The organism is Nonomuraea sp. NPDC050643, assembly GCF_040654715.1.
Classification (GTDB): Bacteria; Actinomycetota; Actinomycetes; order Streptosporangiales; family Streptosporangiaceae; genus Nonomuraea.
Window position 1 is genome coordinate 1 of record NZ_JBFAIM010000086.1, and the last position, 56,394, is coordinate 56,394.

The following is a 56,394-nucleotide window of genomic DNA, read 5'->3' on the forward strand; positions in this document are numbered from 1 at the left end:
AAGTCCCTGTCAAATTGACCGGCCCTGCTCGTTCTGCGGGAATTAAGCTCTGTCCCCTTTCGGAGACAACCCCTCTAACTTACCAGCCGATCCGAAGTGCTTTGCACCACAGCGGATCACCGTGAAGGTAGTGGGATTTGCCGGGCCTCTTCAGAAGTTCCAGGAACCTCTTGGCCGCCCTGCGCGAAGCAACTCTAGCAGCCCTGCGGCCTCGCTCAGGCCCACTTAGGTAATCATGAGGTCGTTCCCTCACCACCTGACCCTCAAACCTCTCCCACGAACCTCCTCACCGACACCCCCAGGCAAGCCGACCGCAAGTCATCCGCAATCGCACCTCTGTACGAAGTAGCTACGAGCAGACTGCGCTCTCGGAGGTGTCCGCCATGACCCGCTCGGAGTTCGACGACATCCGTGCCTTCCTCGCCGATGAGGCGACCCACGCTGGAGACCTGCTGAGAGTCGCCAGAACGCTGATCGACGACCTCGAGCACGCCCGGACGCGTGAGGCCGTCCTGCGTACCCACTATCTGCGTCTCCTCACGGCCGCGCGGGCGACCGTGGCGGCCGACATGGTGGGCGCGCCCGACCCCCTGGCCTTCGTCAAGGACGAGCTCGCCGAGCGTGGTCAGTTGCCGGAGGACGGTGAGGCCGTGCAGCGCATCCTGTCCGACGCCCGTACGGCGGCCGCGCTTCTCGCCTGCCTGCAGGAGTCGGCCCCGAAGCGCCCCCGGAACATGCGCCTGCGCCGCTGTGTCGGCACCGGTCGCCGGCTCCCCCGGTAGCCCGCCAGTCCGTTGCCGTCCGCTGCCAGGATGACAACTTCGGGCATACCCGCCCTTGGAGGACCGGCTGTAAGACTTCGCATATGTGGCAGCGAGGATTGAACTGGGCAGCAGTCATCCTGGTCGGGATTTTTGGCCTGATGTGGGTCGGCGTTGTCATTTACGCGGATCAGTCCTCTGCGCCGTGGATGCGCGTCGCCCAGGTCGTCTTCGGGATCGTGTTGCTGGGCTGGGCCGTGCAGAAAGCGGTCCTGATGCTCATCAAGACCTGAGGACGCTCAGGACGAGGACGGCTGGAACCGGTACCCCATACCCGGCTCGGTCAGCAGATGAACCGGGTGCGCGGGATCTCGTTCGAGCTTGCGGCGTAGCTGGGCCATGTACTGGCGCAAATAGTGCGTCTCCTTCAGGTAGGAGGCGCCCCAGACCTCCGTCAGGAGCTGGCGCTGGCTGATCAGCTTGCCGGGGTTGCGCAGCAGGATCTCCAGGAAGTGCCACTCCGTGGGCGTCAGGCGCACCCCACCCGAGATCGTCTTGTCGGCGAGGTCGATGACGTGGTCGCCGAGGCGTACCGTGACGACCTCCTCGCCGTGCTGACCCGTGCGGCGGGTCACGGCGCGCACCCGCGCGAGCAGCTCGTCGATGCTGAACGGCTTGGTCACGTAGTCGTCGGCGCCGGCGTCGAGCGCGTCCACCTTGTCGGTGCTGTCGGCGCGTCCCGACAGGACGATGATCGGGACCGAGGTCCAGCCGCGCAGGCCCGCGATGACCTCCACGCCGTCCAGGTCGGGCAGGCCGAGGTCGAGGATGACCAGGTCAGGATGCCACTCCGCAGCCTGGCGCAGCGCGCTGCCGCCGTCGGGGGCGAGCGCGACCTCGTACTGCCTGGCGGCCAGATTCACCCGTAGCGCGCGCAGGATCTGCGGCTCGTCGTCCACCACCAGTACGCGGGTCATGGGGCCCGCCGCAGCGAGATCGTCATGGTCAGTCCTCCTCCGGGCGTGTCCTCCGGCACGAGCGTGCCGCCCATCGCTTCGGTGAGACCGCGCGAGAGCGCCAGGCCGAGCCCCACGCCCGCGTGGTTGTCGCGGTCGCCGAGGCGCTGGAAGGGCAGGAACACCCTTTCATGCGCTTCTGGCGGAATGCCGGGGCCCCGGTCCGTGACGCGGATCTCCACGTATTCGCCGTGCCAGCTCGCGCTGACCAGTACGGGTTCACCGTCGGGACTGTGCCGGACCGCGTTCGCCATCAGGTTGACCAGCACCCGCTCCAGCAGCGCCGGGTCGGCCATGAACTCGGGTAGATCGGACGGGATGTCGTCGGCGAGGCGGTCGCCCAGCGGGCCGAGATCGTCGACGGCGTGCGGCAGGACGTCCTCGATCGCCATGGGTTCGAGGGTCACGCCCAGGACGCCCGCCTGCAGGCGGCTCATGTCGAGCAGGTTGGCGACGAGCCGGTCCAGCTTGATCAGCGACTCGTCGGCGGTGGCGAGCAGTTCGGCGCGGTCCTCGTCGGACCAGGTGACGTCGGTGCCGCGCAGGCTTTCGACGGCGGCCTTGGCGGAGGCCAGCGGCGTACGCAGGTCGTGGCCGACGGCGGCGAGCAGGGCCGTGCGCATCCTGTCGGCCTCGGCCAGCGGCTCGGCGCGTTCGGCCGCCTCCCGCAACCGCTGCTGCCGCAGCGCCACGGCCGCCTCCGCCGCGAACGCCTCCAGCACCCGCCGATCGCTCGCCATGAGCAGCCGCCCGCGCGCGGCGAGCACGAGCCCGTCGTCGACCATGACGTCGGCGTCGGCCGTACCGGGGCTCGTGGCCGGCACACCGCCCGAGGTGGCCACGATCCGCCAGTCGCCAGGCCCGTCGCCTCGTTCGAGCAGCGTCACCGAGGCCAGCCCGAACGTCTCGCGCATCCGCGCCAGCAACGACGGCAGCGCCGACTCGCCGCGCAGCACGTGACCGGCCAGCGTGGACAGCACCTCGGCGTCGGCCCGCGAGCGCGCCGCCTCCCTGCTGCGCCTGGCCGCCAGGTCGACGACCGTGCTGACCATGGCCGCGACCAGCATGAAGATGGCCAGTGCGAGCACGTTCTCCGGCGCGGCGATCGTCCACGCGTGCAGCGGCGGGGTGAAGAACCAGTTGAGCAGCCCGAACCCGACCACGGCCGCGGTCAGCGCCGGCCACATGCCGCCGGCCAGGGCGACGCCCACCACGAGCAGCAGGAAGAGCAGGATCTCGCTGGGCAGCGTCAGTCCCGCCGGGCGGAGGGCCGCCGTGAGCAGCGGCATCCCGAGCAGCGCCAGCCCCCAGCCGGACAACCGCCGGGTACGCGTCAGCGCCGCCTCCGCCCGCCCCCGCCCGCGCCCCTTCCTGGTCGCCTCGTGCGGGACGATGTGGACGTCGATCGACCCCGACAACGCGGCCGTCGTCACACCCACGCCGCGCGACAGGAACCGCCGCCCCCTCGACGCCCCGAGCACGAGCTGGGTGGCGTTCACGCCATGGGCGAACTCGAGCAGCGCGCGTGGCACGTCGTCGCCCACGAGCTGGTGGTAGGTCCCGCCCAGGTTCTCGACGAGCGTGCGCTGGCGTACGAGGTTGGCGGGGTCGCCGCCGGTGGCCAGGCCGTCGGCGCTGGTGATGTGCACAGCCAGCAGGTCGGCGCCCTTGCTGCGGCCGGCGATGCGCGCGGCCCGGCGTACGAGCGTGTCGCCTTCCGGCCCTCCCGTGAGCGCGACCAGCACGCGCTCGCGCGCCTCCCAGGTGCCCGCGATGGAGTGGTCCGTACGGTAACGGTCGAGTTGCTCGTCCACCTTGTCCGCTACCCAGAGCAGGGCGAGCTCCCGCAGAGCGGTCAGATTGCCGACCCTGAAGTAGTTGGCGAGCGCGGCGTCCACGCGCTCGGGCGGATAGACGTTGCCGTGGGCCATCCGCCGCCGCAGCGCCTCGGGCGACATGTCGACCAGCTCGATCTGGTCGGCCCGCCGCACCACCTCGTCCGGTACGGTCTCCCGCTGCGCCACCCCCGTGATCTGCTCGACCACGTCGTTCAGCGATTCGAGGTGCTGGACGTTGACGGTGGTGACGACGTCGATCCCGGCGTCCAGGATCTCCTCGATGTCCTGCCAGCGCTTGGCGTTGCGGGAGCCGGGGACGTTCGTGTGGGCGAGCTCGTCGATCAGGGCGACCTTGGGCGCGCGCTCGACGACCGCGTCGGCGTCGAGCTCGGTGAACGCCGCCCCTCGATACGCCAGCGTCCGCCTCGGCAGCGTCTCCAGCCCTTCGAGCAGGCGGGCGGTACGGGCCCGGCCGTGGGTCTCGACGAAACCCACGACCACGTCCCTGCCGCGCTCGGCGGCACGGCGCGCCTCGCTCAGCATGGCGTACGTCTTGCCCACCCCGGGCGCCGCACCCAGGTAGACGCGCAGCCGCCCCCTGGACCTGCCTCCCATTCCTCCAGGTTACGGCTGGTACGGCGGCGCCACCCCCCAGCCCCAGTGCGGCACCGGAGCGCTCGGCGGAGGCGTCGCGCCCGGCTGGGAGTTGTGCCTGGCCAGCCGGGTGCCCCATTCGATGTAGCCGGCGAACGCCGCCCTGAACTCGGGGTCGTCGGGCAGCCCGGCCTCGTCGGCCGCGTCCATGAGCAGGCTCACCCACCTGCGGCGTTGCGGCTCGGTGATGGCCATGCCGAGGTGGTGGCGGAGCATGTTGGAATAGCCGCCGCGCTCCTGGGTGTAACGGTCGGGGCCGCCGAAGACCTCACTGAGCCACAACGCCACGTGTTTCGGGTGGTCCGGGTCCATATGGGCGAACAGCGGGCCGATCAGCTCATCCTTGACCACACTGCGGTAGAACACCTCGGTGAGCCGCTCGAAAGCCTCGCCGCCACCGGCCCATTCGTAGAGTGTGGGCACTCCTTCTTCAGTCATGTAATCATGTAATCACTGCTGTGATGAGCTGGGCAACGGCTCAGGCCCAGCATTCCCAGGAGTCGGGGCGGTGAAAGTCGGCCATGCGGTCGATGGCGACGCCGACACCGTACTGGTGGCGGCAGGCTTCGGCGACGGACAGGGAGGCGAGGCCGTCCGCGGTCTCGCAGCGCCAGTCGTAGGCCGTGTCCCCGGTGCGGCGCGCGCCGTCGTGGCCTTGTGAGCGGCAGAAGGCGTCCATGTCCACCGGGCCGAGGAGCCTGGTGACCTTCCAGCACTCCCACGAGTCGGGGCGGTGGTAGTCGATGATGCGGTCGATGGCGTTCTCGGTGCCGTACTGGTGGCGGCAGGCGCTGGTCATCGGGATCGTGACCGAGCCGCCGGACGAGGTGCAGCGCCAGTCGTAGGCCTTGTCGCCGTCGAGTCGCGCATCGTCGTGGTTCTGGGAGCGGCAGTAGGCGGCGAAGTCGACGGGGCCGAGCAGGCGCGGGGGCTCCTCGACCGGCTCGGCGGGCTCCGGCTCCGGGGTCTGGGGTTCTGGAGTCCGCGGTTCGGGGGCTCGCGTCTGCTTTTTCGGGGTCCGGCGTTCCGTCGGCGGGGCGGTGGTCGACCGCTGGGGGGTGCTCCTGCGCGTCGGGGGCTTGGCCCGCTGCCGCGACGGGGTGGCCGAGGGGGGCGCGCTGGTGGGCGGATCGAGCGTGGTGGTCATGGGAGGGGGCGCGACGGTGCCGCCGGCCGGCGGGCCCGGGGATTCCCGGCGCGGGGACGGGGTGGGCGTAGGCGTGGGCGTGGGCGTGCGGAGAGAGGAGGTGACGGCCACCGGCCGCGGGTTCGCGACCGGGGGCGGGGACGGGCGGAGGACCACCAGGCCGACGGCCCCGGCGACGACCACCGCCGCCAAGGTGCCGATGGCCACCGGGCTCGTGACCACGGCCGACACCCCGCCGGCCGTCGCCGTGCCGGTGCCCGCGCCGGTCGCCGCGGTGCCGGTGCCCGCGCCGGCGCTCGCGCCGGTCACGGATGTCGTCGCGGCGGTCGTACCGGTGTAGTGCCCGGCGCCCATGGCGAGGCCGGCCAGCGCTCCCACCGCCGCCCCCTTGCCGAGGGCCCGTTCGAACGCCGTCTGCTCGTGCGCGAAGTACGCCTCGTCGTCCGCCGCGCCCACCGCGTGCGCCGACGTCCGTCCCAGGGCCAGGATCTCCCGGCCCGCGCCCCAGCGGAGCGTCCTGTGCAGGGCGGGCGTCACGGCGCGGGCGAGGCCGCGTACGAGGTCGTGCTCGCCCAGGGCGGCGGCCGACTCCATGAGGCGCCGCAGCGCCGGCGCGGCCCCGGCCACGTCGCCGAGCGTGGCTCGCCCGCTCACCCAGCCGAGCGTCCTGGCCGCCATCTCCGCGACCGCCACCCGCGCCCCGGCGTGCGCGGCGACCGCGTCACCGAGGCTCCCGGCCAGGGCGACCCCGCCGGAACCGGTCTCGATCAGGCGAACCCGCTCCAGCTCGGCGAGCGGCTCGCCCAGCTCCGCGTGCTCGGTGAGGGCGGCCAGCACGGCGACGGGCACCGGCACCCCTCGTAACAGGCGCAGCGCCGCCAGCACCGTACGTTCCGGGTCTCCGAGGCTTGTGGCGACGGCGGGCGCGAGCCGTTCCGGGTCGGCCGCCGCCGCCAGCCCGAACGCGGCGGCCTGGACGAGCGCGAGCGGATGCCCGTGTACGGCCTCCCAGAGCCCCCGCGCGGCGGCCTGCTCATCGACGTCCAGGGGACGTCCCAGTTCCCGGGCGATGAGCTCGGCGGCCGCCTCGTACGCCAGCCCCGGCAACGCCACGAACCGCCCCAGCCCGTGGTTCGACCGTTCGACCGAGGCGACGAGCACGTCGCAGGCCGGCAGCGCGTCGAGCAGTGTGCCGAGGTCGTCGGCGGTCCCCTCGAAGTCGTCCACGACGACCAGCGCCCGGATCGAGCCCATCAGCCACCGGAACTGGCGCGGCTCGGGCCGGTAGCCCGAAACGTCGTAGCCGGCCTCGAACAGCTCCTGCAGGACGTCCTCCGCGCTCAGCCCCGCAGCGGACACCCACAGCACATCCTCCCCGTCGCGCCGCCGATCGTCGGCGATCCGGCGCAGCACGGTGGTCTTGCCGGCCCCAGGCGGCCCGGCGACCTGCACGGCCACCCCGTCGGCGAGCCGGGCCCCGATCTCGGCCAGCTCCGCCTCCCGCCCGACCGGCGCCTGCCCGCTCCGCCCGGCCCAGCCGATGGCGGGCCGCCGCCTGCGCCGCAGCGTGGGCGGGCCCTCCTCCCGCACGGCGACGGAGGAGCCCTCGGCGGCGTGCACGACCACGTTGTGGTCGCCGACCACCACCTGGCCGCTCACGCTCCCTCCGACCCGCGCGGAATACGCGGTGCCGTAGGTCTGGACCTCGCTGTTGTCGCGCGCGTCATCGCCCGCCGTACGTGATGGCGGCATCAGGATCTCCCCCCCTGCTGCCCAGCCCCCGACGCAAACACCATCGTGAACCCGTGCTCCGGGTCACGCAACAACGAAGAAGTCCCTGGCCGCCGGATGAACCGGTGACCAGGGACTTCTTTTTGGTAGCGGGGACAGGATTTGAACCTGCGACCTCTGGGTTATGAGCCCAGCGAGCTACCGAACTGCTCCACCCCGCGTCGGTGTGTTAATAAGAACTCTACAGGACCCGGAGGAGTCCTCCGACCACAGACACCTCCGGACGCCCCGGCATTCGGAATTGCCCGCCGTATTGCGCCGCCGAATATACGGGCGGCCAATACGAAAAGGCCCGGCATCCGTTTCCGGATTCCGGGCCTCTCGTGAGTGGTAGCGGGGGCAGGATTTGAACCTGCGACCTCTGGGTTATGAGCCCAGCGAGCTACCGAACTGCTCCACCCCGCGTCGTCGTGCTCTGTAAGGCTACCGGCGGCGCAGGGTGGGCGCAAATCGAATGCGCTAGGAGGTGCCTCCCGCTTGTGATCCCGTCGGTGACGGGGACACCGTTGGCGAGGCGCTCGGTGACGCCGACGGCGACCCCGAGGGCGAGGGTGAGGCGGACGGTGACGCCGACGGGCTGGCCGTGGGCGTCGTCTGCACGTTCGCCCCCTCCAGCGCCTTCAGGGCCTCCTCCAGCCGCTTCTGGGCGTCGCCGTAGGCGTCCCAGTCGGGCGGGCTGGCCTGCAGGGCCTTCTGCGCGTCCGAGTAGGCCTTCTTGGCGTTGCCGATCGCCGTGTTGAGAGCGCTGTTGGACTGGCTGGGTTGTTGGGCCTGTTCGTCGGTGGGCTGCTGTTGTTGCTGCTGCTCACCGCCGAAGACCTCCTGCAGCGCCTCCTGCAGTGTGCGCGCCACGCCGATCTTGGTGCCGAACGACACCAGCACGCGCTGCAGGATCGGGTACGGCTCCTGGCCTCCGCCCGCGGCCACCTGGATGTACACCGGTTCGATGTAGACCAGGCCACCCGCGTACGGGAGCGTCAGCAGGTTTCCGTACCGGACGGACGAGGCGCCGACGCCGAGCAGGTTGAGCTCACCGGCGAAGCGGCTCTGGAAGGCGTTCTGCGCCTGGCCGGGGCCTGGGATGGGGGTGCTGGACGGCATGCGCAGGATGCGCATCCGGCCGTAGTCACCGCCGGCCGACGAGTCGACCGCCATGAACGCCGCCAGGTTGGGCCCCTGCCGTGGCACGAACGTCGTCGTCAGTGAGAACGTCGGCGTGCCGCCCGGCATCGTGGTGGTCAGGTAGTAGGGCGGCTGCTTGATGTTCTTGTCGCCCTGGGTCGGGTCGCCGGGGACGTTCCAGAAGTCCTGGCCGCTGTAGAAGGCGGACGGGTCGGTGATGTGGTAGCGCGACAGGGTGTAGCGCTGCACCTTGAACAGGTCTTCCGGGTAGCGCACGTGCTGGCGCAGCTCGGCGCTCATCTCCGCGGCCGGGCGGATCGTGCCGGGGAAGGCGTTGCTCCAGGTCTTGAGCACCGGGTCGTTGTTGTCCCAGGCGTAGAGCGTGACCGTGCCGTCGTAGGCGTCGACCGTGGCCTTGACCGAGTTGCGCATGTAGTTGATCTTGTCGCTCGGCTGCTGGGCGATCACGCGACGGTCGGTGGACGTGTCGCGCGTCATGTCGCCGAGACTCTCGCTCTGCGAGTACGGGTAGTCGTTGGACGTGGTGTAACCGTCGACGATCCACTGGATGCGCCCGTCGATGATCGCCGGGTAGGGGTTGCCGTCGAGCGTCAGGAACGGCGCGACCTTCTGGACCCTGTCACGCGGGTTGCGGACGTAGAGGATCTTGGAGTTGTCGTTGACGTCGCCGGAGAGCACGATGTTCGCCTCGCCGTACTTGGCGGCGTAGACGAGCCGGTTGAGGAACGAGCCGACGGGCACGCCGCCCTTGCCGGTGTAGGTCGTGTTCTCCTGGCCCGTGCCGCCCGTCTTCGGGTAGTCGAGTTCCTGCGGCCGGCTCGGGTTGCCGCCGGCGATGACGTATTCGGTCGCGCCTTCGTTCTCGCCGTAGTAGACGCGCGGTTCCTTGAGCTGGGTGCTGGTCACCAGCGGGCCGGTGACCGGCATGTCCTTGGCGTCGTAGGCGGGCAGGCCGCTGGAGTCGACCTGGTTGCCGGGCGCCGCGACGAAGCCGTAGCCGTGGGTGTAGACCAGGGCCCGGTTGATCCAGTTGTTCTGGCTCTGCTCCGGGCCGGCGATCTCACGGATGCCGACGATGTGGTCGATCAGCTTGCCGCTGCTGTCGGGGTAGCGGTCGACGTCGAGCGGGTCGGCGAAGCTGTAGAAGCCCCTGATGCGCTGCGTCTGCTCGTAGGTGGAGGAGACCAGCGCCGGGTCGAGCAGGCGCACGCCGGAGACCGAGGTGTCGCCGTTGGTCTCGACCTTGGTCGGGTCGGCCTGCGCGTTGTAGGTCTCGACCTCGGTCTTGTCGACGTTGAACGCCTCGCGTGTGGCCTCGATGTTGCGCTGGATGTAGGCCGACTCCTTGCCCTGCTGGTTGGGCTTGACCTGGAACTGCTCGACCAGCGCCGGGTAGACGCCGCCGATCAGGATGGCCGAGAGCACGAGCAGGCCGAAGGAGACCCCGGGCAGCATGCCACCGGGGCGCACCACGCCGGCGAAGAAGAGCGCGGCGCAGATCAGCGCGATGATCGCGAGGATGGTCTTGGCCGGCAGCACGGCGTTGACGTCGGTGTAGGACGCGCCGTGCACGAAGCCGCGGTCGGAGAAGACCAGGCCGAAGCGGTCGATCCAGTAGGCGATGGCCTTGAGCAGGACGAAGACGCCCAGCAGCACCGACAGGTGCACCCGGGCCGCACGCGAGGCGTGCACGCCGGGCGACTGCAGGCGGAACCCGCCGTAGAGGTAGTGCGTGATCGCCGCCAGCGCGATCGAGATGATCACGGCGGTGAACAGGAAGTTCAGCACCATCCGGATGAACGGGTAGTCGAACATGAAGAACGAGATGTCCATCCCGAACAACTTGTCCTGCTGGCCGAACGTCGCACCGTTGATGTACTTCAGCCACGTCTCCCACTGCCCCGCGAACGAGGAACCGGAGAAGAGGGCGAGAAGTCCCATTCCGACGATGAAGATCAGCTTGCGATGGGGGTCGAGCGCCATGCGGTAGCGGTCGGCGCCGCTGCCCCCGCCGAAGATCGCCGGGCCGAACATCGGCCGGGTCCGGAAGGCCAGCAGCATGTTGCCGCCGGCGATGCCCACCATCAGCGCGGCTCCGACCAGGAACAGCACGATCTGGGTCAGCAGCACTCCGCTGAAGACCGACGTGAAGCCGGTCGAGTCAAACCACAAATAGTCGGTATAAATCCCCGAAAAAAGGAAAAACAGGGCCACGATCGCCACGAGAGCGATCGCTACAGGCAGAAGCAGTCGCGGTCGGCGGGGCAAGCGCATCGCCCTGCCGGCTCCTGGGGTCCGGAAGCTCAAGGCCAACCCCTCGTCGTAATGAAGAAACGGTCCGTGTCTGGCAACCTACACCGCAGTGCCAGCCGTACGGCTAACGCACGGCGTTCGCCAGAAGTTTCATCCGGCCTCGCACGCGGGCACGTTTCCCTTACCCGTGCGCAGCGCGTCGACCGCCAGAACGGCGTCGTGCATCGTGTCGGCCCTGACGAGCCGGAGCCCGTCGGGCACGGCTTTCATGGCCTCGGCGCAGTTGTCGGCGGGGGTGAGGAAGATCGTGGCGCCCGACTTCTTGGCGCCGACCATCTTCTGCGCGATCCCGCCGATGGGGCCGACCTTCCCGGTCGGCTCGATGGTGCCGGTGCCGGCGATCTGCTTGCCGCCGGTCAGCGGGCCCGGGGTGAGCTTGTCGAGTATGCCGAGCGAGAACATCAGCCCGGCGCTGGGCCCGCCCACGTCGCCCACGTTGATGTCGACGTCGAACGGGAACTTGTACTTCGCCTGCATCAGCACGCCCACCAGGGGCTGGCCCTTGGGTCCCGCCACCGTCTGCAGGGTGACGTCGACCTTCTCCTTGCCCCGGGTGACGGTGAAACGCACGCTGTCGCCTGGTTTGTGGGCCTTGACCGCGTCGCTCACGACGTTGACGTCGGTGGCGGGCTTGCCGTCGACGGAGTTGATCTCGTCGTCCTTGCGCAGCTTGCCGTCGGCGGGCTTGCCCTTCTCCGTGGACACCACGCCGACGACCATGCTGTAGGGGATCTTGAGCTCGGTGAGCGCGGCGGCGGTGGCGGAGTCTTGGGAGTTGGTCATCTCGACCGTGTTCTCCTCCTCGACCTCCTTGGGGTCGCGGTTGGGAGCGAAGATCGTCTCCTGCGGGACCACCGCCACGGTCGGGTCGAGCCAGCCGCGCAGGGCCGTCAACAGGTCGATCTTGGCGGCGGGGCCGCCCTGGTAGGCGACCGTGACCAGGCTCAGCGCGCCGCTGGTCGGGTAGGTCTCCCTGCCCTTGATCGAGATCACCGGCTTCTTGTCGACCTCGCCGATGGTGTTCTCCGTCGGGCCCGGGCTCAGCACGACGTACGGGACCGGCTGGAACGCGCCCAGCACACCCAGCGCGAGCACGAGAAATCCCGCGAGCAGCAGCGTCAGGGCGCGTCTTGACATGTCGATGAGCCTATTCGCCGGCGCCGACCCACTCGGTCTCGCCATCGGCGAACACCTGGTGCTTCCAGATGGGGACCTCCGCCTTGAGGTCGTCGATCAGGCGGCGCGCGGCCTTGAACGCCTCGTCCCTGTGGGGCGCCGCCACCGCGACGACGACGGCCGCGTCGCCCAGCTCCAGATCGCCCACCCGGTGGACGGCGGCCAGCGCGGTCACCGGGAAGTCGGCGGCCACCTTCTCCGCCACCCGCCGCAGCTCGGCCTCCGCCGAAGGGTGCGCCGAGTAGGAGAGCCTGGTCACCGCCTTGCCGTGGTCCTGCTCACGCACGGTGCCCACGAAGAACGTGGTCCCGCCCGCGGCGTGGTCGCCCACGGCGGCCAGCACCTCGTCAACGGACAACGCGGTATCGCGAATGCCGAGCAAACGGATGACGTCCACGGAAAGAGCCTAACCTTTGGCAGCGGCGCTTATTACGCACCTTGCGAACGGCCGTCTTCACGAACGGCGCTTCTTGCGCACCTGGCGGACGATCGCCGCCGTGCCGATGACGGCCACCGTGGCGCCGGCGGCGGTGAGGGTGGCCTCCTTGACGGGCAGGCGCCTGCCGACCACGGTCGTCCTGTTCTCGCGCAGCTCGAGCAACTGCTCGAACGCGGCCTCGTTCGTCCACGACGGCTTCCAGCCGGCCTCGCGCAGCGTCAGGCAGTCGACGACCCAGGGGTAGACGACGTAGTGCAGGTCGGTCGCGGGAGCCGGGGTGATGCCGAGCCGGTGCAGCCGCTGGGCGGTGCCGAACGTGAGCCCGGCCGGCAGCTCGAGGCTGCGGATGCCGGACAGCTCCTCGACCTGGTCCTGCCCCAGCCAGCCGTCGGAGCCGACCGCGACCACGCCGGTGACGACGCCGCGCGCCGCCAGGTCCAGCACCGAGACCAGGTCGTCGATGTGGCAGAACTGCCAGTGCGGGTTGCAGCCCTTGACCGTCAGGAGCCTGGGCGACTCGAAGTGGCGGGTGATCACCGTGTCGACGCCGGGGCCGACGACCGCGGCCGGGCGCAGCACGGTGACCTCGAGGCCGGGGTGGCTGCGCAGCGAGCGGCGGACGAGGGACTCGATCTCCAGGAAGTCGCCCACCACGCCTGTGTCGGGCTCGGCCGCCACGGGGGCGTCCTCAGGCAGCGGCACGTCGTTGTCGGGCGCGGCGCCGTACACCATCGCGCTCGTGACCAGCACGACCCGGCGCACGCGGGCCGCGGCGCAGGCGGTCAGCACCGTCTGGGCGGCACGCAGGTTGTACGCCCGCCGCTCCCCCGGGTCGGAGTCGACGGCGTAGTCACCGGCCAGATGGACCAGGACGTCGATGTCCGAGATCCGGTTCGCCAAGAGCGGATCTCGTACGTCGATCACTCTCCACGTGGCTTCCTGGACGTCGCCGCGTTCATCGTCGATGGCCACCACTCTGCGGAAATCCGCGGAGGATACGAGCCTTGCGAGCAGCTCACGGCCTAGGCCGGAGGCCGCGCCCGTTACGGCGACGACGGGTTGGCGCGGGCGTTTCGAGGTAGGCACCAGGTCCTCACTTTGCACTGATCCGCCGTAGGACGACTAACGTGGCGGATGTGGACTCCTCCATCCTGCACGAGGTAGAGCGGTGACTGACCTGCCAGGTCGCGAAAACGACCCCAACGAGAACCCGTTCGCCATGTTCGGCAACCCTGAGCAAATGGCTCAGGCGATGCGCCAGTTCGCCGACATGCTGTCGGCGCCCCAGGGTTCAGGCCCTGTCAACTGGGACATGGCCAAGAACATCGCCCGGCACGCCGTGGTCGCCGAGGGCGACCCGAGTGTCATGGAAGGCGAGCGCCGCCAGATCATCGAGGCGCTCAGCCTGGCCGACCTGTGGCTGAACGAGGCGACGACGCTGCCGAGCGGCGTGTCCAACCCGCAGGCCTGGAGCCGGTCTGAGTGGATCGAGAACACGATCCCGATCTGGCGCAAGCTGTGCGAGCCGATCGCCGAGCGCATGGTCGACACCATGGGCGGCGCGCTCGGCGGCAGCGGGCTGCCGCCCGAGGCCCAGCAGATGGCCGGGCCGCTCATGGGCATGCTCAAGCAGATGGGCGGCATGATGGTCGGCCAGCAGATCGGGCAGGCGCTCGGCTCGCTGGCGCGTGAGGTCATCGGCACCACCGACATCGGGCTGCCCCTTTCCGACACGGCCGCGCTGCTGCCCGGCGGGATCTCCTCGTTCAGCGAGGGCCTGGAGATCCCGGCCGACGAGATCAGGATCTACCTGGCGCTGCGCGAGGCCGCGCACCACCGGCTGTTCCAGCACGTGCCGTGGCTGCGTTCGCACCTGCTGGGGGCGGTCGAGGAATACGCCAAGGGCATCACGGTCGACACCTCGGCGCTCGAGGAGCAGATCCGCGGGCTCGACATCAACAACCCCGAGGCCATCCAGGAGGCGCTGAGCGGGGGCAACCTGCTCAAGCCCGAGGAGACCGAGCGGCAGAAGGCCGCGCTGGCGCGGCTGGAGACGATGCTCGCGCTGGTCGAGGGGTGGGTGGCCACCGTGGTCGACAAGGCCGCGGAGGGCAAGCTGCCCTCGGCCGTGGCGCTGGCGGAGACCGTACGCAGGCGGCGTGCGACCGGCGGGCCCGCCGAGCTCACGTTCGGCACGCTGGTCGGGCTGGAGCTGCGGCCCAGGCGGCTGCGCGAGGCCGCGGCGCTGTGGCGGGCTCTGGAGACCGGGCGCGGCCTCGAGGGGCGCGACGCGCTGTGGGGCCACCCCGACCTCATGCCGACGGCCGACGATCTCGACGACCCCGAGGCGTTCGTACGCGGTGAGGCCGCCTGGGACATCTCCCAGCTCGAGGCCAAGCCGGACGACGACGAGGGCGACAAGAGTTGAGCCTGCACCACGACGCGGTGGCGGTGCTGTCCGGCTGGACCGCCCCCACCCCCGAGGAGGAGGCGCTGCGCGTGGAGTTCCTCGGGCACCTGCGGGCCCATGACGACGCGATGACGCGGGAGTGCGTGCCCGGGCATCTGACGGCGACGACGGCGGTGCTGTCGCACGACGGGACCCAGGTGCTGCTCACGTTGCATCCGAAGGCCGGCAAGTGGCTGCCCATGGGCGGCCACTGTGAGATCTCCGACACGTCGCTCGCCGCGGTGGCGCTGCGGGAGGCGTGGGAGGAGTCGGGGATCTCCGGCCTGAGGCTGCTTCCCGGTCCGCTCGCGGTCGACAGGCACGAGGTGTGGTGCCATCCGCCGCGAAGCTGGCATCTCGACGTCGAATACGCGGCCGTCGCGCCCGCCGGCGCCGAGGCCGTGATGAGCGAGGAGTCGCTGGACCTGCGCTGGTTCCCCGTCGACCAGATCCCGGAGCTCTCCGACGAGGCGACGCGGCGCCTGGCCAAACGTGGACAGGCCGCCCTTGACTCAGGTTCACGCGTGCTCGGCTAGAGTCCTTTGCGTCGTTCCAAAAGGGAGGGCCTGCGTGGAGACTTCTGCCGTCGGCGGCACGATCGTGACACCGCGACGCAAGCGCAGGAAGTTTCCCGGGACGGCGTTGACCTGGCTGGCGGTGACACCGTTCGCCGCCTGGGCGGTGGCCAGGGTGGCCGGGCTCGAGCGCGGCTCGCTGCCCACGCAGATCATGACCGCGACCCCCTACGCCGCGGCGGGCTCGCTGGTCCCCCTCCTGATCGCCGCGGTCGGCCGCAAGCGCGCCGCGACCGCGGTCGCGCTGCTGGCCACGACCGCGCTCGGCTTCAGCGTCCTGCCCAGGGCGCTGGGCACGGCGGAGGCCACGGCCGGCCGGCCGTTCAAGGTCATGACGATCAACATGCTGTTCGGCAGGGCCGACACGGCGACCATCATGCGGCTCGTACGCGAGTTCGACCCCGACGTGCTGAGCACCCAGGAGCTGACCCCGGGCGCGGTCACCGATCTCGACGCGGCCGGGCTCAAAGAGCTGATGCCCCACCGGGTGCTCTACGACGAGTGGAGCGCCGGCGGGAGCGGCCTCTACTCCAAGCATCCGGCGCAGGAGCTGGAGAACCTGATGCCGCCCATCGGGCACCAGATGCCCGCGGCCAGGATCTCGCTGCCCGGCGGGAAGACGATCGAGTTCATCGACGCGCATCCGTTCCCGCCGCTGGGACCGCAGGTCAGCGAGTGGAACAGGGCCCTGGCGGCCTTCCCCGCCACCTCTCCCGACGTGATCCGCATCATCGCGGGCGACTTCAACGCCTCGCTCGACCACGCGGCCATGCGCGGGCTGCTGTCGCGCGGCTACAAGGACGCGGCCGACCAGGTGGGGGCCGGCCTGATCCCGACGTGGCCAGCGAACAAGCGGGTGCCGCCGATCATCACCATCGACCACGTGCTGGTGGACGAGCGGATCGGGGTGCGGGAGGTCAGCGTGCGCGACGTGCCGGGCACCGATCACCGCGCAGTGCTGGCACAGCTCACCATCCCCTGACCGTTACCAGGGCTCCGGCGTTACCAGAGCCCTCGTGTTGTCCCAGCCTTCGAGGCCGGGGTCGAGGCGTTCGACGTCTTCGGGGGTGCGCAGGCGGTGCCAGCCCGGCGTGGTCGCGACCTTGCGAGGGCCGGGGGCCTGGGCGCGGAGCGCGGCGGCCACGTCGGCGGCGTCCAGGTCGGGGGCCGCCCATTCCGGCGCGGGCAGCGCGCAGGCCATGGCGACGGCGCCGCCGTTCTCCGCGGGACAGATCGTGATCTCGGCCCTGCCCAACTCCCTGAACAACTTGCCGACCAGCAGGGGCGGCAGGTCGGGGGCGTCGGCGTTGATGACGGCGACCTGGTCTCCGCGCAGCCGGCCGAGGATGTGCTTCAGGGACTCGCCGTCGTCGATGTCGATCACTTCGGTGCCCGGCCAGACGATGTCGTCGAGGCCGGGGACGCTGGTGATCAGGACCGGGGTGACGAGTTCGAGCCCGGCGACCATCTCGTAGGTGTCCTCGGCCACCGCCTCGAGGAACTTTCCGGGGTCGACGCCGGGGGGCGCCGCTTGTGCCATGTGCTGTCGTACGAGGACCGCGGCGATGCGCGTCAACACTCCTCCGGTGCCGTGTGGGCCGCGGCGGAGAAGCCTTCGAGGAACCCGCGTGCCCGCTCCGCCTTGGGATACTGTTCTACCAGCGCCCAGAACGCGGCCCCATGGCTGGGCACCAGCAGGTGCACGAGCTCGTGGATGATCACGTAGTTGATGACCCACTCGGGCAGGCCCTTGAGCCGGGTCGAGATCCTGATCGTGCCGTTCTCCGGGGTGCACGAGCCCCAGCGGTGGTGCTGGTTGTCGACCCAGCGCACGCTCACGGGGTCGGGCTTGCCGTCGAGATATTTCACCGACAGCTCCTTGGCTCGCTCCAGCAGAGCCTCGTCGGTCGGCCTTCGCCGGCGTTCCTTGGCGGCCAGCCGATCGAGCATCCGGCTCACCCATTCATCCGCGTCTTCGCCGCTCAGCCAGGCCGGCAGGAGCACGATCGTCTTGTCGCCGTCGCGATAGGCGGAAACCGTACGCCGGCGACGAGAACTTCGACGGACCTCGACTGTCTCGGGGGGCACATATGCACGGTAGCCGAGACTGGCGAAATTCCACAGAGGGTGGACGTTGTTTCTGCTGGTCAGATGATTAAGAGCCGGTGAATTTGGGCATGCGCCTTTCCCGATGCGCGGCCAGGCCCTCGATCATGTCGGCGGACGCCATGGTCACCGGCTGAGCCAAGGATTCCCACCTCAGCGCGGTTTCCAGGTCTTGGTGATCTTGATTTAGGGCGACTTTGGTGAGCCTTGTGGCAATGGGTGCGTTCTGGGCGATCTTCATGGCGATGGCCCGCACTTCCGACATTAGGTCATTTTTCGGGAAAGATTCGTTTACCAGCCCTTTAGCTGCTGCTTCCCCACCGGACAACGTGCGGCCCGTCAGCAGCATCTCCCGCGCCAGCCCCGGACCTCCGCGCCTCGGCAGCAGGTACGTGGCCGCCATCCCCGGGTGCAGGCCCAGGCTGGTGAAGGGGGCGAGGAGCTTGGCGTCGTCGGCGGCGTACACGAGGTCGCAGGCCAGCGCCACGCACAGCCCCGCGCCGACGGCCGGGCCGTTGACGGCGGCGATGGTGGGGATCTCGAGCTCGGTGATCGTCAGCCAGGTGCGGTAGAAGGCGAGCATCCGGTCACGCAGGTGCGGCACGGTCTCCGTACCCCGTTCGCCCAGCCAGGAGAGGTCACCGCCGGAGGAGAAGGCCGTACCGGCTCCGGTGACGACGAGACAGCGGGCGGTCCTCTCCTTGGCCAGGTCGGACATGGTCTGGTGCCATTGGGCGGTCATGGCGTCGGTCATGGCGTTGCGGATGTCGGGGCGGTTGAGGGTGACGAGTACGACGCCGTCATCTGTGCGATCGACCAAGAGCTCGCTCATGCGGGGAAGCGTAACGCGCCCGGCCATCGGGGTGATCCGAACGCCCTCGAACGCACCGCAACACCACCAGCACCCATAAGCCTCTCCACCCACCCTCTCCCGCCACCCGTCATCCATCACCCACCGCCCGTTACCCGCGCCCGTTGCCCATGCCCCGCATCGCCTGTTGCCTTGTTGCCTCGAAGCCCTGTTGCCCGGCGACACCCGCGCCCGAGGCCCCGGAGCCCGGCGGTTCCCGGCGTTGCCCATGCCCCGCATCGCCTGTTGCCCATGGCCTGCTGCCTGCTGCCGGGGCGCCCGCCCCCTCGGTCGCCCCGGTCGCCCGGCAGTACCCGGCGTCGCCCATCGCCCGGCAACATCCGGATTCCTCGGCGCGGCTGATGATCCTGCTGCTCCGCTGACCGGCTTGACCGTGCGCCCGATGCGATCACTCGAGCTTCGCCTTTGTCGGCTCTGACCCACTTGGTCTCGGTCTAACGATCAGCGCCCTGTCCACAGGCGATCCCTGATGAGCATAGTTATCCACAGCCCTCACCGAACCCGCTCGGGATCTTGCTCAAGCGTGGAAACCTTCCCGCCATGAGGCCACGTCTGAAGCCCGCCCTCCGCCGCATCCTCCGCAACGAGCAGACCCTCCAATACGGCGTGCACCCCCTTCGAGCGGTCATGCTGAGCGGCCTGACTCCACCCGTCCGGGAATGGGTCGAGAGCCTCGACGGCACCCGGGAGCTCGACTGCGTCCTGCGCGAAGCCGCACTCGCGGGTCTCGACGAAGTCCGCGCCAGATCCCTGCTCAACCAACTGGCCGTCCAAGGCGCCCTCCACGACGCCGGCACCGACCCCGGCCCCCTTCGCGATCTCCCTCTGGCCGAGAGAGACCGCCTCAAACCCGACCTGGACGCCCTCGACCTCGCCTCCACCGCCCCAGACGGCGTGATCGCCCGCTTCGCCCACCGCAGGAGCAGCCGGATCCGGGTCTACGGGGCCGGCCGCGTCGGAGCCCAGATCGTCGCACTGCTGGCCGCCAGCGGAGTCGGCAACATCCGGGTGATCGACCCCGGCACCGCCCGGCCCAGCGACATCACGCCCGGCGGCCTGACCTGGGCGGAAGTGGGCATGCCACGCGAGGTCGGAGCCGTGGCGGTCGCCAGGAGACTGACCTCAGGCGGCGCAGACCTCAGCAGCCCCCAAGCCCTCGGCGACGCCTACGGACCAACCGAGCCCCCAAGGCCCAACCAGGCCATCAAGGGCTCACGCCAAGGGTCTGCCACAGACAGCGACCCTGCCACAACCGGTGCCGATCCAGTCGGCAGAAGCGCGACCAGCACCAACCGGGCCGACGCGACCAGCAAGAGCACTACCAGCACCGGCCGGGTCAACGCGCTCGGCACAGGGTCCGCCACCACAGGACGGCCCGATTCAGTCAGCAGGGGCACTGGCACCACAGGCCAGACCAACGCTGCCAGCAGGAGCGCTGCCAGCACCGGCCAAGCAGACGCAGTTGGCAGGCGCGCCGGCACCACAGGCCGGACTGACGCAACAGGCAGGGGCGTTGGCGGCACGAGCCGGACTGATTCGGTCAGCCGGGGTGCTGGCGGCACCGGCCAGGCTGATTCGGTTGGCAAGGGTGCCGCTGCTTCGGCGAAGAGAACCTCTCCCACCGCCCCGCCGGCCAGTTCCTCGAAAACGCCCGACACCGCATCCCGTCCCGGAGCTTCGGCAAGGGCGCAGCCTGCGGTTTCCCCGTCCGCAGTTTCCCCGCCCGCCACCTCGCCCCGGAGGCCGTCCGCCACCGCCTCGCCTCCAACCGCATCGCCGGCCGCCCCGTCCGCCGCCCCACGGCCTGGCGCCTCACCCAGGTCGTCCTCTGTGCCTTCCTCGCCTGGTGGTTCGGTTCCGATGTCCTCCCCTCATGCCCGTCCTGGTGCTCCCTCCAAGGGAGCGCCTTTGCCGGGGTCCTTCGATGATGTCGAGGACGAGGAGTATGGGGAGCCGATCAGGCCGACGGTGAACGCGCTGGCTGGTGGGACGTATCTTGGGGACAAGTCGGATCGGCCGGATCTGGTGATCATCGCGCCCGTGCTACCTCTCGACGGGATTCTGATCAATGAGCTGAACTCGTTGCAGATCCCGCATCTCCTGGCGTTCGCGTTCGAGGGGCATGGGACAGTCGGGCCGTTGGTCCTGCCGGGAGACACGGCGTGTCTGCACTGTCTCGACCTCACGCGGCGCGACCACGACCCCTCCTGGCCGATCGTCACCGCCCGGCTGGGGGGCTATCCGCCCGGCGAGATCGCCTGTGACGTGGCCCTCGCGACGGCGGTGGCGGCCGAGGCCGTTGGGCATGCGCTTGGTTATCTTGATGGCCGAGAGTCTGCTGTGACCAACGGCACATTGGACGTAACGCCTGATTGGCGCTGGAAAAGGAGGTCGTGGAAGCTACACCCGCAATGTCGTTGTATGCGAAACAATCCATATTCGCTAAGAATGGTCATGGCACCCAACCGCGACTGACGTGCTCAGAGGACGACCACGAAGGGGGGAAGCGGTATCTCGCCGAGGTTCCGCGCATCAGTGTGAGCGATCTTCCGCGCCGTGCTGTCACGCGCTCCGCCAAACTGGCCGCCCTTCCGCTCAGTTTCGCCGGTCGCGCCGCCCTCGGGCTGGGCAAGCGCATCGGCGGCAAACCGGCCGAGATCGTGGCCCAGGAGGTCCAGCAGCGTACCGCCGAGCAGATCTTCAAGGTCCTCGGCGAGCTCAAGGGCGGGGCGATGAAGCTCGGGCAGGCTTTGTCGATCTTCGAGGCGGCGTTGCCGCAGGAGATCGTCGGACCCTATCGCGCCACGCTGACCAAGCTGCAGGACGCCGCCCCACCGCTGCCTGTGGCCACCGTCCACAAGGTGCTGACCGAGCAACTGGGTGATGACTGGCGGGAGCACTTCCTGTCCTTCGACGACCAGCCGACGGCCGCCGCCTCGATCGGGCAAGTGCACCGAGCCATGTGGCACGACGGCCGGGAAGTGGCCGTCAAGATCCAATATCCGGGGGCGGGGAAGGCCCTGCTCGGAGACTTCGCCCAGTTGGCGCGGCTCGGCAAGATGTTCGGGGTGCTGCTGCCCGGTCTCGACATGAAGGCCGTGCTGAGCGAGCTGCGGGAGCGGGTCGCCGAGGAGCTCGACTACTTCAAGGAGGCCGAGGCCCAGCACGCCTTCGCCCTGGAGTTCAACGGGGATCCCGACTTCCACGTCCCCGACGTGGTGGCGGCGAACGAAATGGTGCTGGTCAGCGAGTGGATGGATGGCACGCCGCTGTCACGCATCATCGCCGAAGGCACCAAGGAGGAGCGCGACCGGGCCGGCCTGCTCTTCGTACGCTTCCTGTTCTGCTCCCCCGCACGGGTCGGGATGCTGCACGCCGATCCGCACCCCGGCAACTTCCGCATGTTGGCCAACGGCAAGCTGGGGGTCCTCGACTTCGGCGCGGTCAACCGGCTGCCCGGCGGCTATCCCAAGGCGTTCGGCAAGCTCACGCGCATCTTCAACCAGGGCGACATGGAGACCGTCACGGCGGGGTTGCGGCAGGAGGGCTTCATCCGCGAGGACATCGACATCGATCCTGACGCGTTGCGCGCCTTCCTGGCGCCGTATGTGGAGCCGACGGCGGTGGAGGAGTTCACGTTCAGCCGGGAGTGGCTGCAGGCTCAGGCGGCCAGTGTTGCCGATCTGCGGCCGACCAACGTGATACGGCAGCTCAACCTGCCGACGTCGTACGTGCTCATCCATCGGGTCCATGCGGCGGGGGTGGGGGTGCTGTGTCAACTGGGCACGACGGCCCGGTTCCGCGACGAGGTGATTCGCTGGGTGCCAGGTTTTGCCGACGATCCCGATGATGAGCCCTTGGCGATCGGATAGCCCTACTCGAAGTTCAGAGGTCTGGGGAGCTGGAGGGTCTGAGGTTCAGGGCATCTGAGGGTCTGGGGCTCAGGGTTCCAGGTTCGGGGTTCGGGGCTGGGCGTTCGGGGTCCAGGGCTGAGGGCTCGGGGCTGAGGGCTCGGGGCTGAGGGCTCGGGGCTGAGGGCTCGGGGCTGAGGGCTCGGGGCTGAGGGCTCGGGTTCCGGGGCTCGGGGCTGAGGGCTCGGGTTCCGGGGCTCGGGGCTGGGGGCTCGGGTTCCGGGCTGCTCTCGCGTTGAGGGGCTGGTCCCGGGTTGAGGGCTGCTTCCGGAATGAAGGGCTGGGAGGCGGGGTGTCGCTGGTTGGCTCAGGTTGCGTCCACGATGGGCCGGGCGGGGGGCTTGGGGTGGGTGCTGCGCGAGCCGGGTGTCGGGGGTGCGCTGGTGTGTGAGCACTTTACGGAATGGGCTGTCGCCGGTGAGCACTTTGTGTAAGCATACGGATGCGAAACGTTACTCTCTCTTGAAGGGAAGCCAATGCGGCGAAACGCTGCCTGCCTGATCGCCAGTAATGGGCTCGGGGTTGTGGGTCGCGTCGTCGTTTGGTGATTCCGTGAGGCTGGCCGCCGTGTGCCTGGGCTGTTGCGATCCGGGGTGGATCGTCGGTGGGGCTCATCGGTGGGTGGCGATTTGAACGAGCTGTTCGTCCGTACCATCTTCGCCAGGTTTCACTCTTCCGCACGAACCTGACGGGGAAGGGCGATGGGCAGTTCGCCGGCGGGAGGGCAGGCCGCTTGCGGAGATTTCCGGGCTCTGCTTGCTGATGCCCTCCCGCCGCCCCCGATCCGCACAGACGGGGCGGGGGTCAGGTCAGGCCGGAGAGGAGGGCTCGCATGCCGTCGGACAGGATGCGTTCGCCTTCCTCGGGTGAATTCAGGAACCAGCCCGGGAGCGGGCTGCGGTGCGAGCAGGTCAGTTCGATGCTGACCAGGCCGTGGATGGTCGTCCAGATCAGGTAGGCCGCGCGGCGCGGGTTCGTCGCATGGATGACGGTGGCTTGGGCTGCCGCTTCGGTGGCCTCGGTCAGGAGGTCGAAGCAGAGGCGGAGGGCGTCCTCGCGCTGCTGCGGCGAAGGGTCGAAGTCGGGGAGCGGGCGCTCGAACATCAAGGCGTACAGGGCTGGGTCCGACAGGGCGAACTGCCTGTAGCCGTGTGCGACGGCCATGATGCGGGCCACAGGATCCGACCGGCCGTCCAGAGGTGTGGTCATCGCCTCGTGGAGGAGGCGGAAGCCGTACTGGTAGATGGCTTCCAGGAGGGCGGTGCGGCCGCCGAAGCAGGTGTAGATGCCCATCGTGGAGGTGCCGGCGGCGTCCGCGATGCGGCGGAGGGTCAGGTTGACGGCGCCCTGTTCGCGCAGGACGCGCATGGCGGCGTCGAGCAGGGACTGGCGCAGTGCGCCGAGTTCTTTCGGGGTGCTTACGGCTCTCGCCACGCTCTCACCATATCTGGCGATAACGCGCATCATAACAAGCGCTATCGTCGAGAGAAGGGACCATCGACATGCGTGTTCTTCGGGTCGCGGCGGCGGCGGGGTTCGTGTGCGCCGTGCTGCTCGTGGTCAACTCCGCGCGTCGCGCCGGCTTTCTGCCGGAGACGGCGTTCACGCACGCCATCGCACCGTTCGGTGCGTTGACGGGATTACTCGCGATCACCGGGATCTATCTGGCCATCCGTCCCCGGGCCGGAACGCTCGGGCTCGTCGGGTACGTGCTCAACTCGGCCGGGCTGGCCGGGGCGTTCGCGATCGAGTACACGCTGCACTTCGTCTTTCCCTACCTCGGCGGCCCGACAGTGAGCGGGCTGCTGGCCGGGGGCACGGGGAGGGCGTTTCTGGTCACGTCGGTCGTCCTGCTGGCGGGGGTGCTGACGTTCAGCGCGGCGGCGGTCAGGAGCGGGGGAATGCCTGTGGTGGGAGTGCTGATGTACGCGGCGGGGATGGTTCCGGGGGCGTTGCGGAATGTGGTGCCGCTGCCGGTGTACTTGTCGGGACTGGTGATCGCCGCGGCTGGGGTGGCCTGGATGGCGGTACGGCTCTGGAACGCGGAGGAGGACCTGGAGGTGGTGGCGCCAGCGGCGCGGCCTGGAGTGCGGTCTACCGGGTGAGGGCTTCGACCGCCATGCCCGACTCTCCAACGGCCAGGGTGCCCGGTGCGCCGGTAAGTGGCATGCGGTCAGTGGGCGGGAATGTACGTGCTCCGCCCGGTGAGTGGCATGCGGCTCGCGGATGGGAATGTACGTGTTCTCCCTGGTGAGTGGCATGCGGCCCGTGGGCGAGAGAGTGCGTGCCCTGCCCGGTGAGTGACATGCAGTTCGCGGGTGGGAGAGTACGGGCTCTGCCCGGTGAGTGACATGCGGCCCGTAAGCGGGAGGGTGCGTGCTCTGCCCGGTGAATGGCACGCGATTCACGAGCGCGAGTGAGTGAGTGACGTGCGATTCGCAAGCGGAAGGGGCACGGGCAGCACATCGGCTGGGCGGGCGGCTGTGGCATGGCGGATGGGGTGGCGGTTCCGACTGGTGGCGGTTTCGACTGGTCGTGGTCGAGCCGATCGTGGGTCGGCCGGTTGCGGGGCGGGGCGGTGGTCGTTTCGGGCGGTGGTCGTTCTGGGTGGGTGGGGAAAGGGAAAGAGCCGGGCGCTGGTTGCGCCCGGCTCTTTTAGGGGATCTGGTGAGAGATCCTGCGCCGGCGGCAGGATCTCTCAGCTCAGACCTGACGACTCAGGGCCCTGGTGAGGCGCTCGTTCGCCCGCTTGACCCCGCGACGCGCTCGCTCCACGCGACTGACGCGCAGGATGAGGCGTTGTTCCGCGGCCTCTCGATGAAGGGTTTGTATTCGGTCATTGACCAAGTCATGAATCAGATCCGGCACCGCAAGACTCCTCGTCGGGTGAGTGTTCATCGGCTTCTTCGCTTTCTGGTGCGTAGGTGTGCGGTGGTGGTCAGGCAGCGACCGGGTGCTTGCGGGGACGCCCGCGCGGACGCTTGCGGGGAACAACGGTTCCCCGGAGGACGAGCTCGCCGCCCCAGACGCCCCACGGCTCCTCGCGCTCGAGCGCGCGAGCCAGGCAGGCCTTCTGGATCGGGCAGCCGCCGCAGAGCGCCTTGGCGAACTCCACATCTTCCGGCGACTCGGCGAACCACAGGTCAGGGTCGGTACGACAGGGGATCTTGGCTTCGTCGATCAGGTCCATGATCGTCTTCGCCCCCATCTGCTTTCTCCTTTGATCGATCTTTTTGATCTTGTTCGGGCACCTCGTAGGTGGTCGGGGATCACGGACAAACAAGAAGGCCGCGGATCCTGTCTGCGGATCCGCGGCCTGGGGGCTATTCCCGGTCAGGTTATGACCGGAATATCCCTCCAGGGATACGGACCACGCAGTCCACCATTGGTGAGCTGGTTGGCCGGCAGTTCGATACGTGCGATGTAGACAGGAGCTCCTTGCGCCACCGCACCGGAGTGGGCGCGGGCATAGAACGCGGCGGCGGCCTGGCTACGGGCAGACTTCTCCTGCCGCAGCTTGACGGGACCATCGACGAGTCTCACCAAGTCACGGCATGGGGAGGCGAGCCACTTCGTGCTCGGCATCTTGCTGTTGATCACTGGGACTCACCTCCACTCTTGGGATCGTCGGAACAGGAGTGTCCGACTCGCTTGACCATGACCCTAAACCGGGAAGCCGGGAAGGGGCAACATATTTTCTACCTGCGATTTCATCACTTTGTTCGGCGGATCATGGCCTCTTGTACGACCGAGACCACGAGCTCACCCGACGCAGTGAACATCTCACCCCGGGCAAGCCCGCGGGCCCCCGCGGACCACGGGGATTCCTGAGCATAGAGCAGCCAGTCGTCGGCCCTGAAGGGGCGGTGGAACCACATGGCGTGGTCGAGCGAGGCGCCCATGATGTTCGAGGCGCCCCAGGCCATGCCGTGGGCCAGCAGGATCGTGTCGACGAGCGTGAAGTCCGACGCGTACGCCGCCAGCACCACGTGCAGCAGCGGGTCGTCGGGCAGGTCGGCGTGGTAGCGGAACCACACGTTCGTCTCGGCGCTGCGCAGCTCCGGGTTCCTGTGCGCCTCCCAGGTCAGCGGCGAGGCGTATCTCGCGTCCACCGGCCGGGGACGCGAGAGCCAGTCACGCAGCCCGGGGTTGTCGCCGACCAGCTCGTGCATCCGGTCCTGGAACGTCGGCAGCGTCTCGGGGTCGGGCACCGACGGCATCACGGACGCCTGGTGCTCGGCTCCCTCCTCCAGGACGTGGAACGACGCGGACATCGTGAAGATCGCCTTGCCGTGCTGGACGGCCACGACGCGGCGCGTGGTGAAGGAGCGGCCGTCGCGCAGGCGTTCGACGTTGTAGACGATCGGGATGGAGGGGTCACCCGGCCGGATGAAGTAGGCGTGCAACGAGTGCACGTTGCGGTCCTTGGGCACCGTACGGCCCGCCGCGACGAGAGCCTGGGCCGCCACCTGTCCGCCGAAGACGCGCTGGATGCGCTCTTCCGGGCTTCTGCCCCGGAAGATGTCGAGTTCGATCTGCTCCAGGTCGAGTAGATCGAGCAGCTCCTTCAGCGCCTCGTTCACGTGTACGTCCCCTCGTGCCGTCCGATCCTTGGACAAGTGTGACGTGTCAAGCGTTCGTCACCAAAAGTGGCCCGAAAAAGTGGCCCGGTCACTCGCGGCAGAGGGCGAGGACGGCTTCGCCGTACCGGTCGATCTTGACCTTGCCGATGCCGGCGATCGAGCGCAGTTCCTGCTCCGTGGCGGGCGCGCGCTCGGCGATCGCCTGGAGCGTCACGTCGGTGAAGATGACGTACGGCGGCAGCTTCGCCTCCTTCGCCGTGGCCGTGCGCCACACCTTCAGGCGTTCCAGCAGCGCCTCGTCGTAGTCCGCCGGGCACGTCGAGCAGCGGCCCAGCTTCTGCTCGGCCGCGGCCACCAGCGTCTTCGCGCACACGCGGCAGCTCACCGGCGCGGCCACCTGGCGGCGCTCGCGGTTGGCGGGCGCGACGCGCGGCGGCGACGAGGCGCGGCCCGTGAGGCCGTCGAGGAAGCGGGACGGGCGGCGGCCCTTGCGTCCGCCCGGCGCGCGGGCCAGGGCCCAGGAGACGGAGAGGTGTTCCCTGGCGCGGGTGACGCCCACATAGAGGAGACGGCGTTCCTCCTCGATCTGCTCGGGGGTCTCGGCGTAGATGATGGGGAGCATGCCGTCGGTGACGCCGACGAGGAACACGGCGTCCCACTCCAGGCCCTTGGCGGCGTGGAGCGAGGCCAGCGTGACGCCCTCGACGGGCGGCGCGTGCTGCTCGGAGGCGCGCCGCTCCAGCTCCGCCACGTACGCGGGCAGGTCGGCCCCGTCGGCGGCCAGGTCTTCGGCCAGGTCGGCCAGGGCCTTGAGCGACTCCCACTTCTCCCTGGCCTTGCCGCCGCCGGGCGGCGAGGGGGTCAGGCCGATGCCGGCCAGGATCTGGTGGACCTCGGAGGCCAGGGGCTCGCCGGCCGCGGAACGCGCGGCGCCGCGCAGCAGGACGACCGCCTGGCGTACCTCCGGACGTTCGAAGAAGCGCTCCGCGCCGCGCAGGATGTACGGGATGTCCGCCTTGGACAGCGCCTCCTCGTACGCCTCCGACTGGGAGTTGACCCGGAAGAGGATCGCGATCTCGCGGGACGGCACCCCCTTGTCGAGCAGTTTCCTGACGGCTCTGGCCACGCCCGCGGCCTCGGCCGGCTCGTCGTCGTAGTCGGCGAACGACGGCTTGGGGCCCTCGGGGCGCTGCGCCACCAGCTCCAGACGGTGCGGGGACTTGCCCTTGGCGATGACCAGGTTGGCCAGATCGACCACCTGGGGGGTCGAGCGGTAGTCGCGCACCAGCTTGATGACGGCGGCGTCGGGGTGCTCCACCCCGAACCCCGTCAGGTAGCGCGGGCTGGCGCCGGTGAAGGAGTAGATCGTCTGGTTGGGGTCGCCGACCACGCAGAGGTCGTCGCGCCCGCCGAGCCAGGTGTCGAGCAGCAGCTTCTGCAGCGGGTTGACGTCCTGGTATTCGTCCACCACGAAATAGCGGTACTGCTGGCGGATCTGCGCCGCCACCTCCTGGTGCTCGGTCATCACGGCCGCGGTCAGCTCGAGGATGGTCTCGAAGTCGACCAGGTGGCGCTCGCGCCTGATCCGCTCGTAGGCGTCGTAAAGGCGGGCCACCTCCTCCGCCGGGATCGGCGGCGTGCGGTGGTGTTTCGCGGCGGCCGGGACGTAGTCCTCGGGGCCGATCTGGGTGACCTTGGCCCATTCGACCTCGGCGGCGATGTCGCGCAGCTCGGACCTGTCGGGGGTCCTGCGGAGCAGGCGGCAGGCCTCCACCAGGACCGGGAGCTTGGACTCGATGATCGATGGCGCGTCGCCGCCGATCACGCGCGGCCAGAAGTAGGTGAGCTGGCGCAGCGCGGCGGCGTGGAACGTGCGGGCCTGGACGCCGGGGGCGCCCAGCGCGCGCAGGCGCTGGCGCAGCTCGCCGGCGGCGCGCGTGGTGAACGTCACAGCGAGGACGCTCTGGGCGTCGACGACCCCGCTGCGGACCGCGTACGCGATGCGGTGGGTGATCGCCCTGGTCTTGCCCGTCCCGGCGCCGGCCAGCACACACACGGGACCGCGCACGGCCTCGGCGACCGCCCGCTGCTCGGGGTCCAGTCCGATCAGTACGTCGTCCGCGTTGTTCACCCGTGAATCCTCCCAGCCGGTGGCGGTAGAGGACTTTATTCTGACAACATGCGGGCCGGTGTACTGATGGGGAATCTGCAAAACGGGCTGCCGCTACGGCCTCTACCAGGGTCAAGGGTAGGGCGGCAGACTGATGCACAGGTTTCTTGTCAGTAAGTTCACACGTCAACGAGATGCAAAGAACTGGTCTCTTCCCCCACAATGGGGCCCGACCATGTGCTTGGGGGAAAGGAAGACCGTGCGAACTGCGGTTGCCTTGAGCGCGCTCGCGCTCGCTGCCGTTGTGCTCACACCCGTCGCCGCCGGCGCGACGACCAAGGAGCCCACTCCCGCCCCCACCGTGAACAACCCGCTCGACTCCAACGGGCTCGGCGGCCTGTCCATGGAGACGGTCGCGTACGGATCGCACCAGCGTCAGACCATGGACGTCTGGTGGACCCCCGACGGGCAGCAGCGCCCCGGGATCTTCCTCGTGCACGGCGGCTGGTGGTCCAGCGGCGACAAGAAGTACATGAAGGAGATCACCCGCAGCTACGCCGAGCTGGGCTACACGGTCTTCAACCTCAACTACCGCCTGTCCGGCGACGCGGCCTGGCCGGCGCAGCGCGCCGACGCGCTGAGCGCGATCGCGCTGGCGCGCAAGCACGCCGACAGGTGGGCGTTCGATCCCGGTAACTACGTGGTGGTCGGATTCTCGGCCGGTGGGCACATCGCGGCGGCGGTGGGCACGTACGGCGACGGGATCAGCGGGCTCAAGGGCGTGGTGGGGCTGTCGCCGATCATCTCGCCGCTGCGCGCCTACTCCGACGGGGACAAGGCCGTCGACCCCAACAAGCGCAGGCTGCGTACGGCGGCCATCAAGCTGGCCGGCGGCTGCGCGCCCAAGGGCAAGTGCTCGCGGGTCTGGGCCAGCATGGAGGTGGCCTGGCACGCCAGCCGCAAGGACGCGCCGATGCTGACCATCCACTCGCAGGACGAGTTCGTCCCGCCGGTGCAGAGCGAGCTGCTCAAGCAGATGCTCGGTCAGGTGGGGGTGCCGGTGACCGTGTTCACCGCGCCGGGGGCCAATCACAGCTCTCCGCTCTACCGCGTGCCGGGTGTGGCCGAGCGGGTGCAGGCCTGGATCGCCGAGCGCATCGGATAGGGATTAACCGCGAACTGCGCGTTGTTGCACGAAGCGCCCAATTCCTGACCCTGGAGGGATTCCCGAACATGGCGCTCACGGTGTACAGCACCACATGGTGCGGCCCCTGCAAGCGGCTGAAGTCTCAGCTCACCCGCGAGGGCATCAGCTTCGATGAGATCGACATCGAGCGCGACCCCTCGGCTGCCGAATTCGTCATGAGCGTCAACAACGGCAACCAGGTCGTGCCGACCGTCGTGATCGACACTCCCCAGGGCCGTGTCGTGCGCACGAATCCCTCCGCCCACGAGGTCAAGGCCCTGCTCGCAGCGGCCTGACCGATCACCAGTCGCCGGTGAGCGCGCCGCCGTACCAGGTCTCGATGAGGCGGCGCGCTATCGACACCGGAGGCGGCAGGCGCAGCTCGCCCGACTCCAGGGCCCCCGCCAGCTCCTCCCGGGAGAACCAGCGGGCCTCGGCGATCTCCTCCGCGTCGGGGACGAGGGCGGTCGTCGTGGCCTCGGCGAAGAAGCCCAGCATGAGGCTGCGCGGGAACGGCCAGGGCTGGCTGCCCAGATAGCGCGGGCTGGTGACGATGACGCCGACCTCTTCGGCGACCTCGCGCACGACCGCGGCCTCGAGCGACTCCCCCGGCTCCACGAACCCCGCCAGGATCGACAGCCGCCCCTCGGGCCACTGCGGCCCGCGAGCGAGCAGGCAACGGTCGGCCGCGTCGCGGACCAGCATGATGACGGCCGGATCGACGCGCGGGAAGTGCTGGCTGGAGTCCTGCGGGCAGACGCGGATGTGGCCGCCCGCCTGAACCTCCGTGCGCGAACCGCAGCGCGGGCAGAACTCGTGGGTGGTGTGCCAGGCCTCCAGCGCCACGGCGTAGACCAGCAGCCCCGCCTCCCGGTCGCCGAGCAGCCCCCCGACCTGGCGCAGACCGGCCGCCACGGGACGGCCCTCGGGCGTGTCGCGCAGGCTCATCGGGATCGTCACCCGGCCGTTGAGGTCGCCCTTGGGGATGCCGGGCAGCGGCGCGGCCACCGCGAAGTAGGCCACCCCGTCTTCGACGCCGAGCAGGTAGCGCTGGCCCTGGGGCGCGTCGGCAGGCGTGAACAGCACCGCCTGCACCTCGTCACCCACGCGGCGCACCAGCGTGTGGCCGTTGTCGATCACCAGGACCCTGGTGGTGGAGTCGGACCATGCCCGCTCCAGCCATCGCGCGTCGGCGCGCAGCGCCGCGGACCTGTCGATGGTGCCGCGTGCGAGAAGCAGCGGTCCGATGAGTTGCTCTTCCGCGGTGCTCTCCACTGCAGCCCCTCCCAAATCCCATGTCATCCTATGACCTCGCGGTTGGCCGCCGATTACGGTATCCGGGCCCCGAGGTGATCTCCCGGGGGCTAAGATCGACGAGTTAGGTTAGCCTTACCTGATTCCTCCGGGGGTGCCTTGGCGTTGCGGCTCTACCTGACCGCACTCAAACCAACCGATTCCGTGACGGACGGCTTCCTGCCGGCGGCTCATGCGCTCGGTTGCGAGGTGACGATCCTGACGGACCGGCCGGAGCGGCATCCGTACGCGGTCGCGTGCGACGTACGGGATCCGCGTGCCCTCATCGACGCCGTCGAGCACCTCGGCAAGCCCGACGCGATCTTCTCCAACTCCGACCACCTGCAGACGGAGACCGCGCTGGCCGCGTCGTACTTCGGGCTGCCGGCCAAGGACTGGCGGGCCTGCGCTGCGGCCAAGAACAAGTTCCTGATGCGTCGTAAGCTCCTCGACGCCGGGATCGAGCAGGTCTTCTCCGTACGGCTCGGGCCCGGCGACCCGGTGCCGGATCTGCCCTGTCCCGTGGTGCTCAAACCACGGGAGGGCGTGGCCAGCGAGGACGTCATGCTGGTCGAACGCGATCTCGCCGGGGCCGTGGCCGAGGTCAGGAAGCGGCGGCCGGGTGAGGCGCTGGTCGTGGAGGAGTACCTCGAAGGGCCGCTGCGAACCCTGGAGACCCTGGGGGACGCGGACGGCGTGCGGGTGCTCGGGGGGTTCGAGACGACGCTGGGGGCGCTGCCGTACTTCGTCGAAGAGCGGCTCGACTGGGCTCCGCGCGACGCGTCGCACGAGCACGTGCTGGCGGCGCTGCGGGCGCTCGGGGTTCGGCTCGGGGCGTGTCACACCGAGTACGTGGTCACCGATCGCGGGCCCCGGATCGTCGAGGTGAACTACCGGGTGATCGGCGACCACTGCGACTTCCTGATGGGCGACATCCTCGGGGTGCCGCTGTTCGAGTGGATCCTGCGGGCGCATCTCGGCGAGCGGGTGCCCGAGCTCCCGGGCGCGTCCGCGTACGGGAGCGCGGTCAGCCTGGTCGCGGACCGGACGGGGACCATCAAGGAGGCCCCCGGGCACGAGTGCGTCGTCAGCGGGGACGTGCGGCTGTGGCATCGGCCGCTGCGGGACGTGGGGGATGTCGTCTCCCTGACGCACACGAACCGGGACTACCTGGGCGTCGTGCGAGCCGTCGGGCCCGACCGGGCGCGGGTGGAGGCGGCCGTCGAGGGCTACCGGGCCGCGCGGCCGTGGGTGGTCGAATGAGCTCTCGGGAGGCGTACCTGGCCGCCCGGGTCCTGAACGCGCTGCTGCGGGAGGACTACGGCGGCCTGGCCTCCCGCGTCACCAGGACCAAGGCCGGGCCGGGGCTCCTGCTCGCGGACGGGCGGTGGGTGCGCCTGGCGCCGGGGGTGCTGTTCCAGGACTTCGTGGTCGCGCCGGACGAGCGGCTGGGTCTGGAGCAGGTGCTGGAGACGCTGGTGGAGGTGGCCGACCCGGCGGACGCCGAAGGGGTGGCGGCCTTCTTCGAGGAGTGCCTGTCGGCGCTGACGGCGCTGGAGCTGCACGACGCGCGGGCGGCCGAGGTGCTGCGCGGCGGGCCCTCGTACGAGACGCTGGCCGCCTTCGTGGATCATCCGGTCTACCCGACGTCGCGCGCCCGGGTGGGGCTGCGGGAGAGCGACCTGCCCGCCTACGCGCCCGAGTTCGCGCCCTCGTTCGAGCTGCGCTGGGCGGTCGTGCCTGGCTCGGACGCGCGGCTGCCCGCCGACGTGCGCCCGCCCGGCCTCGACGCGGCGCTCTTCCCCGTGCACCCGCTCACCGTGGACGAGGTGCGGAAGATCGACGGCGTACGGCTGCTGGACGAGGCCGCCGTCACCGTGCGGCCCACCCTGTCGATGCGGACCGTCGAGGTCTCGCCGCGCGCCCACCTCAAGCTGCCCCTCCCCATCAGCACGCTGGGGGTCAGGAACCGGCGCTCCATCAAGGCGGGGACGCTGGCCGACGGGGCCAGGGCCGAGCTGCTGCTGCGGGAGCTGGCCGACCCGGACGTGGTGCTGGCCGACGAGCAGGCCCACGCGCACGCGGGGCACGAGTACCTCGCGTGGATGGTCAGGCGGCTGCCGGAGGGCACGATCGTGCCGGTCGCCGCGCTGACCGCGCCCGGGGTGCTCGACGAGCTGGGCGACGTGCTGCCGGCCTACCTGCGGCTGCTGCTGCGGTGGAACGTACGGCTCTTCGTCCGCTACGGCGTGGCCCTGGAGGCGCATCAGCAGAACCTCGCCCTGCTCTTCCAGGGTGATCGGATGCGCCTCCTGGTCAAGGACAACGACGGGCTGCTGGCGTCGCCGTCGAGGCTGGCCGCGGCCGGGGTCGGGGTGCCGGGCTTCGCCGACGCGCGGATGCTCAACGACGACCCGCACGCGCTCGCGGACGTGTTCGTCACCATCACGCTGCACCTGGCCGCCGCCGCCGTGACGTTCGGGGCGCTGCCGCACGCCCGGGCCGCCACGCTGCTGCGCGACACGCTGGCCGAGGCGCTCGCCGAGCACGGCGACCATCCCATGGCCAGGCTGCTGCGGGCCAGGACGCTCGACGCGGCCAGGCTCACCGGCAAATCCATGATCACGGCCGGGACGCTCGTCTCGAAGGAGCGATCCGGCGCCCGCGACGTCAACAAGTTCTACGGCATCAGCGGGCCCAACTATCTGAGGAGAGCTTGAATGCACGGACTCGCCATCGACGCGCCTTCCGGCCTGGCCGAGGAGGCGACGCTGGCGGCCCTGCTGCGCTGCTGTGTGCGGGAGGTGGCCGGGCCGCGCGGCCTGGTGTGGCCGGCGCCGCCGTACCTGCTGCTGCGGGTGGCGGGGACGTTGCTGCGGGCCCGCACCCACGGTGGGGCGGCGCTGCGTTTCGACGGCCCGCCGGAGCGGCTGGAGTCCGGCCTCTGGCGGCCGCTGACGACCGACGAGCTGGTCGGGCTGGTCGAGGCCGAGTTGCAGGGGCACAACGGCGAGTTCGCCGGGCAGGTGGCGGCCAGCAGGGAGGCCGTGGCGGCGATCCTGCGGGCCAGGGCCGAGGCGGTGCCGCCCGCCGATCCGTGGCTGGCCTCGGAGCAGGCGCTGGTCTACGGGCACCCGTTCCACCCCAGTCCCAAGGCGCGGGGCGGGTCGGACTGGCTGCGGTACGCGCCCGAGACGCACGCCGAGTTCCCCCTCAGGCTGCTCGGCGTGCGGGAGGACGTGCTGGCGGAGGGCGGCGACGTGTCGGTGCTCGACGGGCTGGGGCGGGCGCCGGGCGGATACCGGGTGCTGCCCGCGCATCCGTGGCAGCTCGAGCTGCTACGGCCCGCGCTCGGGGACGAGCTGGTCGATCTGGGGCCCGGCCCGGTGGCGATGCCGACCTCGTCGGTGCGCACCGTGTACGTCCCGGAGGCCGAGGTCTGCCTGAAGTTCTCCCTGGACGTGCGGATCACGAACTGCGTGCGCAAGAACGCCTGGTACGAGCTCGCCGGGGCCGTGGAGCTGACCGAGCGGCTCCGGCCCGTCTTCGAGGCGATCTCGGCCAGGCATCCGGCCACCGGCTGGCTCCCCGAACCCGGCTACCGGTCGGCCGGACTCGGCACCCGGCTGCACGAAGGGCTCGGAGTGATCGTCAGGGAGAGCCCGTGGGCCGTCTGCTCCCCCGGGGTGACGCCGGTCATGGCCGCCGCGCTGGCCCTCGACGCGCCGGCGCTGGATCCGGTCGCGTGGTGGCGGGCGTACGTGTCGGTGGTCGCGCTGCCGGTGCTGGAGCTGTACTTCGCGCACGGCGTGGTGCTGGAGCCCCACCTGCAGAACGTGCTGGTCGGGCTGGACGGCGCCGGGATGCCGGCGCAGGGCGTGTTCCGCGACCTGGAGGGGACCAAGCTCGTCGCGGGGCGGCACGACCTGTCCGGGTTGCGGGCCGAGGTGGCGGGGGCGCTCACGTACGACGCCGAGCGCGGCTGGGCCCGCGTGATCTACTGCCTGCTCGTCAACCACCTCACCGAGATCGCCGCCACGCTCGCCGGCCAGGACGACGGGCTGCTGCGCAAGCTGTGGCGGGTCGCCCACGACCTGCTCGCCGGCCAGGCCGCCGACCTGGACCGGCCGCCGCCCCTGTCGGACCTGCTCGCGGGCGCGCCGCTGCCGGCCAAGGCGAACCTGGGCGTGCGCTGGGCCAGGGCCGCCGACCGCGCCGCCGGTTACGTGCCGATCGCGAACCCGCTCGCATGATCGGCCCGCGCGTCCAGGAGGCCGCCCTGAGCCTCGCCGGGACTCCCGCCTACCTCTATGACCTGCCCGCGCTGGACGAGCACGTCGCGTCCGTACGGCGGGCGCTGGGGGCCATCGAGCTGTACTACGCCGTCAAGGCCAACCCGGACACCGAGCTGCTGCGCGTGCTGGCCGGGCACGTGGACGGGTTCGAGGTGTCGTCGGCGGGCGAGCACGCGCACGTCACGGCCCTGTTCCCGGACATGCCCGTGGCGCTGGGCGGGCCCGGCAAGACCGACGCCGAGCTGCGGCTGCCGCACCACCGCCTGCACGTCGAGTCCCCGAACGAGCTGCGCCGGCTGCTCGCCACCGGCCTGGAGGCCGACGTGCTGCTGCGGCTCAACCCCGACCTGGCGGTCGAGGACGCGGCGCTGACGATGAGCGGGCCGTTCGGGATGGACGCGGACGGGGTGGCGGAGTGCCTGCCGCTGTTCGGTGACCGGGTGCGGCTGCGCGGGCTGCACACCCATCTGGCCAGCGGCCTGGCGGCGCCCGCGCTGCTGGAGCTGGCGGGGGCGCTGCTGGACAGCGCGTACGAGGAGGTCAACCTGGGGGGCGGCATGGCGGTGTCGTACGCGTCGCCGCAGACCCGGTTCGACTGGGCCGCGTACGGGGCGGGGCTGGCCGGGCTGGGCGCGGGCAGGCGGCTGCGGATCGAGCCGGGGCGGGCGCTGACCGCCTACTGCGGCTATTACGTGACCCGGGTGGTGGACGTGAAACGGGTGCGCGGGCAGGCGTACGCGATCCTGCTGGGAGGCACCCACCACCTGCGCACCCCGGTCACCAAGGGGCACGACCAGCCCTTCACCCTGCTCTCCACGGGCAAGGGCGCGGACGTGGACGGGCAGGTCACGTTCGTGGGCCAGCTCTGCACGCCGAAGGACGTCTTCGCCCGGAACATCGAGACCTCCGTGCGCGTCGGCGACACCGTGGTGTTCGAGATGGCCGGGGCCTACGCCTGGAACATCTCCCACCACGACTTCCTCATGCACCCGAAGCCGGAGTTCCGCCATCTAGGAGCCTGACGCCCTCGATGAGCGCGACCAGGCCGGCCTCGTCCAGCAGGTCGACGGGACGGACGGTCCGGTTCGAGCGTACGTAGTGGAAGGCCGCCCCCACCCGCTCCAGCGGCACGCCCGCCAGGTGCGACCAGGCCAGCCGGTACGCGGCGAGCTGCACGGACGCCGCCTTGGCCGCCTTGCCCCTGGGCGGCTGCCCGGTCTTCCAGTCGACGACCTCGTAGCCGCCGTCGGGCCGCGCGAAGACGGCGTCCATGCGGCCGCGCACCAGCCGGTCGGCGATCATGGTCTCGAACGGCACCTCGAGATCGACCGGCCGCCGGTCGGCCCACTCGCTGCCCTCGAACCGCTCCTGCAGCTCCGCCAGCCGGATGTCGACCTCCTCCGGCTCCTCGTCGAAGAGCTCGAAGTCGTCGATGAGCCGCTGCTGGTCCCAGCGCGTCTCCAGCCACCGGTGGAAGGAGGTGCCCCGGCGGGCCAGCGGCGCGGGCTTGACCGGGACGGGACGGCGGATCCTGCGGGCCAGCTCGCGCGGATCGGTGGCCAGCGTCACCAGCGACGAGACGGTCAGCTTCGCCGGCAGCTCGACGGTCGTGGCGGGCTTGCGGCGGTGCAGCTCCCGCTCGCGCAGCAGCAGGTCGGTGTCGCGCTCCCAGGCGCGCAGGCGCTCCTCCTCGTAGGCCCGCAGCGGCTCGTCGTCCTCCTCGTCGGCCGAGGTGCCCGCGAGAGCGTCCTCGACCAGGCGGGCGCCGTCGAGCACGGATTCGTAGCGCAGCCCCTCGGGGGTGACCGGCCAGATGGCCTCGGCGGGCTCGGCGAGCAGCGGGTTGGTGGCGCCCTCGGCCAGGTCGCCGGCCCAGAACGAGACGCGGTCGGCGGTGTCGCGGATCTCCCGCAGGAAGTCGGACGGCTCGAGGGGCTTGGTGGCGGTGCCCCAGCGGTAGCCGGAGGCGATCAGGTGGTAGTGGGCGCGGGTCACGGCGACGTAGGCCAGCCTGCGCTCCTCGGTCAGGTCGCGCTCGCGGCAGTGCTCGTCGAACGCCGTCAGCTCCTCCTTGCTCAGCCCGCTCAGCCTGGGCAGGTCGGCGGCGTCGCCGCGCAGGGCGTAGGGGAGCTTGCGGGGGTTGTCGGTCCAGCGGCTGTTCATGACCGGCGTGGCGGGGAAGATGCTGCCCGTCGCGATCGTCCCCTTCGAGCTGACGAGCTGCGACAGGCCGGGCACGACCACGATCGGCCACTCCAGGCCCTTCGAGGCGTGCACGGTCATCAGCTTGACGCTGTTGCTCTCGCCGACCCGGCCCGCCTCAAGCCCGAACTCCTCGCTCTCCGCCGCCTGCAGGTAGGCCAGGAACGCCCCGAGCGTCGGGTCCTCGGCATCGCCGGCGAACCTGGACGCCGCGTCGAGGAAGGCGTCGAGGTCGGCCCGCGCCGCGAACGCCCCCGCCGTGCCGCTGCGCGCGGCCACCTCGATGTCCAGGCCGAGTTTGCGCTCGACCTCGGTGATCAGGTCGGGCAGCGGCTGCGCGGTGTGCGCGCGTAGCTGGCGCAACTCCTGGGCGAGCGCGACGAGCCGGGTGCGTGCCAGCGGCGAGAACGACTCCAGCCACTCCTCCCTGTCGGGCAGCTCGTCGAGCGCGTCCACCATGCTGCCGCGCTCGCCGGCCAGGTCGGCCACCACCTGGTCGAGCGGGTCGTCCTCGCGGTGGCTCTCACTCAGCTCACGGGCCAGCTCCCTGGCGTATTCGCCCAGCACCCGCAGGTCGGCCGGGCCGATCCGCCAGCGTGGCCCGGCCAGCAGCCTGGCCAGGGCGTCGCCGGCCGTGGCGTCGTAGAGGACGCGGAGGGTGGCCACGATGTCGTTGACCTCGGGCACCGTGAGCAGGCCGCCCAGGCCGACGACCTCGACCGGGACGTCACGCTCTTCGAGTGCCCTGCGCAGCGCGGGGAACTGCGACCGCTTGCGGGCCAGGATCGCGACGTCCTGGGGCTGGATCGCCAGCGTCTTCTTGCGCTCCTTCTCGCCCCAGGGCAGGCCGTCGGGGGCGACCTCCTGGCCGAGCATCTTGGCGATGCCGTCGGCGATCCACCTGGCCTCGTCTTCGGCGGTCTCGTGGAAGGCGCAGGTGACGCGCCCCCGGTCGACGCGGTTGGGGCCGGGGACGAGGACCGGCACCTCGCGGGCCTCCATCCGCAGCGGAAGCTGGACGCGGGCGGCGACGTCGAGGACACGGTCGCCGTTGCGGAAGCTGACGCTGAGCTGCCTGACCGACGCCGGGTCGCCGGTGCCGGTGCGGAAGTCCCGGGAGAAGCGGCGCAGGTTGCCCGCCGAGGCGCCGCGCCAGCCGTAGATCGACTGGCAGGGGTCGCCCACCGCGGTGACCGGGTGGCCGCCGGCGTAGAGCGAGCGGAGCAGGACGAGCTGGGCGTGGCTGGTGTCCTGGTATTCGTCGAGCAGGACCACCGAGTAGCGGGAGCGCTCCATCTCGCCGACCTCCTTGTGGCGGGAGGCGATCCTGGCGGCCAGCGACATCTGGTCGCCGTAGTCGATGACCTCACGGCCTCTCTTGAGCCGTTCGTACGCCTCCACGAGGGGCAGCAACTGCTCCCTGGCCGCCTGGACGCCGAGCGGCTTGCGCTGGGCCAGCGTGGTGCGGCCGGGGAGCAGGGCGTGCCGGTCGCGCAGCCAGTCGCCCGCCCGGCGTACGTCGGAGGAGACGCGCAGGTGCTCCGACAGCTCGCCCGCCAGCTCCAGCACGGCGGCCGTCACCGAGGGCGGGCCCAGCTCGATCTTGTCCATCGGCCCGTCGTACATCGCCACCACCCGCGACGCGAGCTGCCACGACACCGCCGGCGTGACCAGGCGCATGGTGGGCTCGAGCCCCTCACGCAGCGCGTGGTCGGTGACCAGGCGGGCGGCGTAGGCGTGGTAGGTGGACACCGTGGGCTCGTTGTCGAGCGCCCCCGGCTCCACCAGGCCGTTCTCCGCCAGCCCGTTGAGCCGCTCTCTGACCCGGTTGGACAGCTCGGCGGCGGCCTTGCGGGTGAACGTCAGGCCCAGCACGTTTTCCGGTTTGACCAGGCCGTTGGCGACCAGCCAGACCACCCGGCCGGCCATGGTCTCGCTCTTGCCCGAGCCCGCGCCGGCCATGACGACCATCGGCTCCAGCGGGGACTCGATGACCTCGGCCTGCTCGGAGGTCGGAGGCAGGATGCCGAGCTTGCCGGCGAGTTCGGCGGGGCTCAGCACACCTGGCCTCCGTTGTCGTTGACCGGGCAGCTCGCCCTGGCCGCGCAGGTGCGGCAGCCGTCGTTGACCTTGGCCTGGAAGAACGGGCCCGACATGCCGGTCGCCACCGTGTCGACCAGCTCCGCGGCCCAGCCGGGGTTCTTGTCGTCGGCCAGCGCGCCCTGCTGCTGCTCCAGGGCGTCGTTCTTGCCCGCCGCCTTGCCGAGCTGCACCAGCGCGGCGCCGCCCGGCTCCGTCATGCCGTGCCGGGCGAACGCGCCCAGCAGCGCGGCGAGCTGGTAGACGCCGAGCTGCGGGTGGCGGTCGAGGTCGCCCGCCTTGGGCTTGGAGCCGCCCGTCTTGAGGTCGATGATCACCGCGCGGTTGTCGGAGTCGCGCTCGACGCGGTCGACGCGGCCCTTGATCTGGACGCCCTCCGAGACCATCGCGGTGAACGCCTCCTCCAGGGCCACGAGCTCGCGTGGATTCTCCTTGTGCCAGCGCAGGAACTTGCCGATCATCTGCTCGGCGACCTGGCGCTGCTTGCGGTTGTACCAGACGCCGCCGAAGTCGAGCTCGTTCCAGATGCCGTCGAGGCGGTCGCCCAGGAGGTCTTCGCTGGGCAGGTCGGTGGCCGCCAGGACGGCCAGGGCGTGGATGACGTTGCCCAACCCCTGGGCGGTGCTGGTGCCCGCGGCGCCGACCGCCGTCTCCAGGAGCCAGCGCAGGCCGCACTTGGTGAAGCTCTCGACCGCCGAGGGCGAGATGTTGACGACGCCGCCGGGCCAGCTCAGGGGGCGGTCGTCGGAGATGGGGGTGAGGGCGTACCAGTCGTTGGGGTGGGCGCCCTGAACGCCGGCGGCGGCGAGGCGGGCGAGCTGCCGCGCCGCCTGCTGCCGGACCTTCGCCGGCTTGGTGGGGTCGGTGACCGCGCTGCGAAGGTCGGCGACCAGCGCGGACATGTTCAGCCAGCGGGCCCGGTCGTCCACCGTGGCCGACTCGACCGCGCCCGGCATCAGCTCCGACAGGAACCTGGACGGCCGCTCGTCGGTGTCCTCGCCGCCCACCGCCGTCACCACCAGCTTGTGCCTGGCCCTGGTGGCGGCCACGTAGAACAGCCTGCGCTCCTCGGCCAGCAGCTTGGAGGTCAGCGAGGCGGCGTTCGGCTTGGCCCCCTCGACCACCTCCACCAGGTCCTCGACGCCGAGCAGGGAGCCGCGTAGGCGCAGGTCGGGCCAGACGCCCTCCTGGACGCCCGCCACGACGACGACGTCCCATTCCAGGCCCTTGGAGCGGTGGGCGGTCAGCACGCGCACGGCGTCGCCGTCGGGGGCCCGGTCGGCCAGCGTGTCGCCGGGGATCTCCTGGGCGGCCAGGTCGTCGATGAACACCTCGGGGCCGGCCATGGGCATGCGGTCGACGAACCTGGCGGCATGGTCGAACAGCGCCACCACGGCGTCGAGGTCGCGGTCGGCCTGCGCGCCCCTGGGGCCGCCGGACAGGCTCTGCTCGGTCCAGCGCCGGGCCAGGCCGCTGCCGTCCCAGACGGCCCACAGGAGGTCTTCCGCGGTGCCCTCGTCGCGCACGGCCTCGCGGGCGGCGGCCAGGAGCCTGGCCACGCGTTCGGCGGGGAGGGCTATGTGGGGCTCTATGCGGGTGAGCTCGCGGATGTCCTGGACGGCGGCGACGAGCAGCTCACCGGACGAACGCGCCCCGGCCCGCGTCTCCTCCTCGCCGTCATCGGTCTGACCGTCATCGACCTCGCCGTCATCGACCTCGCCATCGTCGGCCGCCGGCTCGTCGTCGTTCTCGGGCCGCTCGTCCGGGGGCGGCGGGCCCTCTTGCGCCGGTTCGCCGGGGGTGGCGGCCATGGCCTCGTTCTCGGCGATCTTGAGGGCCCGGCGGAGGCGGCGTACGCCGATCATGTCGGTGCCCCCGAGCGGCCCCGTCAGCAGCTCCTCCGCCACCCCCTCGTCGAGCTGGGACGGATCCAGCGCCACCCGCAGCATCGTGAGCAGCGGCCGCACGCCGGGCTCCTGCGCGATCGGCACCTCGTCGCCGGCGATCATCGTCGGCACCCCGGCGTTGGTCAGCGCCCGCCGCAGCAGCGGGACCTGCCGCTTGGCCGAGCGGACCAGCACCGCCATCCGGTGCCACGGCACGCCGTCGATGAGGTGGGCCCGGCGCAGCGTGTCGGCCACGATGGCGGCCTCCTGGCTGACGCTGTCGGCCAGCAGCACGCGCACGCTGCCCGCCGCCGCGTCCGGCAGCGGCACCAGGTCGCGGTGCCCGTGCCGATGGTCGTGCTCGGGCGCGGGGGCCACCGGCAGCCGCTCCGCCACCCGGCGGGACGCCTCCAGCAGGTCGGCCCCGCTCCGGCGGCACACCCGCAGCGCCACCACCGGCGCCTCGCGCCCGTCGAGGCTCTTGAAGCGCTCGGGAAACTTCATGATCCCGTGGACGTCGGCGCCCCTGAACCCGTAGATCGACTGGTCGGGGTCGCCCACCGCGATCAGGTCGCGGCCGTCGCCGGCGAGCTGGGCCAGCAGCAACTCCTGCGCCGGGTCGGTGTCCTGGTATTCGTCCACGAACACCACGTCGTGCGCGGCCCGCTCGCGCTCGAGAACCTCGGGCCTGGACAGCAGCGCACAGGCGGCCCCGATCAGCTCGGCGTAGTCGTAGGTCTCCTCGGGGTCGAGGTCGAACCGGTCCTGGTAGCGCTCGGCGAACCGACCCGCGGCCTCCCAGTCGCGCCGCCCGTGCCTTCTGCCGAGCTCGATCAGCCGCTCGCCGTAGAGCCCGCGCTCGTTGGCCCGGGACAGGAAGTCGCGCAGCTCCTCGGCGAACCCGCGCGTCTTGAGCGGCTCACGCAGCGAGGCGGGCCAGTGGAGCCCGCCGCTCTCCAGCTCACCGTGCAGCAGCCGCCGGATCTCCAGCAACTGCTCGGGCCCGGTGAGCAGCCGCGGCGGCGCCTTCCCCGCCAGCACGGACTCCCGGCGCAGCAGCGCGTAGGCGTAGGAGTGGAAGGTCAGGGCCAGCGGGGTGCGGGTGGTGCGCCGCAGCCGCCCGGTGACCCGCTGCCGCAGCTCCTCGGCGGCCTTGCGGCTGAAGGTGAGGATGAGCACGCGCTCGGGGTCGACCCCGCGCCGCTCGATCCTGTCGACGACGCTCTCGACGATGGTGGTCGTCTTGCCGGTGCCCGGACCTGCGAGAACGAGAAGAGGACCGCCCTGGTGCCCGACCACGGCACGCTGATGCTCATCGAGCACAGGAGGCACATGGGGCCCCCCGCCACCTCTCCGCACCAACCGCCAGGTCTGAGCACTCACAGCACTAGATTCCACCAGACCACAGGGGTAGATCGTGCCGACTTGCCCGGTCTCCCCTAGGGAAACGCTTACGGTATCGAGGGGAAAATCCAGATTCTTTGCGACACGCCGGATTCCATGTTCGCCGACGGCGTCATCGGATCGGCCGACACGATATATCTTGACAGCGCCACGACGCGACATATCGTGTTCTCATGACGCGAACGGACAAGGGCTACCGGGGCATCGGCATGGAAGGCGCGATCGCCCGCTGGTACGCCACCACCAACGCCAAATCCCCCGCCCGATACCAGGAGCAGGTCGCCAAGGTCAGGCGGTACGCCGCCAAGGGGGCCAGGATCCTGGAGGTGGCCCCCGGCCCCGGCTACCTGTCCATCGCCCTGGCCGCGACCGGCGACTACACGGTCACGGGGCTCGACATCAGCGACACGTTCGTCCAGATCGCCCGCGCCAAGGCCGCCGAGGCCGGCGTCGAGGTGGACTTCCGCCGGGGCAACGCGGCCGCCATGCCGTTCAACGACGACACCTTCGACTTCCTCATCTGCTGCGCCGCGTTCAAGAACTTCTCCGACCCCGTCGCGGCCCTGCGGGAGATGCACCGGGTGCTGCGGCCCGGCGGGTGCGCGCTGGTCCTGGACCTGCGCAGGGACGTTTCCAAGCAGGCCGTCGACGAGGACGTGGCGCGGATGCGGATGGGGGTCTTCTCCCGGGCGTTCACCAGGCTGGCGCTGCGGTCGTTCCTGCCGCGGCGGGCGTACACGAAGGGTGAGTTCGAGGCGATGGTGGCGCACACCGGCTTCGGCGCGCACGACATCCGGGAGTCGCCGCTGACCCTCGAAGTGGAGCTCCAGAAGTAACCCCGGATCTTCCGTGCACGGAACGTGCGAGCTTGTAACGTCCATCGCATGCGCTGGCAGGTCCACTCCGAGACGTCGCTCTATCGCGACCCATGGCTGGACGTCCGGGTGGCGGACGTGGAGTCGCCCGACGGGCGGCGGCTCGGTCATCGGCTCGTGCGCACGGAGCCCGCGGCCGGAGCGGTCGTCACCGACGGCCACGATCGGGTGCTGCTGATCTGGCGGCATCGCTTCATCACCGACAGCTCGGGGTGGGAGATCCCGCTGGGCCCGGTGGTGGAGGGCGAGATGCCGGGCGACGTGGCGGCGCGTCAGGTCGAGGAGGAGACGGGGTGGCGGCCGGGGCCGCTGCGGCCGTTGCTGTCGATCCAGCCGGGCAACCGGTTCTGCGACAGCCTGCACCACATCTACCGGGCCGAATCCGCCACGCGCGCCGGCCTGCCCGCCGCGCCCCGGGAGGCCGGGCGGGTGGAGTGGGTGCGGCTGTCGAGCCTGCGCAGGCTCATCGGCGACGGCGAGATCGTCTGCGCCACCAGCCTGTCGTCCCTGCTCTACCTGCTCGTCGACTGCCTGCCGGACGACGTGAGCCCGCCGAAGGCCAGAGAGCCGGCCTCCGGCGGGGACTACGACCCGGGCAGGCGGTTCCTGCTGCCCGACCTGCCCGAGCTCTTCTAGGAGAAGAGGTGGTCCACCACCCGGGCCGTGGCCTTGCCGTCGTCGCGGGGGGCGAACGTGGCCCTGAAGGCGTCGTAGCGGTCGGCGTGGGCCGCAGCCACCTGGTCGATCGAGCGCAGCGCCTCGACCACCTCGGCCGACGTCGACAGCACCGGGCCGGGCGCCTGCTCGGCCAGGTCGATGTAAAGACCTCGCTTCGAGGCGTATTTCGCCTGGTCGTAGCCGTAGAGCACGATCGGCTTGCCGGTGGCGGCGAAGTCGAACATGACCGAGGAGTAGTCGGTCACCAGGACGTCGGCGATCAGGAGCAGGTCGGCGATGTCGGGATAAGTGGTGACGTCGCGGGCGATGTCGGGGACGGCGGGCACGGCCTGCATCGGATGGGCGCGTACGAGGATCTCGTGGTCGGCGCCCAGGGACTCGCGGGCCTTGGCCAGGTCGAGCTTGACCATCGCGTTCTTGCGGTCGTAGTCGCGCCACGTCGGCGCGTACAGCACCACACGCTTGCCCTCCACCAGCCCGAGGCGCTCGCGCACGGCCGCGGCCAGTTCGTCCCGGTCGGGCGAGTTGAGCACGTCGTTGCGGGGCAGGCCGCTCTCCAGGATCTCGCCCTTGTAGCCGAACGCCTTGCGCAGCACCGGCGTGGCCCAGGGCGACTGCGACAGCAGCAGGTCCCAGCCGCGCACCTCCGCGGCCTGGCGGTGCCAGATCGGCGGCCTGGGGTCGCGGTTCATGTGGGGCTGGTCGTTGCCGATGAGCTTGGCCGGGGTGCCGTGCCACGTCTGCACCACCACCTGGTCCTCGCGGGCGCGGAACCACGCCGGCAGGAACGAGTTGGTGACGATGTGGCGGGACCTGGCCAGGACCTCGTGGTGCTCACGGCTGCCGGCGCGGACGACGGTCGCGCCACCCGGCGGCGCGAAGGCGCCGTCCTTGACGATCCAGATGTGCTCGCGGTCGTCGCCCCTGCGCAGCCGCTCCTCGTAGATGGAGCGGACGCTGTCGGCGTAGAGGCGGCCGTCGTTGACGACGTAGACGGTCGCGTCGCGCAGCGGCTCGGTGCGCTGGGCCGGGTAGAAGACCCGGCGCAGCACGTGGGTGCCGGCCACGCCGCGCTCACCGGCGGGCCGGTCCTCCTCGACCGTGATCACCGGCACGTCGAAGCGCGTGGAGATCATGCGGTAGATGTGCCCGTCGAGCGTGCGCGGCTCCTCGTCGAGCCCCGGCAGGGCGGCGTGGTCCATGCGCAGCGGGACGATCTCCCCGGACGGGTGCCGCAGCGACATGTTCCAGGTGCCGGAGCTCAGCGGCACGGGCTCGCCGAAGCGGTCCATGGCCGAGGGCTCGACGCGTACGGAGAACGCCTCACCGGAGCGCTCCATCGGCAGCAAATAGGACAGCCCCGACCGGTGCCGCAGCGTGAGCGAACGAGGGCCGGGCGCGTCGGGATAGTCGCCGCCCAGGACGAGCGCGGAGCCGTCCCAGACCGCCGAGGTGATCACCGGGCGGATGCGGTGGGCGGAGACGACGACCCGGTCACGGCGGTCGCCGAGCACGGTGATCTCGCGGTCGCCCACCGGCGTGCGGGTCTCCACCAGGTCGGCCAGCATGACGGAGGCCGCCGGGTCGCCCTTGGGCTCGACCCAGAGCCGGCGCCCGTCCTTCTCCTGCAGCAGGGCGGGCACGGCCAGCCCGACCAGCACCTGCGTGCCGTCGCCCGAAGGCGTGAAGTCGGCGGCGATGCGGTGGCCGCCGAGCCTGGCGTGGCCCTTGGTCACCTGCCGGCCGGGCAGGGAGATCTTCAGCTCGAGACGGTCGCCGTCGAGGGACACGCCGGTCAGCTCGGCCCGGTTGGGCTGGAGCACGACCTGCAGCGCCCGGTCGGACGTCCAGACCGGCCTGACCCACCAGCCGGGCTTCACCTTGAGCCCGGCGGGCCGCTCGGGCCGGCCGATGGAGGAGCCGCGCAGCAGACCGGTGGCCCGCGCGCCACGGCTCCAGAAGACGATCTCGGCCCGCCACGTCGTGGCGTCGGGCACGGAGGGCCGGTGACGCATGCGGCGGCGTACGCCGTGGACCACGGCGCGCACGGCGCCGCGCCAGCGCAGCGGCCACGGGCTGAGCTCGGCGGTGAAACCGGACCAGTCGTAGTTGCAGCCGGGCTCACGCGCGCCGTGGGTGGCCTCGGGGGCCAGGACGCGGCGCGTGCGCATCCGGATCGGCGGCAGCCAGCGCGGGCCGCGCAGCACCACGGTGGCCATGTTGAACCTGCGGCTGCGGACCGAGAGCCCCGCCAGGTAGGCGAAGCCGCTCACGCGCAGCCTGCCGTTGGCCCAGACGATGTCGTCGATGTGGGTCACCGGCACCAGGTCGGCGCGGCGCAGCCGGTAGAGGTCGGGCGGCAGCTCGTCCTGGAAGGGCAGGTCGGCGTACCAGCGCAGGCCCTTGCGGATGCGCTTGGACGGCTCGGCCGCCGCCGTCACGACCTTGACGAGCGTCTCGCCCTCGACGAGCTCGTCGTCGGAACGGTGCTCGATCAGGTGGCAGATGACGCGGCGCGCGACCGGCAGATCGCGCTTGACGCCCGCGTCCACGCCCGCGAGATAGGGGCGCAGGAGGTCGAGCATCTCGCGCCGTCGCGCCGCGCCGCGTTTGACCGCCAGGTCCATACGGCTCCCGAGGGGACCGCTGAGCACTTCGGTGTCGAACGCCGCATCGCGACCGCCTGGGCCGACCGCTCGCATGACCGCTTCGAGAGGCTCGCCACGATCACAGAGATCCTGGACAGCCTTGAGGCGGTCGGCGAGCGAATCGCCGCCCTGGCTCTGGGCTTTGACGCCGGTGGCCATAGGGGAGGCACCGCCTTTCGGGCCGCCATGAGTGTTTTGCCCATGGTAATGGGAGTCACATGTCACAGAATCGCCCGTTCGGCGAAACAGCAGGTCAATGGGGTTACTGAAAATCCGCTGAACGCCCGTCCCACCGGGCCAGCCGCATGTCCACCCGCTCACCCCGCAGCGGGGTGCCTTCTTCGCGCCAGTGGGCCAGGCAGCGTTGTACGTGGTCAGGGGCCGCGCCAGCGCCGTTGGCGTGGACCACGCGCCACCACGGCACGCCGCCGCCCCACGTGGACATCACCTTGCCGACTTGGCGGGGGCCGCCCTCACCGAGGTATTCGGCGATGTCGCCGTACGCCATGACCTTGCCGGGCGGGATGCGCTCGACGAGGTCGAGCACCGCCTCGGCGAAGGGGTTCAGGGGCTCCATGCTGCCGGTCCCGCGTCGATGATCTCGTCGAACTTGCCTATCTCCACCACGCTGCCGCCCGTCTCGACCTCGATGACGCCGTCGCGCAGCCCGTAGACCTCACCGTCCTCGCCCACGAGCCGGGCGCCGAGCGCCGCCGACAGGCGCAGGAGCTGGGCCACCTGCCAGTCGGAGCCGGGTTCGCCGATGAGCTGGCCACGCCAGCGTGCCACCGTGTGCGTGGCGCCCGCGTGGCCGGCCACGATCTCCTCAGATCCGCCCTCAGATCGGCGCAGCCCGAAACCGGCCGGCGCGATGGCCTTCGCGAGCTCCGCGAAGGCGAGTGGCGATTGGCGCACCACCCGCAGCTCGTATCCCATGACGCGGGACCATAGCGGATCTTTGCCGTGCGGAGATCCGCTCGCGGCCGTGTCACTGCTCTCTGCGCTGGTTGAGCACGATGATCGCGCCACAGAACGTGATCAGCGCCACCAGCACCCCGCCCCCGTACAGCCACAATCGCCATGGGTCGGGGCCCGGCCTGGTCGGCACGGGTGAGTCCTCGCCCTGGCCGAAGTGCTCCATCCCGGGGACGACGCTGCGCCGGGCGCCGCTCAGCCGCTCGGCGGCGTTGAGCGCGGCGGCCGCGTCGACCACCCCGAACCCGGTCTGGTCGTCGTATCCGGCGGCGGGCCTGCCCCTGGCGCTGGAGGCCAGCGCCTGGGCCACCTGCTCGGGCGGCAGGTGCGGGTAACGCGCCTTGACGAGCGCGGCCACGCCGGCGACGAGCGCGGCGGCCGAGCTGGTGCCCTCCGACAGCTCGTAGCCGCCCTTGCGCTTGACCACGGGGACCTCGACGCCGGGCGCGCCGACCAGCACGGAGAGGTTGTCGCTGCTGAACGTGGCCCTCTTGCCCTGCTTGTCGGTGGCCGCCACGCCGATGACCCCCGGGTAGCCGGCGGGGAAGCTCCAGTAGGAGGTGCCCTTCTCCTTGGCGTAGTCGGTCTGGCCGTCGTTGCCGACGGCGGCGATCAGGACGACGCCCTTGCCGAGCGCGTAGGAGACGGCCTCGCGTTCGGACCTGACCGGGCCGTAGGAGCCGATCGACATGCTGACGACCTGGGCGCCGTGGTTGGTGGCGTAGCGGAGCGCGCGGGCCAGCGGGCTCTCCGCCGAGATCTCGTCGTCCTCCATGGGCGGGAAGGCGGTGTCGGGCTCGTCGTCGGTCATCATGGGCAGCGACAGGATCCGCGCGCCGGGCGCGACGCCGACCAGGCCGTCGTCCTCGCCCGAGCCGGCGATCAGGCCCGCCATGGCGGTGCCGTGCCGGCCGGGCGGCAGTTTGCGCTCGACGGCGCCCGAGCTCATGTCGGGGCCCGCGGTGACGCGGCCCTTCAGCTCTTTCACCTCGGTGTCCACGGCGCTGTCGACGACGGCGACGGTGACGCCCTCACCCTTGGTGACGGTCCAGGCCTGCTCGATGTTGAGCGCGTCGAGCACCCACTGCTGCTGGTCTCTGACCGGATCTGCCGCGGGGCTCGTGAGCACGAGCAGTGCGGCGGTGAGCGCGCGTACGGCGGTCAGCACACGTTCCCCTGGGTGCAGGGCGGCACCTTCGGGGGGTCCGCCAGGAAGTAGGCGATCTGGTTGCCGATGGACTTGGCGGCCGGCCACAGCTCGCTGTGCAGGATCTCCTCGGGCGCGATCGCGGCCCTGGTCCGCCCGTCGGCGTAGCCGCCCGTCGAGAACACGATGTACGGCCCCGCGCCCACCCATCCGGTGCGCTGGCGCTGGTCGGGCCCGAAGCGCTCGGTCACCGTGCCGGGGAAGGCGACCGGCAGCACGCCCACGCGGTCGTCCTGGGTGAGCTCCTCGGTGGCCGAGACCCTGGACGCCTCGTCCTTCAGCACCGCCACGCCCACCGTGAAGACGAACGAGGCGGTCTGGTCGACGTAGGTGGCCCGCAGCATGGTGAGGCAGCCGTGGCTCTGCAGCACGCCGGCCACGGAGGCGTCGACGCCCTTGCCGCACTCGGTCTCGGGGGCGATGCCGACGCGCCTGGCGTACTGCTGGGCGCGGTCGAGCCCGAGGTATTTCACCTCTTCGGGAAAGACGCCCGTGGCGGGCCACGCCTGCCAGCGCCGGGCGATCTCCTCCTGCTTGTACTGGTTCTGCTCGGCCGGAGTCAGCGGGCGGGACCGGGTCTCGGCTAGCAGGCCGATCGTGCCGAGCAGCACGACGACCGCCGAGACGGCCACGATGACGCCGAGCAGCGCCACGAAGACGCGCCGGTAGCGCACTCCCTGCCGCAGGTTGAGCAGTTCGGTACGCTCTCGGGCGGCCGTGCGACGGCGGGAGTCGGCCGCGGGCCATGAGCGCACGCGTGAGCCGCGGCCGGTGGTGGTGCCGAGCGGATTTCTCCGTCCCGGCGCGGAATCTCCGCCGGCGCGCGGTAGCCCTGAGGTCGACCTACGTGCCTTCACCACCGCCTCGTTCCCACATTCGCGTTGTGTCTATTTCGTCCCCCTTGAGGGGCGGATCATGCGTCTTGCACGCTGTGCACCCTGCGTACGCGTCTGACCAGGATGAATATGACGCTCAATGCCGCGATCGCACCGGCGGCGGCCGCGGCGGCGACAGCCGTGTACAACGTGACGTGCCGCTCGTCCCTGGTGATGACTTCGACCGGGCCCGCCTGCCCGCCGGCCAGCGGCTCGGCGGGATCCTGGACCCCGGCGCCCCTGGCCAGCTCGGTGTGGCCGGCCAGCCGCGCGGCCTCGGACAGCGCCCTGGCGGCGTTCACGACGCCGAAGCCGGTGGCCGTGTCGTAGCCGCCCGGAGGCCGGTCGGTGGCGCTGTCGGCGAGGGCGCGGGCCACGAGCGGCGGCGACAGGTCCGGATATTCGGCCTTGATGAGGGCCGCGACCCCCGACACCAGCGCGGTGGCCTGCGAGGTGCCCCTGCCGACCCAGTATTCGTCGCCGGGGCCGGCGCCCATGATGTCGACGCCGGGCGCGGCCACGAGTACGGAGGAGTTCCAGTTGGAGAACGTGGCCCGCCGCAGCCGCCGGTCGGTCGCCCCGACCGAGACGACGCCGGGGAAGGCCGCCGGGTAGGAGTAGGGCGCGAAGTCACCGTCGATCTTCCCGTCGCCCTCGTTGCCCGCGGCGGCGACCAGCACGACGCCCCTGGAGATGGCGTAGCGGATGGCCGCCCGCTCCTCCCGGGTCGCCAGCTCCTTGGAGATCGACATGTTGATCACGTCCGCCCCCTCGTCCACCGCGTAGCGAATGCCTCGGGCCACCACGTCCTCGAAGCGCTCGGCCGAGTTGAACTCGCGGAAACCCGGCTCCTCGTCCTCGAGGATGACCCTTACAGACAGTACGTCCGCTTCGGGCGCGACGCCGATGATCCCCTGCTTTCCCTTCGGCCCGTGCCCGTGACCGGCGATCAGCGAGGCCATGTACGTGCCGTGCAACCTGCTGGAAAGGGCCCCCGGCGGGTTTGCGCCCTCGGTGAAATCCTTGCCGACGCGTACGGACCCGGCCAGGTCCCGGTGCCGCGGGTCGACGCCGGAGTCGAGCACGGCCACCAGCACCCCCGAGCCCCTGCTGACGCGCCACGCCTCGGTCAGCGCCAGCGTCTTGATCACCGCCCGCTGTCCTCCACGCACGTCGTCGGCCCGCGCCGGCGCCACCCAGAACAGCACCGTCGCGCCCGCCGCCACGACGGCGGCCCATCGCCGGCCGGTCAGCACTGCCACTCCGGCGACGCGCAGTCGGGCATCGTGGGCGTGCTCAGGCCGGTCAGCACGTGCTCGGAGAGCTCACCGGCGAAGGCGAAGATGGCCGGCCGCTGCTCGTCGGCCGCGTTCGCGGGCCTGCCGTCCACCTGGCCCGCCGTGGTGAGCACCAGGTAGGGGCCCGCCTGGCGGACCGAGCCCGACTGGCGCACGGCCGGGGAGAAACGATCGGACACGGTGCCGCGGAAGGCCAGCGGACGCAGCCCGGGCGCGGGCCTGCCGGTGTCGGCGAAGGCGGACTTGGCGCGTACGGCGCCCAACTCGTCGCGCAGCGCCACCACGCCGACCGTGACGAGGACACCGCGCAGCGCGTCGATGTAGGTGGCCCGCAGCACGCCCTTGCAGCCCGCCCTGCGCAGGGCCTTGACCGCCTTGGAGTCGACCGAGTCGCCGCATCCGGTGTGCGGCGAGATGCCGATCCTGCTGGCCCGCTCCTGGCCGCCCTGCTCGGCGGAGTAGGGCAGCGTGGCGGGGAAGATGCGGCCCGCGGGCCAGGCGCGCCAGCGTTGGGCGACCTCGCGCTTGGCCGCCGCGTGCAGCTCGGCCGTGGTCGGGCCGCGGGTGAGCTCGGTGCCCGCCGCGCTGCCCGCCACCCCGGCGGCCACCGCGCAGATCAGCGTCAGCGCGGAGGCCACCACGAGCGTGGGCCAGGGACGGGCGGAGTTCACGCCATCGACCCTAACCGCGACGCATGCCCATTAACCCCTAATAGCTGGGCAGGCTCGGGTCCACGGTCTTGACCCAGCTCAGCACGCCGCCGCCCACGTGGACGGCGTCGGCGAAGCCGGCGCTCTTGACGACCGCGAGCGCCTCGGCCGAGCGGGCGCCCGACTTGCAGTGCAGCACGATCTTCTTGTCCTGCGGCAGCTTCTCCAGGGCCGAGCCGTTGAGGAACTCGCCCTTGGGGATCAGCGTGGCGCCGGGGATGGAGACGATCTCGTACTCGTTCGGCTCGCGGACGTCGACGAGGAAGATGTTCTCGCCGGAGTCCTGCATGGTCTTGAGCTCGAGCGCGGTGATCGTGGAGCCGCTGGCGGCCTGGGCGGCCTCGTCGGAGATCGCGCCGCAGAAGGCCTCGTAGTCCTCGAGCAGCTCGGTGACCGACGGGTTCTTGCCGCACAGCACGCACTCAGGGTCCTTGCGGACCTTGACGTCGCGGTATTTCATCTCCAGGGCGTCATAGATCATCAGCCGCCCGACCAGCGGGTCGCCGATGCCGGTCAGCAGCTTGATGGCCTCGTTGACCTGGATGGAGCCGATCGAGGCGCACAGCACGCCGAGCACGCCGCCCTCGGCGCACGACGGCACCATGCCGGGAGGCGGGGGCTCCGGGTAGAGGCAGCGGTAGCAGGGGCCGTGCTCGGCCCAGAACACGCTGGCCTGGCCGTCGAAGCGGTAGATCGACCCCCAGACGTACGGCTTGCCGAGCAGCACCGCGGCGTCGTTCACCATGTAGCGCGTGGCGAAGTTGTCGGTGCCGTCGACGATGAGGTCGTAGCCGGAGAAGATCTCCATGACGTTCTCGGTGGTCAGGGCCGTGTTGTGGATCACGACCTCGACCAGCGGGTTGATCTCGCGCACCGAGGCGGCGGCGCTCTCGGCCTTCAGCCTGCCCACGTCGGACTGGCCGTGGATGATCTGGCGCTGCAGGTTGGACTCATCGACCACGTCGAAGTCGATGATGCCGAGGGTGCCGACGCCCGCCGCCGCGAGGTACATCAGCGCGGGCGAGCCCAGGCCCCCGGCGCCCACACACAGCACCTTGGCGTTCTTCAGCCGCTTCTGCCCCGCCATGCCCACATCGGGAATGATCAGGTGGCGCGAGTAGCGGCGCACTTCGTCGACGGTCAGCTCTGCGGCCGGCTCGACCAGCGGTGGCAACGACACTTTCTACGCTCCCGTTTCAGGGGGTCTTATCTCACAGTGAAACCTAGCTCGCCAGTGGGGCATTCCCCAATCGAGTCTCACCGATCAGACGGCGTGCTTCCGCCGCCACCACCTGCGGCATCTCCATCATCGCCACATGACCCGCCGTCGGGAGCAGCACGAGCCGCACCTGCCGGAAGGTCCGGTACGCCTTGCGCGCCATCGCCGGCCGCACCAGGCGGTCGTGCCGGCCATGGATGATCAGCGTCCGCGCCTGGATCCGGGCCGCCTGACGCCAGAGGTTCGCCTCGCCCCGGCGGAAATACTCGGCCACGATGCCCCGGGCCGAGCCGATCATGGCCTGGCCGGCGTGCGGGAGGTCGTCGCGCCTGCGGAGCTCCTCTATGGCGTCGCGCAGGCGTATGGGGTGCACGGAGTTCGCGTTGGCCCAGACCATGGAGAAGGAGGCGTTGACGCGGTGCTCGGCGGGGACCAGGCGGAGCCGGTCGGCCACCCACTCGCCCAGCAGGGGCACCGCGGCGGCGGCCACGCGGACCGGGCCGTACCTGGGGAGCAGGTCGGGCAGGGCCGGCGAGACGAGCGTGAGCGAGCGGACCAGGTCGGGGCGGTCGGCGGCGACCCTGACGGCGATCGCGCCGCCGAGCGAGTTGCCGAACAGGTGGGCCGGCCCCGTGTGCTCCAACAGGGTGATCACGGCCCTGGCGTGGCCAGCCACCGTGTAGTCGCCGTCGGCCGGCGCGGGCGAGAAGCCGGCGCCGGGCAGGTCGAGGGCGTGGCCGGTGACCAGGTCCTTGAGCTCGTTCATCAGGTCGGTCCAGTTGGTGGCCGATCCGGCCAGTCCGTGCACGAACACCGCCGGCTCCGCGGAGCCTGCGGGAGTGGACCGCACGTACACCGAGCCGATCATGCGTCCCGGCCAGTGCGGGATCGGCGCCGCCATGGTTCTCTCCCCCTGGGTCGTCCAACGTCCACTCAACGATAACCATCGCCTCTGCGGGGGGTCTGGATTCCGTACAGAACGGTTTTTACCCCACTAATCAGGACATCAGCGTGGTTACATCCCAAAATCTCCACAAGGGGTTACGCCATGCTCACAATCCGCATCGTCGCCGGCCTCGTGGCCGCGGCCCTGGCGAGTGGCGCTCTCGTCGTCACGGCCGGCGCGAGCCCGGCGGGCGCCGCCATCGTTCTCGAGCGGCCTGGCTGCAGGTACCGGGTGCAGCACATCAAGACGAGGCTGAACGTCCGGCTCACGCCGGGCGGGCGGATCGTGGACAAGCTGTATCCGGGGGATCGTACGTGGGGGAGCTGCAAGAAGTTCGGCAAGTGGCGCAGGATCCACGGGACCGAGGCGGACCGGCGGGGGTTCGCCTTCGCGTACTACCTGAAGAAGATCGGCCGGCGCTAGCCGGAACCATCGCGCCGCGGACCTCTGGCGGGCCACGGCGCTGTCGTGCCGCAACATCGGACATTTCTGGATTTTTCGGATCATAGATGCCTAAGCGATCTCTTGGCAGGGCAACAGAGTGGCAAAAGCTGCCGTATGTCGTTTATGACGGCCACGGACGGAAAGCATCCTTTCCAGTGCGACACCGAAAGTGATGCTTCCGACACTCACCGTATTGACGGCACAGGCCGGGAGCGGAGACCGCGCCGGAGAGCGCACCAAAGCGAACGACGCCTTTCCGGGGCGGCCTGATGCCTTCCCCGGAGAATGACCAGTGCCGTCCAGACCCGAATCAGCATTTCGCCGGGCTTTCGGACATTGGCGGGCGGGCGCCATTTCGGCGCGACCCCGGCATGCCATTCAGGCTTCGAAGCCTGCGCTATCAGCCATGCCCTGAATCCGTCACCGTTTCAGTGGACGGACGCTTTCGCACGCCCGTGCCGACTTCCATTTCCGGCACAATCGGACATATCGTGCCATTTCATGGGATAGATGTTTAATCCAAGCAATAAGATTCTTAATGCATAGCAAAATAGGGTGATTCCTGTTTGCCCGGCCGTCGCCCCGGAAATGACATTCACCGGATGACTCTTCAGCAGCCGTCCAAGACCTGTTTCAGGTACCAGGAAACGTCTCGAACGGGGCAATCCATCCTTTAGGGGGAAAACGCAATGCCCAAGCTCAAGAGTGTTATGGCAGGACTCGCCATCGGTACGGCTATGACCGGCTCCGTGGTCACCATGGGCACCACGCCCGCCGTCGCCACCCCGGTCACCTCTGGCACGTCCTTCGTCGAGGGCGACAACTGGGGTTGGGGCCACCACCACCACCGCCGTCACGGTCGCTGCGGTCGTAACCACCACGGCGGCGGCTGGGGCGGCTGGGGCGGCGGCGGCTGGGGCTGGGGCGGCCACCGCCGCGGCCACCACGGCAAGATCTGCATCGTCATCCGCAACCACAACCGCAACATCAACGGTCCGGAGCACGAGCACAACCGGACCTGGTGACGTGACCGTGTACTAAAGGCGAGGGGAGAGGGCTCGCCATCCATTGATGGACGCCGTCCGCGCTTTTAAGTGTGGATATCGACCGGAGGATTCGAGTTCTTGGGGGCGGCCCGTACTGGGGGGTGCGGATCGGGCCTGAGGTTCCTTCTCCTCGTCTTCACGGCAACCTTTATTGAGGGCTCCACTGGCATCTGGCCAGGGGGCCCTCATCGTGTTGTGCGGGGGTTGTGGCGGGGGTGGGGATG

Annotated in this window: 47 protein-coding genes, 2 tRNA genes and 1 pseudogene; 19 read left to right on the forward strand and 31 right to left on the reverse strand. The window is 70.5% G+C overall.

Going from position 1 to position 56,394, the window contains the following annotated elements; all coding sequences use genetic code 11:
• The first annotated feature begins 383 nt into the window (after positions 1-383).
• Complete coding sequence (locus AB0I15_RS58425; RefSeq protein WP_358117532.1) at positions 384-782, forward strand: hypothetical protein; 399 nt, start codon at positions 384-386, stop codon at positions 780-782.
• An 83-nt stretch (positions 783-865) separates the two neighbouring features.
• Complete coding sequence (locus tag AB0I15_RS58430; RefSeq protein ID WP_358117535.1) at positions 866-1,054, forward strand: hypothetical protein; 189 nt, start codon at positions 866-868, stop codon at positions 1,052-1,054.
• 6 nt (positions 1,055-1,060) lie between these two features.
• On the opposite strand, the gene AB0I15_RS58435 is transcribed toward AB0I15_RS58430, so the two are convergent.
• The 10 genes from AB0I15_RS58435 to AB0I15_RS58480 all read right to left on the reverse strand — a co-directional run bounded on the left by AB0I15_RS58435 (position 1,061) and on the right by AB0I15_RS58480 (position 13,367).
• On the reverse strand, positions 1,061-1,738 hold the full coding sequence (locus AB0I15_RS58435) for a response regulator (protein ID WP_358117537.1): 678 nt from the start codon (positions 1,736-1,738) through the stop codon (positions 1,061-1,063).
• Entirely contained in the window at positions 1,735-4,230 is a 2,496-nt protein-coding gene (locus AB0I15_RS58440) for an ATP-binding protein (RefSeq protein ID WP_358117539.1), read from the reverse strand. Before AB0I15_RS58440 ends, AB0I15_RS58435 begins: the two co-directional genes overlap by 4 nt.
• A gap of 9 nt (positions 4,231-4,239) precedes the next feature.
• A complete protein-coding gene (locus AB0I15_RS58445; RefSeq protein WP_358117541.1) occupies positions 4,240-4,707 on the reverse strand; it encodes a group II truncated hemoglobin in 468 nt (155 codons plus the stop codon).
• A gap of 40 nt (positions 4,708-4,747) precedes the next feature.
• The gene (locus AB0I15_RS58450; RefSeq protein WP_358117544.1) at positions 4,748-7,168 is read right to left on the reverse strand and encodes a hypothetical protein; all 2,421 of its coding nucleotides are present in this window, start codon (positions 7,166-7,168) and stop codon (positions 4,748-4,750) included.
• 123 nt (positions 7,169-7,291) lie between these two features.
• Positions 7,292-7,368: transfer RNA gene (locus AB0I15_RS58455), tRNA-Met, on the reverse strand.
• A gap of 167 nt (positions 7,369-7,535) precedes the next feature.
• Positions 7,536-7,612 (reverse strand) — tRNA-Met (locus tag AB0I15_RS58460).
• Between the two features lie 54 nt (positions 7,613-7,666).
• Positions 7,667-10,624, reverse strand: a complete 2,958-nt coding sequence (locus AB0I15_RS58465; protein ID WP_358117547.1) for a UPF0182 family protein — start codon at positions 10,622-10,624, stop codon at positions 7,667-7,669.
• A 129-nt stretch (positions 10,625-10,753) separates the two neighbouring features.
• Entirely contained in the window at positions 10,754-11,800 is a 1,047-nt protein-coding gene (locus AB0I15_RS58470; protein ID WP_358117549.1) for a PDZ domain-containing protein, read from the reverse strand.
• A gap of 10 nt (positions 11,801-11,810) precedes the next feature.
• Positions 11,811-12,236, reverse strand: a complete 426-nt coding sequence (locus AB0I15_RS58475; protein WP_358117552.1) for a molybdenum cofactor biosynthesis protein MoaE — start codon at positions 12,234-12,236, stop codon at positions 11,811-11,813.
• 57 nt (positions 12,237-12,293) lie between these two features.
• Positions 12,294-13,367, reverse strand: a complete 1,074-nt coding sequence (locus tag AB0I15_RS58480) for an NAD-dependent epimerase/dehydratase family protein (RefSeq protein WP_358117636.1) — start codon at positions 13,365-13,367, stop codon at positions 12,294-12,296.
• A gap of 130 nt (positions 13,368-13,497) precedes the next feature.
• Between AB0I15_RS58480 and AB0I15_RS58485 the strand changes: the two genes are divergently transcribed.
• The 3 genes from AB0I15_RS58485 to AB0I15_RS58495 are packed head-to-tail and all read left to right on the forward strand — an operon-like array spanning position 13,498 to position 16,284.
• Positions 13,498-14,706, forward strand: a complete 1,209-nt coding sequence (locus tag AB0I15_RS58485; protein ID WP_358117639.1) for a zinc-dependent metalloprotease — start codon at positions 13,498-13,500, stop codon at positions 14,704-14,706.
• Positions 14,703-15,263, forward strand: coding sequence for an NUDIX domain-containing protein (locus AB0I15_RS58490; RefSeq protein WP_358117555.1), 561 nt, complete (start codon positions 14,703-14,705; stop codon positions 15,261-15,263). Before AB0I15_RS58485 ends, AB0I15_RS58490 begins: the two co-directional genes overlap by 4 nt.
• A 34-nt stretch (positions 15,264-15,297) precedes the next feature.
• The gene (locus AB0I15_RS58495; RefSeq protein ID WP_358117558.1) at positions 15,298-16,284 is read left to right on the forward strand and encodes an endonuclease/exonuclease/phosphatase family protein; all 987 of its coding nucleotides are present in this window, start codon (positions 15,298-15,300) and stop codon (positions 16,282-16,284) included.
• Positions 16,285-16,287: 3 nt separating this feature from the next.
• Here the strand turns inward: AB0I15_RS58495 and AB0I15_RS58500 are convergent, their stop codons facing one another.
• The 4 genes from AB0I15_RS58500 to AB0I15_RS58515 form a co-directional block, all read right to left on the reverse strand.
• Positions 16,288-16,878, reverse strand: coding sequence for a DUF2064 domain-containing protein (locus AB0I15_RS58500; protein WP_358117561.1), 591 nt, complete (start codon positions 16,876-16,878; stop codon positions 16,288-16,290).
• Positions 16,875-17,390 carry a M48 family metallopeptidase gene (locus tag AB0I15_RS58505; RefSeq protein WP_358117563.1) on the reverse strand — a complete coding sequence of 172 codons (516 nt, stop codon included), beginning with the start codon at positions 17,388-17,390 and terminating at the stop codon, positions 16,875-16,877. Before AB0I15_RS58505 ends, AB0I15_RS58500 begins: the two co-directional genes overlap by 4 nt.
• Before the next feature lie 67 nt (positions 17,391-17,457).
• A complete protein-coding gene (locus AB0I15_RS58510; protein WP_358117565.1) occupies positions 17,458-18,240 on the reverse strand; it encodes an enoyl-CoA hydratase/isomerase family protein in 783 nt (260 codons plus the stop codon).
• Between the two features lie 531 nt (positions 18,241-18,771).
• A complete protein-coding gene (locus tag AB0I15_RS58515; protein ID WP_358117645.1) occupies positions 18,772-19,194 on the reverse strand; it encodes a hypothetical protein in 423 nt (140 codons plus the stop codon).
• On the opposite strand from AB0I15_RS58515, the pseudogene AB0I15_RS58520 reads away from it, so the two are divergent.
• The 3 genes and pseudogenes from AB0I15_RS58520 to AB0I15_RS58530 form a co-directional block, all read left to right on the forward strand.
• Positions 19,174-19,386, forward strand: a pseudogene (locus tag AB0I15_RS58520) (ThiF family adenylyltransferase); the annotation flags it as partial. The gene AB0I15_RS58515 and the pseudogene AB0I15_RS58520 overlap by 21 nt on opposite strands.
• 801 nt (positions 19,387-20,187) lie before the next feature.
• Positions 20,188-20,754: a hypothetical protein gene (locus tag AB0I15_RS58525; protein WP_358117648.1), complete on the forward strand. Its 567-nt coding sequence runs from the start codon at positions 20,188-20,190 to the stop codon at positions 20,752-20,754.
• Between the two features lie 62 nt (positions 20,755-20,816).
• The gene (locus AB0I15_RS58530) at positions 20,817-22,151 is read left to right on the forward strand and encodes an AarF/UbiB family protein (RefSeq protein ID WP_358117642.1); all 1,335 of its coding nucleotides are present in this window, start codon (positions 20,817-20,819) and stop codon (positions 22,149-22,151) included.
• 843 nt (positions 22,152-22,994) lie between these two features.
• On the opposite strand, the gene AB0I15_RS58535 is transcribed toward AB0I15_RS58530, so the two are convergent.
• Positions 22,995-23,624 carry a TetR/AcrR family transcriptional regulator gene (locus AB0I15_RS58535; protein ID WP_358117568.1) on the reverse strand — a complete coding sequence of 210 codons (630 nt, stop codon included), beginning with the start codon at positions 23,622-23,624 and terminating at the stop codon, positions 22,995-22,997.
• Between the two features lie 68 nt (positions 23,625-23,692).
• Here AB0I15_RS58535 and AB0I15_RS58540 point away from each other — a divergent pair, with 68 nt between their 5' ends.
• The gene (locus AB0I15_RS58540) at positions 23,693-24,295 is read left to right on the forward strand and encodes a hypothetical protein (RefSeq protein WP_358117572.1); all 603 of its coding nucleotides are present in this window, start codon (positions 23,693-23,695) and stop codon (positions 24,293-24,295) included.
• An 833-nt stretch (positions 24,296-25,128) separates the two neighbouring features.
• Here AB0I15_RS58540 and AB0I15_RS58545 read toward each other — a convergent pair.
• From AB0I15_RS58545 to AB0I15_RS58560, 4 genes are all read right to left on the reverse strand, one after another.
• Positions 25,129-25,398 (reverse strand): WhiB family transcriptional regulator, encoded by a 270-nt coding sequence (locus AB0I15_RS58545; RefSeq protein ID WP_195902416.1) that lies wholly within the window; start codon positions 25,396-25,398, stop codon positions 25,129-25,131.
• 125 nt (positions 25,399-25,523) lie between these two features.
• The gene (locus tag AB0I15_RS58550) at positions 25,524-25,790 is read right to left on the reverse strand and encodes a hypothetical protein (protein WP_358117575.1); all 267 of its coding nucleotides are present in this window, start codon (positions 25,788-25,790) and stop codon (positions 25,524-25,526) included.
• Between the two features lie 113 nt (positions 25,791-25,903).
• Positions 25,904-26,773 carry an acyl-CoA thioesterase II gene (gene tesB, locus AB0I15_RS58555; RefSeq protein WP_358117577.1) on the reverse strand — a complete coding sequence of 290 codons (870 nt, stop codon included), beginning with the start codon at positions 26,771-26,773 and terminating at the stop codon, positions 25,904-25,906.
• A gap of 88 nt (positions 26,774-26,861) precedes the next feature.
• On the reverse strand, positions 26,862-28,904 hold the full coding sequence (locus tag AB0I15_RS58560) for an ATP-dependent DNA helicase UvrD2 (RefSeq protein WP_358117580.1): 2,043 nt from the start codon (positions 28,902-28,904) through the stop codon (positions 26,862-26,864).
• A 283-nt stretch (positions 28,905-29,187) separates the two neighbouring features.
• Between AB0I15_RS58560 and AB0I15_RS58565 the strand changes: the two genes are divergently transcribed.
• Positions 29,188-30,048 carry an alpha/beta hydrolase gene (locus AB0I15_RS58565; RefSeq protein ID WP_358117583.1) on the forward strand — a complete coding sequence of 287 codons (861 nt, stop codon included), beginning with the start codon at positions 29,188-29,190 and terminating at the stop codon, positions 30,046-30,048.
• A gap of 68 nt (positions 30,049-30,116) precedes the next feature.
• A complete protein-coding gene (locus AB0I15_RS58570) occupies positions 30,117-30,365 on the forward strand; it encodes a mycoredoxin (RefSeq protein ID WP_358117585.1) in 249 nt (82 codons plus the stop codon).
• Between the two features lie 4 nt (positions 30,366-30,369).
• Here the strand turns inward: AB0I15_RS58570 and nudC are convergent, their stop codons facing one another.
• Positions 30,370-31,344, reverse strand: coding sequence for an NAD(+) diphosphatase (nudC, locus tag AB0I15_RS58575; protein ID WP_358117588.1), 975 nt, complete (start codon positions 31,342-31,344; stop codon positions 30,370-30,372).
• A 228-nt stretch (positions 31,345-31,572) separates the two neighbouring features.
• Between nudC and AB0I15_RS58580 the strand changes: the two genes are divergently transcribed.
• Genes AB0I15_RS58580 through AB0I15_RS58595 form a run of 4 tightly spaced genes read left to right on the forward strand, consistent with a single transcriptional unit; the run spans position 31,573 to position 36,679 of the window.
• Positions 31,573-32,625 carry an ATP-grasp domain-containing protein gene (locus tag AB0I15_RS58580; protein WP_358117591.1) on the forward strand — a complete coding sequence of 351 codons (1,053 nt, stop codon included), beginning with the start codon at positions 31,573-31,575 and terminating at the stop codon, positions 32,623-32,625.
• The gene (locus AB0I15_RS58585) at positions 32,622-34,082 is read left to right on the forward strand and encodes an IucA/IucC family protein (RefSeq protein WP_358117593.1); all 1,461 of its coding nucleotides are present in this window, start codon (positions 32,622-32,624) and stop codon (positions 34,080-34,082) included. Before AB0I15_RS58580 ends, AB0I15_RS58585 begins: the two co-directional genes overlap by 4 nt.
• Positions 34,083-35,615 carry an IucA/IucC family protein gene (locus AB0I15_RS58590; RefSeq protein ID WP_358117596.1) on the forward strand — a complete coding sequence of 511 codons (1,533 nt, stop codon included), beginning with the start codon at positions 34,083-34,085 and terminating at the stop codon, positions 35,613-35,615.
• Positions 35,612-36,679, forward strand: a complete 1,068-nt coding sequence (locus tag AB0I15_RS58595; RefSeq protein WP_358117599.1) for a type III PLP-dependent enzyme — start codon at positions 35,612-35,614, stop codon at positions 36,677-36,679. The genes AB0I15_RS58590 and AB0I15_RS58595 overlap by 4 nt, the downstream gene beginning before the upstream one ends.
• Here the strand turns inward: AB0I15_RS58595 and AB0I15_RS58600 are convergent.
• Positions 36,639-39,920 carry an ATP-dependent DNA helicase gene (locus tag AB0I15_RS58600; RefSeq protein ID WP_358117601.1) on the reverse strand — a complete coding sequence of 1,094 codons (3,282 nt, stop codon included), beginning with the start codon at positions 39,918-39,920 and terminating at the stop codon, positions 36,639-36,641. The genes AB0I15_RS58595 and AB0I15_RS58600 overlap by 41 nt on opposite strands.
• Positions 39,914-43,168 (reverse strand): ATP-dependent DNA helicase, encoded by a 3,255-nt coding sequence (locus AB0I15_RS58605; protein ID WP_358117603.1) that lies wholly within the window; start codon positions 43,166-43,168, stop codon positions 39,914-39,916. The genes AB0I15_RS58600 and AB0I15_RS58605 overlap by 7 nt, the downstream gene beginning before the upstream one ends.
• 254 nt (positions 43,169-43,422) lie before the next feature.
• Here AB0I15_RS58605 and AB0I15_RS58610 point away from each other — a divergent pair, with 254 nt between their 5' ends.
• Positions 43,423-44,085 carry a class I SAM-dependent methyltransferase gene (locus AB0I15_RS58610; RefSeq protein ID WP_358117605.1) on the forward strand — a complete coding sequence of 221 codons (663 nt, stop codon included), beginning with the start codon at positions 43,423-43,425 and terminating at the stop codon, positions 44,083-44,085.
• Positions 44,086-44,133: 48 nt separating this feature from the next.
• The gene (locus AB0I15_RS58615) at positions 44,134-44,760 is read left to right on the forward strand and encodes an NUDIX hydrolase (protein ID WP_358117608.1); all 627 of its coding nucleotides are present in this window, start codon (positions 44,134-44,136) and stop codon (positions 44,758-44,760) included.
• Here the strand turns inward: AB0I15_RS58615 and AB0I15_RS58620 are convergent.
• The 9 genes from AB0I15_RS58620 to AB0I15_RS58660 form a co-directional block, all read right to left on the reverse strand.
• Complete coding sequence (locus AB0I15_RS58620) at positions 44,757-47,429, reverse strand: CDP-glycerol glycerophosphotransferase family protein (protein WP_358117610.1); 2,673 nt, start codon at positions 47,427-47,429, stop codon at positions 44,757-44,759. The two genes, AB0I15_RS58615 and AB0I15_RS58620, sit on opposite strands and share 4 nt — an antisense overlap.
• Before the next feature lie 283 nt (positions 47,430-47,712).
• Entirely contained in the window at positions 47,713-48,027 is a 315-nt protein-coding gene (locus AB0I15_RS58625; protein ID WP_358117613.1) for an MGMT family protein, read from the reverse strand.
• A complete protein-coding gene (locus AB0I15_RS58630) occupies positions 48,015-48,386 on the reverse strand; it encodes a hypothetical protein (protein WP_358117616.1) in 372 nt (123 codons plus the stop codon). Before AB0I15_RS58630 ends, AB0I15_RS58625 begins: the two co-directional genes overlap by 13 nt.
• Before the next feature lie 52 nt (positions 48,387-48,438).
• On the reverse strand, positions 48,439-49,593 hold the full coding sequence (locus AB0I15_RS58635) for a S8 family serine peptidase (protein ID WP_358117618.1): 1,155 nt from the start codon (positions 49,591-49,593) through the stop codon (positions 48,439-48,441).
• The gene (locus AB0I15_RS58640; RefSeq protein ID WP_358117620.1) at positions 49,587-50,387 is read right to left on the reverse strand and encodes a hypothetical protein; all 801 of its coding nucleotides are present in this window, start codon (positions 50,385-50,387) and stop codon (positions 49,587-49,589) included. Before AB0I15_RS58640 ends, AB0I15_RS58635 begins: the two co-directional genes overlap by 7 nt.
• Before the next feature lie 158 nt (positions 50,388-50,545).
• Entirely contained in the window at positions 50,546-51,769 is a 1,224-nt protein-coding gene (locus tag AB0I15_RS58645; protein ID WP_358117622.1) for a S8 family serine peptidase, read from the reverse strand.
• Positions 51,757-52,476, reverse strand: a complete 720-nt coding sequence (locus AB0I15_RS58650; RefSeq protein ID WP_358117624.1) for a hypothetical protein — start codon at positions 52,474-52,476, stop codon at positions 51,757-51,759. The genes AB0I15_RS58645 and AB0I15_RS58650 overlap by 13 nt, the downstream gene beginning before the upstream one ends.
• A gap of 37 nt (positions 52,477-52,513) precedes the next feature.
• Complete coding sequence (moeZ, locus tag AB0I15_RS58655) at positions 52,514-53,695, reverse strand: adenylyltransferase/sulfurtransferase MoeZ (protein WP_358117627.1); 1,182 nt, start codon at positions 53,693-53,695, stop codon at positions 52,514-52,516.
• 43 nt (positions 53,696-53,738) lie between these two features.
• On the reverse strand, positions 53,739-54,635 hold the full coding sequence (locus AB0I15_RS58660; RefSeq protein WP_358117629.1) for an alpha/beta hydrolase: 897 nt from the start codon (positions 54,633-54,635) through the stop codon (positions 53,739-53,741).
• Between the two features lie 147 nt (positions 54,636-54,782).
• Here AB0I15_RS58660 and AB0I15_RS58665 point away from each other — a divergent pair, with 147 nt between their 5' ends.
• Together AB0I15_RS58665 and AB0I15_RS58670 are read left to right on the forward strand one after the other, a co-directional pair.
• Positions 54,783-55,103, forward strand: a complete 321-nt coding sequence (locus AB0I15_RS58665; RefSeq protein WP_358117632.1) for a hypothetical protein — start codon at positions 54,783-54,785, stop codon at positions 55,101-55,103.
• Between the two features lie 758 nt (positions 55,104-55,861).
• The gene (locus AB0I15_RS58670; RefSeq protein ID WP_358117634.1) at positions 55,862-56,149 is read left to right on the forward strand and encodes a hypothetical protein; all 288 of its coding nucleotides are present in this window, start codon (positions 55,862-55,864) and stop codon (positions 56,147-56,149) included.
• The last annotated feature ends 245 nt before the right edge of the window (positions 56,150-56,394 follow it).

Bases quoted from the DNA above. Each gene is read 5' to 3' on its own strand.
- AB0I15_RS58425 (WP_358117532.1), top strand. From the start codon at position 384: ATGACCCGCTCGGAGTTCGACGACATCCGTGCCTTCCTCGCCGATGAG.
- AB0I15_RS58430 (WP_358117535.1), top strand. From the start codon at position 866: ATGTGGCAGCGAGGATTGAACTGGGCAGCAGTCATCCTGGTCGGGATT.
- AB0I15_RS58435 (WP_358117537.1), bottom strand. From the start codon at position 1,738: ATGACCCGCGTACTGGTGGTGGACGACGAGCCGCAGATCCTGCGCGCG.
- AB0I15_RS58440 (WP_358117539.1), bottom strand. From the start codon at position 4,230: ATGGGAGGCAGGTCCAGGGGGCGGCTGCGCGTCTACCTGGGTGCGGCG.
- AB0I15_RS58445 (WP_358117541.1), bottom strand. From the start codon at position 4,707: ATGACTGAAGAAGGAGTGCCCACACTCTACGAATGGGCCGGTGGCGGC.
- AB0I15_RS58450 (WP_358117544.1), bottom strand. From the start codon at position 7,168: ATGCCGCCATCACGTACGGCGGGCGATGACGCGCGCGACAACAGCGAG.
- AB0I15_RS58465 (WP_358117547.1), bottom strand. From the start codon at position 10,624: ATGCGCTTGCCCCGCCGACCGCGACTGCTTCTGCCTGTAGCGATCGCT.
- AB0I15_RS58470 (WP_358117549.1), bottom strand. From the start codon at position 11,800: ATGTCAAGACGCGCCCTGACGCTGCTGCTCGCGGGATTTCTCGTGCTC.
- AB0I15_RS58485 (WP_358117639.1), top strand. From the start codon at position 13,498: ATGTTCGGCAACCCTGAGCAAATGGCTCAGGCGATGCGCCAGTTCGCC.
- AB0I15_RS58510 (WP_358117565.1), bottom strand. From the start codon at position 18,240: ATGAGCGAGCTCTTGGTCGATCGCACAGATGACGGCGTCGTACTCGTC.
- AB0I15_RS58540 (WP_358117572.1), top strand. From the start codon at position 23,693: ATGCGTGTTCTTCGGGTCGCGGCGGCGGCGGGGTTCGTGTGCGCCGTG.
- AB0I15_RS58545 (WP_195902416.1), bottom strand. From the start codon at position 25,398: ATGGGGGCGAAGACGATCATGGACCTGATCGACGAAGCCAAGATCCCC.
- AB0I15_RS58570 (WP_358117585.1), top strand. From the start codon at position 30,117: ATGGCGCTCACGGTGTACAGCACCACATGGTGCGGCCCCTGCAAGCGG.
- AB0I15_RS58585 (WP_358117593.1), top strand. From the start codon at position 32,622: ATGAGCTCTCGGGAGGCGTACCTGGCCGCCCGGGTCCTGAACGCGCTG.
- AB0I15_RS58590 (WP_358117596.1), top strand. From the start codon at position 34,083: ATGCACGGACTCGCCATCGACGCGCCTTCCGGCCTGGCCGAGGAGGCG.
- AB0I15_RS58595 (WP_358117599.1), top strand. From the start codon at position 35,612: ATGATCGGCCCGCGCGTCCAGGAGGCCGCCCTGAGCCTCGCCGGGACT.
- AB0I15_RS58610 (WP_358117605.1), top strand. From the start codon at position 43,423: ATGACGCGAACGGACAAGGGCTACCGGGGCATCGGCATGGAAGGCGCG.
- AB0I15_RS58615 (WP_358117608.1), top strand. From the start codon at position 44,134: ATGCGCTGGCAGGTCCACTCCGAGACGTCGCTCTATCGCGACCCATGG.
- AB0I15_RS58620 (WP_358117610.1), bottom strand. From the start codon at position 47,429: ATGGACCTGGCGGTCAAACGCGGCGCGGCGCGACGGCGCGAGATGCTC.
- AB0I15_RS58625 (WP_358117613.1), bottom strand. From the start codon at position 48,027: ATGGAGCCCCTGAACCCCTTCGCCGAGGCGGTGCTCGACCTCGTCGAG.
- AB0I15_RS58630 (WP_358117616.1), bottom strand. From the start codon at position 48,386: ATGGGATACGAGCTGCGGGTGGTGCGCCAATCGCCACTCGCCTTCGCG.
- AB0I15_RS58660 (WP_358117629.1), bottom strand. From the start codon at position 54,635: ATGGCGGCGCCGATCCCGCACTGGCCGGGACGCATGATCGGCTCGGTG.
- AB0I15_RS58665 (WP_358117632.1), top strand. From the start codon at position 54,783: ATGCTCACAATCCGCATCGTCGCCGGCCTCGTGGCCGCGGCCCTGGCG.
- AB0I15_RS58670 (WP_358117634.1), top strand. From the start codon at position 55,862: ATGACCGGCTCCGTGGTCACCATGGGCACCACGCCCGCCGTCGCCACC.